Raw genomic sequence first — 45,859 nt, forward strand, 5'->3', positions numbered from 1 at the left:
TCAGAATGATTATCATTTTTGTTAACTGTATATTTTATTCTCTGGAAGTCCCTTATCAATCTTTCGACCTCAGCCAAACCAGGAGATAGTAATTGGAAACCACCCTGCATTTTAATTAAGCTTCCTTGTCCTGAAGTTGCTTGTAAGCGTCTTTCTAAATTACGCTCATCTAGCTCGATGCCGAGTCCGAAATACAAGAACTGCTTGAGCTTGTAGCTTGAAACCGCTATCTCAGGATTGCTTGTTGCCTTACCAATTGCCCATAGACCAAACAAGCCCTTCTGCATGACTGTGCAATCTTTAATGGCTGCATAAAAATCAATATTCGAGGCAAATAATTTCCAACTAGCTACCCAAGGCTCTACTTCTTTGGAAATTCCATTATTCTTGCGCTTGCCATTCTTGCTGCTGCTTTCTGAATCTTCGTCGCTTTTGGCATTAGATTTAGAACTACGTGAGGCTGTACCAGAGGTTAAATCCCACTTGCCTTTTATCTTGTCATCAAATACTTCTGCGAGAACTTTTCGCGCTTCGTCTTTTCCTGAAAGACTTAGCCCAGCCATATTTCTCTCAACAATCAAGTCAGGACTTTTACTAATCCATGTGACGATGTTGTTATCATGGAATCCAACTCTTTTAAGAATTTCATTCAACTCAGCACGAGGAATTTCCTCCCGTCCATCGATATCTAACGAATACAAGAGAACCAGATAGATCAACCTGCGTGCAGCATCTTTCTTGTTTGCAGCTTTGAGCCTCTTCTTGTCCATTAGCTGTAGTTGTTCGCCGTTGTGCCGGAAAATCTGTTTTAACTTGTCAGCGTCAATTCCATGAGCAGCAGGAAGTTGAGCAACTGTATCAATCGTAGATTTGTTTTTCTCGTCGCTGGATTCGTCGTTGAATAAGGAAAGTTGTTGAGGTTCGGGATTACTTAAATTACGAATCACAGGACGACCATTAGGTGGTTTTCCAGGTGTCATTTGTCCACCAACGATCGCCGCGATCGCAGCACCACCCCAGCTAATACCTACTTCGTTGCTCAGAGTAGCCTGAATTTCACGTGAGTAGCCCTTGCTAGTTTCAACGAATTTTAACGTGTTCATTACGGAAGTTAGGTTAGCACCATTGTTTGATGCGGAACTTTTATGCCCTTCGCCTATTGGGGTTCCACACATTACACATCGTTTTGCACCGGGAACAAGTATTTCATAGCAGTCTTTGTTTTTACATCGAATCTGCTGAGGACAGTTAGAACAGTAGAATCCATTGCTAGACAGAATCCATTGCTAGACAAGGGATGTTGGCAAGAGGGACATGTTTGCATATTTTTTAGTCTCCAAAACTCTATTTGAACTGCATTTTACAAAGAGGTTCAGATAGAGCGCGACTATTTGGCAGTATTAGAGGCTATAAAATGAAATCTTTAGGAACTATAGTTAGCAAAAGTTTTAAACTTTTTATAAATTACAGGTCAATACTTTTATATTATTGACTTTTCAGGATGAAATATAGTTTATGGCGCATTCTTATGCTGCTCTTCCTGCCTTCGAGCGACTTTTACTATTAATTGCAACCTTTGTCCGATACCCAGGAGTTGGTTGTATTGATCCTATGCAATCTGACTCTAATAATCATGATACATTGCAATTAGTACATTTGTACCTACAAAAAGTAGCAAGCGAATTAAATGTAAAGCTACCGCCATATTCGCGTCATACCATCCAAAAAGATTTGAAGATTCTTCGTCGCTATGGACTTTTGGATAGGCGACCTTACCGCTGGGGTTACTATGTTGGTACAGGTCTAATGAATCGGGAGGAGTTACAAGTTGCGCTCAATGCCCTACACTCTCAGGCAAGATATCAGGAAGACCCTCAAATTAATCGGATCTATCAAAGACTAATGCGGCGATTAGGAGGGTTAAACCTGAAAGATGAGATGCTTTATCCGGTGAGAACCCAATTAGACCGAGTTATTGTCTACACCGATCCGGTGGAAATGATGGCCAAGGGCAAATATCAAAGCCGAGGCACGCTATTTGAAAAACTAGATACACTTGAAGCAGCAATTATTAAAGGGCAAGCAGTTGAGCTTTATCGCTGTCGTAATCCGTACAATCCCAACAAAACCAGATATGAGCAAGTTTATCCTTTACAATTGATTTATGCAGACATTGCCTGGTATTTGTTGCTGGAAGATTATAACAACGGTCATCTCGTAGTCTCACGTATTGATCGCTTTAGTGATCACTTCAATGTTCTGGATAGCAAAGGCCGCGGCTTAGATAGCCAATGGAGAAGCTTACATATCGCTCATCGGCTCTTAAAGGCAGGTTGTGGCTTGAAGTTGGGTTTAAGAGAAGAGCAACAAAAGGAGAGCCGTGGAGAACTGGAGCTTGTAGAAGTGAAAGTTCGATTTTTCCCTGAAGTAATAGGATTTATCCAAGAGGGAGAAAAGCGACATCTTCACCAAGAAATCAAACCAGGACCTAAGGGAAAAGATGGCAAACCTACTTATGTAGATTACATCGTTAAATTGCCTAAGCGATCGCTAGAGGAATTTTGTCGCTGGGTGTATCGCTTTATGGGCAATGCTCAGTTCATTTATCCTCAATATCTAGCTGAACAACATCAGAAATTTGCTTGTGCATTAATAGATCGGTATTCTTCCAAAACCACATAAATCCGGATGATTGACCGCGTGGAGTAAGCAGCTTTTTGACCTATTTCTTAACCCCGCATCTGTCGCAGTGCATCAAACGCTTTACCTCGTAACCCAACTGGTAATAGCGATAACCCTAAACCAGTCCAAGCTTTAGCAGTCGAAAAAGATTGTCCTGCTAAAACTAGTTCTCTGCCTTTTTGCGTTTCTCCCTTTTCAATTAAACGCAAACCTAATAATAATTGCGTTTCCATTAAACGCTCTTGCCTAATTTTTTCTAATTCTTCAGATTCAAACTTATAACTTTCTAAATACCGAATTTTATCAAATAAATAAGGAATAGCTCTATTTATACCTTGCTGCTCTGTATGGTAACGATACTCCATCAGTAATCCTGGTAAGTAATAACCTTTTTTCCCAGCCAAAGCTAGCCGCACAAATAAATCATTATCCTCACAATTTTGCATATTGGGCAACATAAATCCTAGTTCTTGTAATGTTTGACGACGAAATAATGTTGCTCCAATTTGAAAACTTTGATTAACAAAGACAACTTCTAACAAATTATCTACAATCCCTGCGGGTAAATCCTTTCTTCCCCAGCGATGAGAATTTTCCTCAGTTTTTACCTCATCTTTGATATTGTTAATATCAATTATCCAATGGTCTGTACCAACAAAATCAATACTAGAGTCTTGGTCAAGAATAGCTGCCGTACTTGCGAGAAAATTAGGTGTTAGTCGGTCGTCATCATCAAATTTAATAAAATATTCACCGCTGGCAGTATCAAATCCAGAGCGCATATTATTACTTTTACCAATGTTTTGCGGATGACGAATGTATTTAATCCGATGGTCTGTGTACTCTGAAATTAACTCAGGTGTTCCATCGCTAGAACCGTCATCACAAACAATTAGTTCAAAGTCTTGCTCTGACTGATTAAGTACACTGGCGATCGCATAAGGCAACAGAGAGATACGATTAAAAGTAGGAATACAAACAGTAATTTTCGGCATATCACCATATGATAACTTGTTTATATTTACTCAGTAGTGCAAATGATTGCGATCGCTGCTTTATGAGCTATTATTCCCGAATCAATGTTTTGTATACACATCATTAGCACTTAAGTCTTGGCTTTTTTCGTTTATTCTCACAGCATAACTCCCGTAGAAACGTCAATTAATGTCTAGCTTTGTCTAGGTTTCATATAGCAGCAGACTTACCTAACGTTGGTTAAGAGCGTTATAAAATAGAAATAAAGTTTATATACATTACGCTAATTAAGCATAATTACTCATGACCACTTCTAAGCGCCACTATCACATTACTACTTTCGGTTGTCAGATGAATAAAGCTGACTCAGAGCGCATGGCTGGCGTAATGGAAGACATGGGCTTTGAGTGGTCGGAAGATCCAAATAATGCGGATGTGATTCTCTACAATACCTGCACAATTCGAGATAATGCCGAGCAAAAGGTATATTCCTACCTTGGCAGACAGGCCAAGCGGAAGCACGAGCAGCCTGATTTAACCCTGATTGTTGCTGGTTGCGTTGCCCAGCAAGAAGGCGAAGCGCTGTTGCGACGTGTGCCAGAATTAGATTTGGTAATGGGGCCGCAACACGCCAACCGCCTCAAAGATTTATTGGAATCAGTGTTTGAAGGTAACCAAGTTGTGGCAACCGAGCCGGTTCACATTATGGAGGATATCACCCAGCCCCGACGAGATAGTAAAGTAACTGCTTGGGTGAATGTGATTTACGGCTGTAACGAACGCTGCACGTACTGTGTGGTTCCCAACGTGCGCGGTGTTGAACAATCTCGCACACCAGAAGCTATTCGTGCAGAAATGACAGAATTAGGACGACAAGGTTACAAAGAAGTTACTTTACTCGGTCAAAATATTGATGCTTACGGCAGAGATTTGCCAGGAACTACACCAGAAGGTCGGCATCTGCATAACTTCACAGATTTACTTTATTACGTCCATGATGTGGCTGGAGTTGAAAGGATAAGATTTGCTACAAGTCATCCTCGTTATTTTACTGAAAGACTAATTCGGGCTTGCGCTGAGTTGCCCAAAGTTTGCGAACACTTCCACATTCCCTTTCAATCTGGGGATAATGAACTTTTAAAGGCGATGTCGCGGGGTTATACCCATGAAAAATATCGCCGAATCATTGATACCATTCGGCGATATATGCCAGATGCCTCAATTAGTGCCGATGCAATTGTCGGATTTCCTGGGGAAACAGAACAACAGTTTGAAAATACCTTGAAACTTGTGGAAGATATCGGCTTTGACATGTTGAATACAGCCGCATATTCGCCGCGTCCAGGGACACCCGCCGCTTTGTGGGACAATCAATTGAGTGAAGAAGTTAAAAGCGATCGCCTACAAAGATTGAATCATTTAGTAAACATCAAAGCAAGCGAGCGATCGCAACGTTACTTCGGACGCATTGAAGAAGTTCTAGTAGAAGACCAAAACCCCAAAGATAAAACTCAAGTCATGGGGCGCACAGGTGGTAATCGTTTAACTTTCTTTACTGGCGACATCAAAGAATTAAAAGGCCAGTTGGTGAAGGTAAAAATTACCGAAGTTCGAGCTTTTAGTTTAACTGCTGAACCAGTTGAAGTGAGACAAGCCATATCTATCTAAATATTTGGCGTTGCTTCTTTTGCGTGAAACAAATTCATATCTTCAATTTCATTGTCGCAATTTCTCCACCAGGCTTTGCGCGGTAGATTCTTCTTGCTTACGTGGCACCGGCTTTTGCTGTCCAAAACCATCAAACAAATCATCTAGCTTGACAGTTAAACCCAAATATGCACCACCAGCCGATCGCGTCCCAGAAAAATCGCGATCGTCAACTTCACCAAACACATATCCAGCAGAAAGCCGCAAATTAGGAGTCAGGTAGTAACCTGTTTCCAAAACAAAGCCCGTCTCACTATAACTAGATTGACCAATCCAACGAGCCTCACCAACTAAATCCCAGCTATATCCCAAACGATAAGTAGCTCGCAATTGCCCCAAATTCACCGTACTTGTACCAACTAAATCGTTAGCCAAATAAGAAGTACTATTACGTAAAGCATACTTACCGTAGAATTCCCATTGCCAGTTCGGAGCGTAGATAGCTTCTAAAGCAAAAGTATGGTCTTGGGAACCCGTACCACTACCTAAGAGAATGGTCTCAGGAATAATCGCTGGATTTTGGCGATATTCATAACGCAATAAAGCATTAAATTTATCACTATGGGGGTCGCGATAAGCTAAACCCACCTTCAGATTAGCGGTATCTGCCAATCCTGAAAGTCTTTGATTGGCAGAATTTGCTTGTTGATAACGTACCAGAGCCGTGAGAGATGGAGAAATTTTACCCACTGCACCTGCGGTAATTACTGTATTACTACCACCAGAAGAGGAGCGATGCTCGTAGCGGGCGCTGGCTTGAAACTGCGGGTTATCACTGTATTCCAACCCAACGCTGTAACTATCGCCACCATCAAATCCGATCGCCGATGCAGCTTGACCAAAAGCGTAGGGTTGGGGATATTGTTGACCCGCGGCCGTCCGGTTGAAGAAGTTACCAAATACGTGTTCGTAAGCTAAATTTAACCGCAATCCGCGAGCAATAGTCCAGCGGTTATTTAGACCGATTGCACCTTGGGTAGTCAGTTCATTGGCACCACCCAAAATTGAGTAACGACCAGTTATGGTGGTATCTCTTCCAAGTTTGTGTTCGCCGTTGACACTCAAGCTGGTGATGGAGTTACCAGACAATTGACCGCTAGTGTAAAACTGTTGGGCCAGACTGACATTCACACCAGAAATTACCGCCCAATTCAACCCGAAGATGGTACGGTCTGGATAAACACTATCTTTTTGGGAAGATAAGCTGAGTTCGTTTTGGGCTTGGAAAGTCAGGTTTTTAGCGATGGGAACTGTGAAACGCGATCGCAGTTGATCGGAATTACTATTGAGGGCGTTGGTGGAGATGCGGTCTTCGCGATCGCGATGAATCCAATCGAGATCGAAGATGGCACTACCCAAGCGTTGTTGAATCCCAGCAGTAATTGTCGTCAGGGAATTATCAACTTTACTCCCTGGTATGGCATCATTACGGGGTGCAAATAATTCTTCAAAAGTATCTAGCGGTTGGGGAGCAATTCCAAAATTGTCTTCGTGGTCGTATTGCACTCTGACATTGGTAGTCGGAGTAACTTTAGCTAGAACTTGGGCACCATAACGAGTTTGCCCCGGTACAAAGCTGACGGTGGCATTATTCGCAAAACCTGTATCGGCAAATCGATAATAAGCACGTCCTTGAATCCCATTGGCAATTTGTCCTTCAGCTTCCAAGCGATAGGCATCACCCCTAACCTTTCCCAGAACATCAGAATCGTTACTAGAATGGGCGTATTCTGCAATTAGCTTACCCTTGTCACCCAAAGCAATCAGCGCATCTGCGCCATACAGTTGAAAATCACGCACACCCTGATTTTCTTGAACGTAGGTTGCTCCAATCCAACTTTCTTGGTTCAGCTTGCGAGAAAGGTTATATTGCAAACGACCAGCAAAGATATTGCTATCAGAGTCTTCGCTTTCATATTGATAGCTAACAACAATCCGACGTACCAAGACTTGTCCAGTTTCATCGATATCAGTGCGAAGAATCGGTTCGCGGAATAATAAGGTACCGCGATCGTAGTCTATTTCGTAGTCTGGGCCTCGGTTAAGCTGTTTCCGTTCCAATACAGTACCAGGACGATTGAGTTCTTCTAACTCAATAAAGACATTTTCACTACCTGGTTGTAGGAGTCTGCGAGAGAGGAAATAATAACCACTAGTGCCATCAGGAGCAATGGTATCTCGTTGAAATCCTTCTAAGTTATTGCCATAGAAACCTGTAATTTGTAAGTTTCCTAAGTTGTAATTAGCTTTAAAGCCGTGGAGTTGACGGGTAATCGAAGTAAATTGCTGCGATCGCCGCGCAAATTCTTCTGTGTTATAGTCACCCCACATGGCAAAATCAGGGGAAGATCCAGGTATACCGGTTGAGCGCTCGAAACGCAGAAACACGCTGTCAATGGAAGGAGCCAGCACATCAACTTTCGAGCTATCGCCATAGACAGGATAGTTTTGCTCGCTAAATTGGTAAGTTCTAAACAAGCGATTATCACAGTTACAATCTTCATTTAGGTTACGAGAACTGTTATATGCGCCTGTAAACAACCACTCCCCAATAGTACCTGTGGCAAAGATCGCTGAATGAAAATCTAATTGCGTTCTATTGTCTTTGTCGGGAGGGATGAAATCACGAAAACTACCGTAATAATTTGTACCTCTAGCCCCCAGACGTAAATCTATAACCCCAGTGAGCAAACTCGGACGTAGTGCCGTTTCAAATTGCAACTGGGTAAAGGCTTCTAAATTATTAACGATCGCTCTAATTGTGACAGTTTCTGCTTTTAGTTGCGATCGCAACGTTACTGTAAATTGTCCTCCTTTAGCCTCCACTTGAAATCCAGGTTCATCGGGTTTGAAATCTTTCCCCACAAAATCCCCAGCAGTAGGTATCAAAGTCACAACGGCATCATAATTAGACCGATTGCCACTTGCATCCAGTAGTTGACCCCGGATTGTAGCGGTAGAACGTCCATCAGCTGGGATACGAGACTCAACAGTTTCCAAAGTTAGTTGCTGTGGCGCTCCCCGGACAGCGACCTGCACTGTTACAGGCGGTTCCTTTCTCCCAACAAAATTTGCAGAGATCGTATTTTGACCTTCTTGTAACGAAACACCATACCATGTCTGCGTTACTAAGTTACTACTCGCATCAGTTTCCGTCCGCCCCACTAAGGAAGGATCTACCAACACCCCATTTACCCGCAGTTCCACTTGACTACCAGCAGGAAACTGCACAATCACCGTAGTAGCTTGTACATCTACAACACTGTCAGCCGTCGGAGTCAAGATTTTGATTCCTGTAGAAATCGGTGGAGGTGAAGACACAGGCATATTTTCATTCACCCCTTGTCCCTCCTTCCCCCCATCCCCGCGTCCCCCCGTCCCCGCGTCTCCCTGTCCCCCGATCCCCACGTCCCCATTAGCAATTTTGCGTAAGCCTCTGGGCAAACCTACAGAACTTGCTGGTTGAAATGGTTGTATTTCTCTTGAAGATTGCTCTTTCTTATTTTCGATTCCTGCAATTTTGCGTAAGCCTCTAGGCAATTCCACAGAACTTGCTGGTTGAAATGGTTGTATTGGCTGGACATCTGAAATTGAACTAACACTAACCGATGCTAAAGAAACTGACGGCAATTCAACAGGCGTAACCTCTTGGCTAGAACTTCCCAATAAACGATAAGAATTTAGCCGTTGCTGAATTCTTCTCTTAATCTTTGCGCCTTTGCGCGGCAGTCGCTTCAAGTCTCTTAACCCGCCCAACGCCCTGCCTTGCCTTTGCGTGACCTTTTCATCTCGCGCATCACCAACCCTAGAATTCACATCCATACTTTTTTCAACCACTTTATTTTCAACTGCTCGACCTTGGTCACCTTTCTCTGCTTGCAATAACAGGTTTTCATTACTAACTTCTGCTTTGACTATGGCCGGATACAAAATGAGGCTGAGAGCTATCGGCATCGCCCCCATCAACCTCAAGTTGAAAATAGTTGCACGGTGCAGTCTGGGTTTCATTTCTTGACTGGCTCCTGAAATGTGGGGGTGACACCGAAGTTCATACGTACCAAGCCACCTGGTTCTAAATGCACTAGGCGAGATTGGCTATTGCGTTCGCGGAATTTTTTGTTGGGAGCTAAATTGTAACCAGGTACACTGCTGAGGTCTAGAACGCCCGTGTGGTATCCAGGTAAGACATTAGCTAAAGAGAACAAACCATTGGGATCTGTAGTGATGCGGTTACCGTCTTCTAGAAAAACCACTGCATTTGGTATTCCAGGCTCACCACGCTGTTGTTCGCCATCAAAGTTTTTATCAACAAACACCCGACCGATAATCGTGCCACAATCAGAAACGATTCCTGGACGAATTTTCAGTTGGTGCGTTGCTGGGCCATCCTTAGTGCTAAAACGGTTATCAGTTCGTTGGGCATTAACGATCGCACTGTTGCGACCACTACCACGCAAAGCATCAGCTGTTAATTGAGCAGCGTAGGCAATATTCAGGACTTTCCCTGTAGGAATCGTCATGTCTGTCTGGAATATCGCCGTGTTTCCATTTCGTTCCGAGGTGATAGCAACCGGTGTACCATCCATCTCTCCCTGCACAGATTTCGGCAAGAACTGGAATCCTAAAGGGAGGTTATCCGTGATAACTACATTGTTTAAACCAACATCAGCGAGATTTTTTACCGAGAGGCGGTAAATTACCGTATCTCCAGGTTCCGCAGTAGCGCGATCGCCTGTTTTAATAATCTGTAACTGATTGGCTTGACACAAATTGGTAGTAAATTCAAAGGCTAATAAATCCAATCCCACTACTTCTGCATTGGGAACTAAAACAACTGTTTGCTCTACTCTAGTTTCACCTGTAAGACTGATTGGTTGTCCATCCAAAGAAGTAGCGACATATTGCACAACATCATTACTATCTTTGGCAATAATTTCAATCTTGACGCGCCGTTGTCTGTAGATGGAATTTGATGGTGGATTGACTACAAAAATATAGGTTTTACCCGGCTCGGTTTGACCTTTGTTTGGATCTAGTAAAAAATTGTAGACACCAGCAGGATTATTTGTAATGAAATATGGATTACTATTTTCAATATTTGGCGATTTTCCCCCAGGCACATTGTTATTAGGAATATCCGGTAACTCTGTGCGAGTCAAAGCAGCTAAACTGCCCAATTCTGTGCCCGTCGGGTCGCTAGGGTTAAGTTCATATACCCCAACTGAAAAACCTGTATAGTCCGGTAAAAGTGTACCAGCACAACCTAAAATCCTTCCTAATGGGTCAAGTAATGGGCTAGGAGTAACGTTAAGCTGACTAGAACTTCCTTGATATTGATAGTTACTAGCTGGGTCTGTATAAGTATAAGTAGCTTGATTTGTGATTGGGGAAGATGCAACTTGACTATTATTTTGTTGGGCTGTCGCTGATATAGGTAAACTAGTATAAAAAAAGCTTCCCAGCAGAAGACTTGCTGTTAATCTTTGCCACCAGCTACTACTAAAATTAATTTGTTTTTGTTTTTGAGGACGGCTCACTGAACACATCTCCTCTCGATGGCAAGCTGATTGTTAATAAAAAAATTATCAAAACAGAATTCAGGATTCAGAATTCAGAACTCAGAATTCAAGGATCAGAATTGAGAATGAATTCGACTGTCAGATAGCACAGTGATAGCGGTTTCTAACTGCATAAAATTGAAAATTTGGTGGTTTAAAATCATTAGTGATCTAAATTCCTAGTGCAGTTTATTCTGAATTCTGTATTCTTCTTTCAATCAACGCACTTGGGTTTGATAAGTCGCCTTGACTGTCGTCTTTGCTGTAACTGACGGAATCTGTAAACGGATGTGGGTGTAAGCAATGGCTGGCGCTGGTTTAGTTTCCACTTTGCCGTTAGGAACAGTAACTTTAACGGTGGGATTTTCGACGAAGCTACGCCCACCATCAATGCTATAAGTAATTTTTCCATTATTAGTTACATTTGCAGATTTAAGTACGTAGAACATTCCTCTAGGAATGGGTTGATTCAGAGTCAAATTTTTCACTGGGTGATCGCTCTGATTTTCGCCACTCAAGGTATACCTCAATACATCACCTGGTCGCACCACAGCTTGACCTTTCAAAGGTTCCCATTTCTGGCTTTGTTTACCCTGCCGATCTTGAGCCACCACTAGCTTTTCAGCTTGTAAACGCAATTGAATTTGCGCTTGAGTTTTGATATTTTGAGCGTAGGCACTTCCTGAATGCCAAATATTTCCAACTCCTGGAAATTGAACCAAAAATGGAGATATAGCTATTAGCGCGAACGCACCGAAACCTGCAATAGAAGCACCTTTAATCATAAATAAGTTCTAGATTCTTGATTGTTGACTTATATTTCCCTGCTTTTGCTAATAAATAGTCACCCCCTCTTACTTGAGCTTGTGGGGGTGAAGTCAACTGGTTGCCGCTATAACGCAAATGTCCCCACTGCCAACGAATTAGTTAACTCTGCGTTGGAAAGTAAATGTTCTTTGAATACCCGGTGCGATAACGCCAGTTACAGTATCTACATACTTAGTAACATCAGTGTTTACCGTACTTCCGGTTTGGTCGATGCCAGAGCTATTAGCTGGATTACCGCTGAAGAATTGAATGGTTGCGCTCCCAGAATCTTTAGCTGAACCAACAATATTGCTGGTATCAATTTGGCCGCTGTTATCGTTGTCTTTCGCCCAGTTGTTGGGGCTTTGCGTACCATCTTCAATAATCACAACTTTGTCAGCATTCAAAATCACGTTACCAGTTCCAGACTGAGGATCGGAAATGTTAGTGTACTGAATTTGATACTCAATAATATTTCCTGGTGCAGGCCTCTTCGGATCGGTACTGAAGGTACCATCATTTCCTTGGACTACAGGCCCGCTTCCTTGGAGAACTCGTGATACTTTCAGCAGTTTCAAGTAGCCAGTGTAGACGCGATCGATAGTGATGTTGAATGAATCAAAGTTATTGTCGTTTCCAGTATCCTTAATTCCATCACCGTTACTATCCGTCGTGTAGTTGTCAATAGAAGCAATGATGGGTACTGGGAAGCCTCTATTAATATCAGTGGATAACTGCGTACCTGCGGGTAAATCAACTTCTACACCATAGTTAATAGTTGTATTAGGAGCAAAGTTAGGGATTGTTATTGGTGTACCAGATGGTGTAAACACTCCATTATTGTAAGTATAAACAGCAGACTGGCTATTATAGGTAATAGTCACCTTCGTACCATTCGGTAAATCTCCTAGATTTGTTGGTGGTGTTGGTTCTATCTTCAAAACGCCTGGGTCAGTGCCACTATTTTTAACTGTGTTGGTAAAGCCAACTGACTGAGGATCGAGCGTACTACCAGGTACTGTACCCGCAGGAACGAGAGAAGATTTATTCGTGAAGTCATCGTTGGTTCCACCTGATGGCCCAGTAGCATCTGGGGCATTTTGCGGCCCGTTGAGTATCGCTGAGGCTACAGGTGCTTGTAGTGTAAAGACGTTTGCCTCACCTCCTGGTGTACCATCACCACTGTTGTTGTTACCCGTGTCAGTTCCAGTTTCCGGAGATGTTGGAGTATTAATATAGCCATCATCAACGCTGCCCTCTGGTAGAGTATTGGGAACACCATCGCCGTTGTCATCTGTACCCGCAGGAGGTGTCATATTCCCTGGTGGACCATTGTAGTTGCTGGGATTTTGGTCGCCGGATTCGTCGTATACTGGAAAGTTACTGCCGGGTGTTTGACCAAATAATTGGGCGATGTTAGCGACGGTTAAGGGTGAAGTTGCAGTTGATTCAACAGCTAGCTGAATTGAGAAGCCATTGACTGTTGTACCAGGGGCGATGGAACTAATAGTAGCTGGAATATTGATAAAACCAATGCGAGTGACTGAGGCTAAGGGTGGTGCTGTGGTAGTCCAACTAGCTGCATTCGCATCAATTCCAATTGCCGTAGTGGTATAAACAGTTTGCCAACCAGGCGGTGGAGTTGGCGCTACTGCCAAATCTGTACCAGCAGGAATGGCATCAGAAACCAAGATATAAGTACCAGCAACACCATTAACATTGATGCTTGTGCCCGTCAAAGCTGCTGGTGTAATTCCCTGTCCTGTGGGATCGTTAGACTCAACTCGCAAACTCAAATCGTAAGTCAGCTTGTCATCTGTAATTACAGTCGTGCCAGCATTGTTATAGCCGCTGCGAATCTTCAGAACGGTGGCTAAAGTGTAGGTCTTCACTGTTAAACCAACCTGAATTTGCTGGGTGGCGCTAGCTTCCCGTGTACCGTTAACTGGTGCCCCAGCTACCTCATTAGGAGTGCCATCGGGATTATCTGCGGTATAAACGTCGCCACCATCAGGACTCCGCAGTTGATTTTGAGCGCCACCAGGAGTGTTACCAAGGGTAACGGTAATTACGTCATTAGTTTGAGCGCCAGCCTGTACAGTAACTGGCACACGCACCAATACCGTACCACCAGGCGAAACCGAGGGCGTGAATACCTCAGTGCTAGTGATATTTTGCCAGTTTTGACCGCCGTCAGTACTGTATTGGAGGCTATTAGGTGTTCCACCTGGTAAAGTTCCAGAAACTGTACCCGGCCCGGTTGTTGTAGCTAAGTTAGGAATCCGGAATTGGGTGGGGTCGTTACCTACATTCGTCAGAGTGTAGGTGTAGATAAGTAAGTCACCAACCTGGACTGTTGTATTGGTTGGGCTAGAAGTGGCATCTGTGACGCCAGAAGCACTGACCGTGATACCAGCAACTTCGGCTACGGTAACAACTACAGTGTTGGAAGTAGCGTTGATTGTTGTCCCTGGACTGTTGGGATCTTCGTAGGTTGCTGTAGCTGTGTTACTGATAGATGTACCCGCAGTAGTTCCCTCAGCTAATACAGGTGCAACAAATTGGAAAAGGCTACCAGTTAATAATGCTGTTGCTACTAAGGATTGATAGCAGTGAGACTGCTTGTTTACAAATTTATTTTGTTTTACCATAGGTTTTGTTTGTTTGCTGAACTTGTGTCCTGAGTTTTCAAGAGGATAAAGTTCGGCAATTTTTTAAAGAATTACCGATGATATTTGCTTAAAACTTTAATGTTTTGGGAATGCAGACTTGAGGAGTTAAAGCAAAATTGCTGAATTCTCCGAATCAGAATTCAGGAATAAAACACCCTTAACACCTGGTTTTGAGACCTAGTTTATGTATTTCAAGCTTCTTGAATCCTGTCAGTTATTGACACTCCTCACCAAGTATGTTGAAGCAATACTTTCAAATAATTCGCCGATCTGAATTTGCGATCGCCCTTGATAATCAAGGCTGGTAATCACAAGTATGGGGAACTTACTGTTGCGTATTGCCGAATTGTTTATGCAAGTAGAAATGTAACTTTTGCTGCAAAAAAAGTCTACCGTATAAATAAGTAACTTGTCTGGCGGTGAATGAGTGGATCAAAGATTAAAATTCAACTTTATTGTTGCAACATATATAGTATTTTTATCTTGAATTCAAGATAAAAAACACTAAAATCTATATTTTAAAAGACTTTTGGCTGTTTGTTGTTATATATTTACTCTACTGTATAAAGCCATTTGAATAAATTCTGTAAGCAATTTAGATCGCTAAAAAGTGAAGATCGTTCAGATAGATGCAAATTATTCATACCTGAAATGCAATTTAATCATAACTACTAACAGTATTAAAACTGAATCACTGAAGTTCTTATCTTGTTTTGTAACTACAAATAACTAAGTGTAAATACTAAAGACAGGAATTTATTAACCTTAAAATTTTACAAAAATTATTACACTCACTACTAAACATACCCGACTATTTTTATCGGGTATGTTTGACTGGTATTTTTACTCGTGTTACCATCAGGCGACAGTTGATGGACAGACAGGGAAAGCTAGTTTATGACTCAGGCAATCACAACCCAATCCCAAGTCAGTAATGCCACATTTTTTAAAGCCTTGAAGTGTAAGGAATGTGGTGCTGAATATGAACCCAAAGCCAGTAATGTTTGTGAGTTGTGCTTCGGGCCCTTGGAAGTCAAGTATGACTACAGCGCTCTGCGTCAGACCGTTACTCGTGAAACAATTAAAGCCGGTCCTAATTCAATTTGGCGCTACCGTCCCTTTTTACCTGTCGCAACTGACAATGTTATAGATGTGGGAACTGGTATGACTCCCTTGGTTCGTTCCCACCGTCTTGCCCGTCGCCTGGGCCTAAACAAGCTTTATATTAAAAATGATGCCGTGAATATGCCCACCCTCAGCTTTAAGGATCGGGTGGTGTCAGTCGCCCTCACCAGGGCACGAGAGTTGGGTTTTTCCACTGTTTCCTGCGCCAGCACTGGTAACTTGGCAAATTCTACAGCAGCGATCGCCGCTCACGCCGGTTTAGACTGCTGTGTATTCATCCCCGCAGATTTGGAAGCTGGTAAAATTCTCGGTAGTCTAATTTATAGTCCCACCCTGATGGCTGTAAAAGGCAACTACGATCAAGTCAATCGTCTGTGTTCAGAAGTTGCTAATACACATGGTTGGGGATTTGTCAATATCAATTTGCGTCCCTACTACTCTGAAGGTTCCAAAACCCTGGGCTTTGAAGTTGCAGAACAACTCGGTTGGGAACTACCCGACCATATTGTTGCTCCTTTAGCTTCTGGTTCTCTGTTTACAAAAATATATAAGGGTTTCCAAGAATTTGTAGAAGTTGGTTTGGTAGAAGGTAAGAACGTCCGTTTCAGCGGCGCTCAAGCTGAAGGTTGTTCGCCTATCGCCCAAGCATTTAAAGAAGGGCGCGACTTTATTAAACCAGTGAAACCGAATACAATTGCCAAATCAATTGCGATCGGTAATCCAGCAGACGGCATTTATGCTGTAGATATAGCTCAGAAGACTGGTGGTAACATTGAATCAGTCAATGATGCAGAAATTATTGACGGCATCAAGCTACTGGCAGAAACCGAAGGCATCTTCACAGAAACAGCGGGTGGTACAACCGTAGCTGTGCTGAAAAAATTGGTAGAAGCTGGCAAGATCGATCCAGATGAAACTACCGTGGTTTACATCACTGGCAATGGACTCAAAACCCAAGAAGCAATACAAGGCTACGTTGGCGAACCCTTGACTATTGATGCGAAACTCGATAGTTTTGAACGGGCCCTAGAGCGATCGCGTACTCTGGATCGCTTGGAATGGCAACAAGTCCTCGTTTAATTATGAGTTATGAGTTAGGAGTTATGAGTTTTTTTATTCCTCACTCCTCACTCCTCACTCCTCACTTTTTCACTCTTAACTTTCTATTCTTATGGCGGTAACAGTCTTAGTTCCTACAGCTCTTCAACAATTTACTAATAACCAAGCTACCGTAGAATCCAGTGGCAACACCATTGCTGAACTTGTGGATTCATTAGAACAAAGCTTTCCTGGCTTCAAATCACGATTGTGTGATGAAGAAGGAAAGCTACGGCGGTTTGTGAATTTTTACCTGAATGACGAAGATATTCGCTTTTTAAAAGGCGCAGATACACGCCTCAATGATGGTGATGAAGTAAGTATTGTCCCTGCTGTTGCTGGTGGTTAATAGTGAAGATACAGCAGAATTCAGAATTCGCATAGTTTCTCTGCTTAGCTACCAGACATAGATAGTTTACTTCACGCTTATTAAAATCTGTTGTATCTACCTAAATTTAGCAAATGATATAGATGTCGGCTTGCCGTAATTGGCAGGCTTATTTTTATTCATGTCAATCTAAAATCTGTCTTGAAAAGTTCAGATGTCTGACGACAATCCGCCCTTCGGACTTCTACGCCGGAAGCCGGCGCTCCGACGCAAGACCACAGGAACACACTGGCTCAACTTTTGTCTCCGACACGCTACGCGAACGCAAAATCTAAAATTCCTTAGCTAATTACAAATAGTTTTGACCGATAAAGATTCATGATATCAAGTTCGGATAATCACTTAATTATTAAAATTTCTCCGCGTCCCCGCGTCAGTCCTAATGATAAGTCTTCACCCGAACATGATATGATACAAGCCCTCCGAAGTTTGGATGCCTGGGTTGGGCTGCACCAACGGAGGAAGCCTCCGCTCCAACTTCTCTCTAAATTTATTTATGGGGATTATTAATTTTGAATTTTGAATTTTGAATTTTGAATTCGGAGCAAAGCGACGTGACTGTGCCTTGATGCTCTATCTCGTTACATCTTAGCCGTGATTGCAGAGCATCAATCTTTTGTAAAAGCGACATTCCCCACACTATAGAAATTGCCAATTTGATGGTCATACCCAGAAGCAAAAGTGCCACGATTCTGGAAGATCTTCTTTGTTGAGCAAGCCTTTTTTGTTCTTCTGCAAGTCGCGCTTCGACCTCTTTGGCACGTTCGACCTCCAATGCTTGCTGCACTTCTCGTCGGTCTAATTCTTCACTAGCAGCTAAAAATCGATAATCTAAGTTGCTCAAGCTTTTGCCACTTGCCCAAGTTTGGGCGTCAATTAAAGCTTGACCGCGCAATAAGCGAGATTCATCTTCTTGCTTTGAGGCTACCCATGCATTGAAACTTTCATAGTAGGGCCGCAAGTTAGCTAATTTTTTCCCAACCCATTCTAGACTGAAAACTTCTTCATAAATGCGGTTTTTGATTTGGAGAAAACCTTGCTTTTTAATTACCAAACCAGATAGTAACAGTTCTACCTGTTCTCGACTATCATCAATTGGTACTTTAACTCCTTGGAGGATTTGCTGATAAATTCCCAGTAATCTGGCGGCAAATTGTTCGTTTCTGAGAATGCGATCGCGAATTGTCCTCAGATGTTCTGGTTCATCTTGGGATTCCCATTTCTCGATGATATGCGATCGCACTACATTTTCTATCCAAAATTCTTCTGTACCAGGGGGAATTTTGAGCTTTCTACCCAAATCATCTTGAGATAAATTGACAAGCAGCCGACACAGCTTTTGGGTCAAAAATGGTTGTCCTTGTGTCCAGGACAAGATTTCTTGCAACACTTTCTGGGGATGATTACCTTGAATATCCAGCCCCAAAGCTAATGTTTGAGCTTCTTCAAATGTGAAACCATTTACTTCTATAGCTTTACCAATATTAAATGGGGTAGTATGATTTCGATATAAAATTAAGTCTGAAGGTGTGGCAACGCCAAAAATTGCAAATGTAATTCGATTATACTCTGGATTGATTGCTCTTTGGTTGTAGCAAAACCTAATCAAGCTAAAAAAGTCATCAACTGAGAAATCTAAGCCCAGAATACTATCAATTTCATCAATAAAAATAAACAATCTTTCGTCAGGAAACTGAGGTAACAGTATTTCTGAAATAAACTGACTGAGTTTTTGAACCAAAGAAATATCTTTTTTTTCTTGCCACCAGGTTTTTAAATTAACTTTTCCTAACAGTTGAAAACCTAACCATAAATCGCCTGCTACTCCCTTGTACCACTGTTCTGGAGTGATATTGTCACAACCAATGTTGGTCATATCAACGGTGGCACATCGAAAGCCCTCTTTTTGTAAGCGATGTTTTGTTTTCACCATCAATGAGGATTTACCCATTTGCCTACAGCTCAGGATATAGCAAAATTCACCCTGTTTCAAGGCATGGTAAAGTTCCACATCTGCCTTACGCTCAACATAGCTAGGAGAATCACTGGTGAGGGTACCACCAACTTGGTATCTATAATTGTTCATTTCATTGAAAATTTAAATTAAAAAAAATTTGTTCTCGAACTAGAGAAATTTTGATTGAATAGACCAAAGTATGTTAGCATATCTGTCCTTATCTATACTCTAGAATAATTTTATTTTTAAAGGGTGTATTCCATTCAATTGAAAACCGCCGTCAATCAATAAATTTGTATAGGGACTTTCGAGTAAATCCATATAATAATCGACTCTTCTTATGAAGAATCCAGAACTCAGGAGAGGCGGTCCAGTGTTGGGAGTTTCCCATATAAGTGATTGCCGTACAGAACTCATGCTAAATTCTGTAGGCCTGGGTAACACCGCAGCTGTAGCGACTGAAGGTCTGAATATTGATTTCAAACGTTTGATAGGTCGATTATTCTGAATTCTGACTCCTTTTTCTTATTTCTGCCGAGAGTTTATCAGAACTATTAGCATCCTGAGTGCCTTCCTAGTTGTTGGCTGAAATAAAGACGATATAACTCACAGCCCCTTCGGGGCGGGAACAGGCAGAAGAATTAGCCTCGAATATGGGTCATAAGCCCTTATTAAGAATATACAACTCCAAAAAATACTTGGAATTGGAAACAGAAAAAGTCAATACTCTATTATTAAGAAAAACTTGCAAATGAAGTGATTTTTTTCAATACCTCATTAAATAGGCAGGCAATAGGCAATACTAAAAAAGACAGGTATCTAAATTGTTACGAATGATTAAGTAGGGCTATATGCTATTTAACTTCGTTAGCAATAATTCCAATTAAATTCAACTTACTCAAAATTTCAATAGCTTGAATCAATTGAGCTTGCTTGACTTTACCCATGCGCTCTACCATAACGATCGCGTTGCAAAAAGATGCAATAATCCTGGCATCAACGGTGGCTAAAATTGATGGAGCATCTATGAGCACTAAATCATAATTTTCTTCAAATAGCTCAATTAATTCTTTCATTCTCTGAGAACTCAGCAACTTCACTCTATCTTCTGTAATCGAGCCAGCAGTCAAAATATCAATGAATGGGTGAATGGGCTGAATATAATCTTGAAAATTACTAGTTGTCTCATCAACTAATAACAGAGATAGTCCCCAATCATTAGAGAGTTCTAATACTTTGTGCAGGTTAGGATTCTGCAAGTTAGCATCAATTACTAATACACGTCGATGCATTCGTGTAGCACTAGCCACTAGCCCTAAAATTAAAGTTGTCTTTCCTTCGCCTGGTAGTGTTGAAGTCAACATCAATGACTTGAAAGGCAAGGGATATTTTAATATTTTAATGTTTTGGTAGATCATGTCCAAAGTTTCATGGACAGGTAAATTGGCGCTGGCTTCTACCATAGCGGGAGCTAAACTGCGCTGCTGATTCCAAGACAGATTTAAAAGACGCTTTTTACTATGAGGCCATCGCAATTTTGGCACCGTTCCCAATAGGCGCAGATTTGTCAGTTTTTTTAAATCTGCGGCACTGTAAATAGTGTCATTAAGTTTCGACAAAATCAAGGCTGCTAAAATACCTAAAAGCGGCCCAATTACTCCTCCCCCAAGCAAATATAATAATCTATTATTCCCTATATAAGTACCCAAAACAGGTTCTTCCAAAACTTGCCAGTTATATCCTTCCTGAGAAATTTTCATTCCTAAGGACTGTTGTGCCTGAAGCAGTTGTTCTAGGCTTTGATGACTAGTTTCTACCTTTTGCCGCAGACGATTATATTCCGCTGTTAAGTTGGGATATCTGCTTAATTCAGAACGAATTTGCTGTTCTGATTGCACTAAACTTTTTTCATTAGCAGTTAGTCCTAAAACATTTGTTTGTAACAGAACTAATTCGTCTACTAGCTTGGGATCAACTTCTACCATGCCGGCTTTTACAAGTTTTTCGTCCTTGCCACCATTGGTAAGATTTTTTACTTCTTGCCGTAACAATGTTAGTTGGTTTTGGCGTTGCTGTTTGAGTTTTTCCACTGATGGATAATCATCTGTATAACGCAACCGTTCCTTAGCCAGCGCTAGTTCAGTTTTTTGAATTTCATTTAATAGTATTTGGTAACGGCTTGATTGATTTAAACGAGAAGAAATTTGGGCATTTTGTTGGGAAGAAGCTGCTATTTCTTGTTGTAGGCTATCGTAGCGAGCGTTGACATCTTGAAGTTGGGCGCGAGTGGTTTGTAGCTGTTGTTGAATATCAGCCAAAGATTGTAGCAGGATTTTACTTTGTGCTTCCGGATCGACTAAATTATGTTTTTTGCGAAACTGTTCTAAATTTTTATCAGCTTGACTGACCTCTTTTTTGATTTCGGGTAGGCGGGTATTCACAAAAGCCAGTCCCCGATCTAAACGCTCTTTTTGTTGTTCTGTGTTATAGTTTTGATAAACTTTTTGTAAAGCTTGAAGTACTCTTTGTGCTTTAACTGGATCGTCATCATTAAAAGAAACTTCAAATACTTGACTAAAAACTGTTTTTGCTCCTATATTTGCCTCTTCTTGGGTGACTTTCAGAGGTGCTTTTTTGTTGTATTCTTTTTGACCTTTGAGATATTCTAAGGTCATATTCGGATAATCAGAATGAAGTAAATCTACAGCTTTCTGAAGTAGCTTGGAACTCAGCATGAGCTTCATCTGAGTATTGTAATCAATAGTTTTAGTGTCTGCCTCTTGTGTGATATTATTTGACTGTGCCTCTTGAGATAAATTGGAACTCACCAGTATTTGCATGTAGCTTTGATAATTAGATTTGGCAGTGACAGCAAAGATGCTGGCAACTGACATAACTAAACAGGAAACTCCCAAAATCACAAAGCGTTGACGAAGCAAAATAGTAGGTAGTTGTCTGATGTTAACCCTGCTTTGTACTGAGGTGATAACTTGTTGGTCTTGATTCAGACTAGTTTTAACCACTATCAAACTCCTCTAATATGGAAAGAATTTATTTCTAAGATTGTGAGAAACATTTTTTAAATGAATTTTTACACCTACGCTCTACAAAAAAATACTTAATTATTGCCCAGAAATTAAACCACTTAAAATGATCTTATGCCAACTAAGGTTTTCATGTTCATCAATTCATGCATATAAATTTCAAATCAGTACTAGAACAACAATTTTTCAATAAATCTTTATTTAAAGAATAAAAATCTTGATAAAAAATTAATGATTTTTCTGAATTATTTAACTAGACGCTGTTGTAATTTAGCACATTATTAATAGCTGGTAAGGTTACTTTTTTAACCTAGGACTTACGCACACTCCACGATTCTTCTCTACGAGACGCTGCACGTTAGCGAAGCCTCTCTTAGAGAAAGCGTTCTTGGCGTCTTCTCTACGAGAAGGCAAGGCGGTTCGATAAATTAAGTTTTTAGAGACTTTTGCGTAAGTCCTACTTGTAATATAAAAAATATTTGGATAAAAATCTTTAGATCGTAAGAGATTTCGGTATTTTTTAAATAGCAATAGAATTCTTACACTGTAAAGATTTTAACAGAAATAGCCCTTTGCGAGATCGTTCTTGAAATTTGCCACTGCGTCACATATACAATTGCTTCGACTGCTATAAATTATTTTTATGGCACTCCAGGCACAGTCGCTCATCAAGAAACAGTGCGGTTTTGGATCTTGCCAATAATATCAAGTTCGGATAATCACTTATTATTAAAATTTCTCCGCATCCCCGCGTCCCCTTCCGCGTCAGTCCTAATGATAAGTCTTCACCCGAACATGATATAACTCACTGCTTCAGCAAAATCAAAAATCTAAAATTCACACGCTGACTTTGGTTAACTCCACTTCGCGCCGCCTGGGTACTTCATGAATCATGAAATCATAAGCCATGTCAGTACTCTTAAAAATCGCACGGGCTTCTTGAAGCAGATCTTTTAACTCTAAATTATTTCCAGGAGCATAGCGGGGACTAAAATGGGTCATAATCAGCCGATGTGCGCCAGCAGCTAAAGCTGTTTGGGCTGCCATTGTGCTTGTGGAATGCAATCGTTGAAAAGCCATGTCTGCATCCTGATGGGAAAAGGTGGCTTCGTGAATTAATAGATCTGCATCCTTCGCTAATTCCACTGCGCCATCACAAAAAACTGTGTCTGTACAATAGGCAATCTTGCGACCAATTTCTGTAGGGCCGCACAATTGAGCACCATGAATTACACGTCCATCCTCAAGGGTTACTGTTTCACCGCGCTTGAGTTGACCGTAAATCGGGCCGGAAGGAATTTGCAAGGCTTTGGCTTTTTCGATATCAAAGCGTCCTGTGCGGTCTTTTTCGGCTACGCGATAGCCGAAAGCTGTGATCCGGTGATGTAAATTACCGCAGCTAACGGTGAAGTCATTATCTTCATAAATTACCCCTGGACGGATGGCATGGACTTTAATGGGATAGGAAAAATGTGTGTGGGAATAGCGCGAGGCGGCTTGAATGTATTCATTTAATCCAGGTGGCCCGTAGATGTCAATTCGTTGTACATTTCCAGCCAAGCCGCAAGTAGCAAGAAGTCCCATCAAGCCAAAAATGTGGTCGCCGTGCATGTGGGTGATAAAAATTCGGGAGAGTTGGCTGATTTTTAGTTCACTCCGCAAAATTTGATGCTGAGTGCCTTCGCCACAGTCAAATAACCATAGTTCTGCCCTTTGGGGTAATCTCAGGGCGACGCTGGAAACATTGCGCGATCGCGTGGGTACACCGGAACTCGTCCCTAAGAATGTTATCTGCACAGCTTTCTTTAGTCTTCCTCTTGCTCAAGTTGCAGCTCTATGTTTCTATAGTGGCATGGTTGATGAGCAAAATACTTTTTAGAGCTAACACTTTGGTTAATTTACCAGATTGAGTAAAAGGGACTGGGGCATTGGGAGTGTTTGAGGAGTTATTATTCGCAGCTGTGCCCCTCATATCCCCCATCCGCAATTTCCAGGCCCTTTTATCTTGAGACAATCCATCCAACTATGAGCAGAAATTCAATAGATAATCGCAAAAAATTGGTTGCTCTTAGACATACTCATTTTCAGAAACATTTACCTCTAAATCACCAGTTGATTGATTTAGTAGGGGATATAGATAGCCACACATTTTTAACCAACCCTGCCTCTCAGAACATTTTCCTCTACCTGACAGAATACGTGAAGGCTGTTTTGGAGTATTGGTTTGGGTCAAGTTCGGATAAAATACGCGTTCTTGATTGGGGATGTGGGAAAGGACATATTTCTTTTTTAATGCGTGAAATGGGTGTACAAATTGCTAGTTGTGATGTGCGCGGTGCTGATGATTCAGCTTTCGATCAGATTACACCAATCATCGAAAAAGCATCTCTAAAAGTTGTCGCCCTAGAACATCCGTATTTACTCCCCTTCAACGATGCAAGCTTCGATGTTGTCTTAAGTTTTGGAGTTCTTGAACACGTTTCTAATGACCTTGCTTCTCTTGGTGAGATTCATCGAGTCTTGAAACCATCAGGCCTTTTCTTTTGTTTTTTCTTGCCTTACTATCTTTCTTGGACTCAGCGTTTAGCCCATTTGCGGGGAGACTTTTACCATGACCGTTTGTATTCCCAAAAAATGGTAAAACACCTCCTCAAGCAAACTAATTTTGAACTCCTTGACCTTTGGCATAGGCAACTTTTACCTAAAAATAGTGTTTCATATCCTAAATATCACGTGTTTGAATTTGTAGACCAATGGTTAACTACAAATACACTGCTGAAATATACTGCAACTAATATTGAGTTTGTCGCTGTTAAAAGTTAGGTTCCTTGATTCCTGACTCTTGTTATAGTTGATTTTGCCAATAAGCCAGTCGTGTTTGAAGAGTGCTGATATGGATAACATGCCGTTCAACTAAAGTTTTTAGTTCTCGCGCTCTTGCAGTACAATTTTGTTTATAGGCTAATGCCTGACGAACTCGATCCTCACGAGAGTTTTTGAGGGCAATTTGAATTTCTTTTTCCCAAGCGATCGCCAAAGCTTTAAGGCGATCGCAATCTTTTTGAATAATTTCTTTTGCTGTATTGGACTCAGCAATAGCTTCATGTAAACTTTGAAGATAATAATTCCAGGTGTCTGCTAGCGCCTCAGTATTTTTAGTAGCTGGTTGGCTATTTGGGGAAGAGAAAGCTGATTTTCTTTGGGTAAATGAGTGATTTAATTCTACCATGTTTTTACCCCTTATTAATAGTTATTTTATTCAGATTAACCACTTTTCAATAATGTGGAAATCTTGTTTTCAGTATATAAAAACTCCATTAGGTAAATCATTAGCTTTTGGTGAAAAATCAATTACAGTATTAAGAATAAAAAATGATAGGTTTGTGAAGCGAGTTATTTCTATAAAATACATACGTTGAAGGTAAGTCACTATAAAATTATCGACGATTTTCTATATCTATCATTATTCATAATTATTTATGACAGTACCAAAATTTAGTTACAGGCCAAGACAATTCACAAATTGTTCCTCTAGAAGAAAGAGGCACTCGTTGAAATTTACCTTTGAGTTGCTTTGCTAAATTTCTAAACTGTTGAGTACCGCGGCCTTCGCGAGATGAATTAACACCCAAACCATCATCTATAATGCTCAAAGTGTACCAGCCTTCAGATGAAAAACAAGTGACTTCGAGGCGAGTTACTCCTGTGGCATGTTTACCGACATTGCACAAAGCTTCTTCGAGAAATCGGCAAAGTCCTTGCTTTTGTTCTATGCTTAAGTGTCGTTCATCTATCGGTTCAAAAGTACGAATTTTAACTTTGATAGTTCTAAAGCAAGGAAAGTCTCGCGCTAGCGTATGACTGTAAACTTGATAGAGAATTTCGTGTAAAGGATCTTGCAAATTTAAGACTAAAGTATTTCCTAAATAAAGGCTACTGTCTTTAGTTGGCGGTTCTCGTTGTAAAAAATCATAAATTCCTCGGAGTTCGTGGTTTAGTCTTTCAAGTTCTTTTTCGAGTTCTGGGAGTAATTCTTTGATTGGTAAGTCTTGACATTTAACCATTTTTAAAACTTTAGCGAGACTTTGCAATGGCCCATTGTGAATGGTTTCAAATGTGCGTTCAATAACATCTTGTCTAGCTTTAATTCCCGATCGCAAAGCTTTATCACATTGATATAAAGCAGTGAGTTCTATACCATTGATAGTTAAAACGATAATTGTAGGAATTACTGGAACCCACCAGCCCCAAGTTAAGAGAAAATAACAAGTGACCAATAAGCTAGAAGTTGTAGTAATCACAATTATGATATTTGCTAAAGGGGATTTACTCAATCGAGCGATCGCAATTCCTAAAAACCCCCAGGCAAAAATCCACAAATATTCCCATTCCTCTGACCAAGTATTTAAAAGTGGCCTGTCATCAAGCACTGCGCTAATAATTTGGCTAACAGCATGTGCTTGGATTTCTACTGTATGCACTGGTCTTTTTGGAGATTGGTGAGATGTAATTCTCGAAGTAGTTATCAAGTCTTTTCGTGTAGGGGAAGTTAAGCCGATAATTACAATGCGATCGCGTAACCATTGAGAATTAAATTTGTTGCTTTTAATATCATTTAAAGAAATAGTTCTAAATCTTTTTTGACCGCTACGAAAATTTAGCAGTATTTGAACTCCGGTGACATCAGTTCGGACATAGCCGCCAGAGTTAGAAACAAGTTTTGGTAGTGGAGTATTACCAAACTGAATTGTAGTGCGATCGCTAATACTATTTTTAAAGGTAATATTTTCATAAGCTAAATAAACTTCTGCTAAACGTAGAGATAAAGATAATTTTTCTCCATGAGATGTTCGTGTTATTAATAAACTTCGTCTTAATTTGCCATCAGTATCCGTAACTTGATCGCTAAAACCAATTTGTTCCATAGAAAAATTGGGTGGCGGAGCAATTTGCTTAGGTAATACTTTTTCAATGGCGATTAAATTTTTGATATTTTTAAAAGCTGCCAAAAGTTCTGTATGACCAGGGTTAACCGGAAAATCTCTATAAATATCAAGACCAATAACTCTAGGTTGACACCTGTGAATTTTCCACAGTAATGCTGCTAAATCTCTATCTGATATTGAAGAATCTATAAGGCTATCTTCTTGATTAATTCCCACAATTATAATTCGTTCATCTATAGGTTCCTCAGTACGTAGACGCAGGAAACTATCAAAAGCTAACCACTCTAAAGATTGCATTGAACCACTCAGACGAGCAACTATCACCAGTGCAATGACTACAATTCCTGGGAATGCACCTACACGCCAAATACGAATTTCTTCTTTTATTATTTTCCAAAGCCCAGGCCGCATAAGCTTTCCTCCTAGCCTTTAGCTATAAGTAATTAGGGACTAAACTTTAATAAATAAAAATGAAACCTTATTAAGTGTTAATGACAGAAACCCATTCAATTATGATAAAAACTAATCAATTAAACCTTCTTCTCTAGCCCGGATTTCAGTTTGAATACGAATATTTTTACCCTCATCAGGATAAACATTTAAAGCATCTTGTAGCTTACTCCAGTAATGACGCACCATGCGTTCAGATATACACATTCGTTCCGCAATAGTTTTGTCTTGTAATCCTTCTTCAAATGCTAAAGTCAATACTCTAAGCCACTCTGGTTTAAACTCTAATCCAGAATAAATTCCTTTAATATCTTTTGTATGAGTTAATCCCTGTAATGCCCAATCAACTCTGGTCAACATTTCTTGGGTGGAAAGACTTTTATCGGCGACTGTAAAACCTCCTTTATGGCTATCAATATCAGGTCTAATTCTCACTAATGTTCTCACATGAGCGGTTTGGACAAGAATATTCAAGTTGGGATAGTGTTTCATCAAAATTCGCAGTAGTTGAACACCCGTATCAGGTCGTGCTGTGATTCCATAATTTTCTGGAATGGAAAGATCCATAACTACAAGATCTAGCTGTAAACTACTAACTTGATTGAGAGCATTATTAGCATTGATAGCTGTGACAATTTCAGCACCAGGGTAATGTTTTTGTAAAATATCTACTGTTCCACTTAAAACTGACTCATGGTCATCAATTACTAAAATTTTCAGCAACGCTTTTTCGGACATTTCTTGTTTCATAATTCACAGCCTGCTGATTAAGTACATAATTAAAAGTTCTTGATAATTATCTACAATAACTAATTACCTTTGTTAAAATATAAAGAAATATGTAAATTGCTCAATATAATAATTACCAATAAAAATGCCAAGAAATCCTCAAGTTATTAGTTCTACTAAAACATTTACCTGAGGTTAGTAATCGAAAACTTTCACAAAGATAATTTAATTCCGGTAGTGTAGAGTGAAGAAAAAATGTAGACACATTAGAATACGTGATTTCTACAATTAACTTTCCAATAGTCTTCTGTTGTTTTAAATTGATATAAATCGATGTTAATGCCATAACTTCTGTTAAAGTTATGGTCAGTAACTCATTTAAAGCAGTTAATACAACCAGACTACGTTCTGCTGGCTCATGCCGCCAATAAAGGGGCAAATCGATTTGAAAGTATAACTGAGGATTGGATACTAGCCAAGGTTCTAATAAATACTCAATAGCTAACGGAAAACTGTCTTGAAGGGATGCTGGAAATAAGCGATCGCTCAGTTGCACTAAAGAGTGATGAAAATTGTCAATTTGTTTTAAGCACTCTTGAATTTTATTATCTGATAAATTTAGATTATCTACTGTCAATAAATCTAAATTGCGACGTATTGTAAAAGATTCCTGTAACAAATCATCCCGAATTTTCTCTGCTTCCACAAAGAGTTTTATCGACTGTCTAGCAGACCACCATTGCAATGATTGTTGAATTCTCTGATAAGATGTCAGAAACCGCACTAGGGACATAACGTAGACAATTCAAAGTATAATTTTTGTACACAAGTTCAGGCTCACATAATATTGTTATGTCAGCTATTTTAGTAGCATCAGAAAAAAGTTATATGCAACCCACGGCATATTTACGCCGAAAAAATGCCAACTTGTACAAAATAATTGCCAAAAAATACCATGAGAATTTATCAAGACTTTATAATGTATAATTAGCAGATTTCAGATGAAATTTATCGTAGTTGGGACATTAAAAAAAGACAAAACTATCTTCCCTGTTGATGTCAGGGAAGAGTGAGTTATGATGGGGAAATACTAGCATTGATCGAGCAGAATTCAGAATTCATAACTCAGAATTCAGTATTCTGAAGCCCTGATTTATTAGGTTTTACTTATTAACAAGAAAGAATAAAGCCATCAGCCGTCATAATTTAGTTGCGTATTCTGTATAACTAACGGATCTGAGCTTACTTCTCCGTAGGAGTAAATACAGTGAAACACAACACCTTTCTTGAAATTTGGTAGTCTACAATCAGTAGCGGGTTTAAATCCCTCACTAATTGATTCTGAATCTTGTTTTTAAATATCGGTGACTAATCTCGCCTTTCTCAGCATAAATTGTAATGCTGTCTCTTCTTGGGAGATAATATTAGCTTTTGCATTCATCCCTGATTGGATGTGACATTGAAGCTTACCATTGCCAAATTTTAGCGTTTCGGGTTGAATTGTAGCTTCAAAATAGCCAGTATTGGTCTTGCTATCCACAGGTGTAATTACATCTGGAGAAATGCTATTGACAACAGCTTCAAGAGTACCATAATCAGGATATGGGCAGGCGTCAATTCGCAATTGCACTTTTTGACCAACTGCAACTTTTTGAATTTCTGCGGTGGGTATCATCGCTTTAATCACCAAAGCAGCATTTTGAGGAACAATTTCAGCAATAGATTCGCTAACACCCACAACTTGACCAGGGTTTCGTAAATTGAGCTTGAGAATTATACCATCACTAGTGGCGCGAATAATGCTATTTTGCAGTTGAGTTTCAATTTGTTGAAGTTCTTTTTGATATTGCTTGAGTTGGGTTTGCATTTCTACTCGCCGCTGCATTAAAGCTTGTTTTTCTTTGTGTAAAGTGGCGATGGTTGCTTCGCCTCGAGCAATTTCTTGGGAAATGCGTTCTTGGGCGATCGCGATTTTTGCCCTAGTGGGATTAACTACAACTTGGGCTGATTGCACTTTAGCTTGAGCAATTTCAATCGATATTTTTTCAGATTCGAGTATTAATTTAGCCTGTTCAACAACTAGTTTTTTCTGCTCAAATTCCCGCCGGCCAATTGCTCCAACTTCTGCCAATTGTTCATAGCGATCGCTATCAATTTCGGCAAACTCTAAATCTGCCTGAGCTTTTTGCAAATTAGCCCTAGCTTTTTGCAAACTGGCTTCTGAAACTAAAAATTCACTTTGAGTAGCAACTTTCCGTTCTTGATACTCTCGTTGGTTGCGTGCCAAATCTGCTTTTGCAGAAAAAACACTTCGTTCTATAAATCTTTTTTCAGCCAATATCTGAGTATCTAAAATAGCAACTTGCGAATCAATTTGAATTACTTGTAATCTACTTTGTTCGACATTACCTTGGAGTTGACTTTTTTTAATTTGCAATTGTCGCGTATCCAGACGAGCAATAACTTCTCCTTTTTTGACAATTTGATTTTCTTTTACAAAGATACTTTCAACAGTTCCCTCCATTTCTGGTTGCACTAACTTGGTATCGCCTATTGGACGAACAGTCGCAGCAGTTTCTACCATGACATTGTATTTAATCCATGAAGAAAGAGCGATCGCAGAACCAATAGTTCCAACGAGTAAAACTCCAGCTAAAGATGTCCAACCACTAATAGGAGGAAGAAATTCATCTTTCTCAAGTGATGGTAGGAACTTTTGATTATGGGTGTAAAGCATATTTCTCCTAATAATTGAAAAAAATATTTAGAAATCAGAATTCTGACTCCTGAATTTTCCTTCAAGGCATTAAAAAGTCTATATGGTCTCCTGGTTTGGTTCGCAGATCTTCCAAAGAACCTTGAAGCTTTAACTTGCCTCGATCTAGCAATACAATCCAATCAGCCCGATTAACTACCTTCGGACGGTGAGTAATTAAAATCGTAGTTTTACCCCAACGATGTTTAAACAATTTATCCAAAACTTGTGTTTCACTTACTGGATCGAGTCCACCAGTAGATTCATCCAAAATCAAAACTGGCGGATCTGTAACAATAGCTCTTGCTATTGCCAGTCTTTGACGTTGCCCACCAGAAATATTTGCGCCAAATTCACCTAAAATAGTTTGATATTTCTCAGGCAAATTATTAATAAATTCATCAGCCTCAGCTACTTGACAAGCTCTTACAATTTCCTCAAACGTAACATGGGGTGCGCCTAAGCGAAAGTTTTCAACAATCGAACGACTCCAAAAATGAGGCTCTTGGGGAACAAGAACAACCTGCTGACGTAGACAATCAAGAGAAAGGTCTTGGATATTATAAAGTCCAATACGAATATTCCCTGATTGCAGTGGATATAACCCAGCAATCAATTTTGCTAAAGTACTTTTACCACAACCAGATTTGCCGATAATGGCAACAACTTTCCCACCAGGAATTGTTAAAGAAAAGTTATCTATTAAGTCAAGCCGACCAGCATAATGAAAGTTAATATTTGTACAAATTATATCAGTATCACCACGAATTTCAGCAAAAGGCTTTATTTCATCGCCCTCATTTTCGGCAGTGGCATCTATCACTTCTGTGAGGCGTTGTGTGGCTGTTTTCGCCCGCGTAAATTCCTCAACAAAACTAATTAAAGTAGCAATTAACCCCAGGAAGTTACCATTCATTGAATTAAAAGCCAGCAGCTGACCAATGCTGAGATTTTCTGCGGGATTAATCACTAAATTACCGCCAAACCACAGCAAAATCACGCCACCAATACCCGCAACAAAGCCAGAAAAGGTATTATTGATAATTCCAATTTGGATTGTACTAAATGTTACGTTAGCCAAACGAGAAAATCTACTTTGAAATTCGTCCCAAAATTGTGGTCTAGATGTGGTAGTTTTGAGAGTCAGAGCGCCCTTAAAGGTTTCTACTAAAACCCCTTGTGTTTCTGCTTCTTGAACTAATAGTTCACGAGTTTTTTGCCGCAAAGTTGGCTGGAATACTATGGTAGATATGCTCATCATCATAGCGATAAATACAGCGACTGCCGTGAGTTTCCAGCTATAGAAAACCATGAAACTAAAAGAAATCAGAGCAATAAAAAATTGACTGGGTAGAGTGATAATTAAGTTAGCAACTAACTGATTAATCTGGCTAATATCTCGTAGACGGCTAACAATTTCACCGCTACGTCTGGCTTCGTAATAAGAGAGGGGTAATCGTAAAATTTGCCGCCCAAATTCTAGAACTAAACCTAGTTGCAAACGTTGGGCAAAGTGAGCGATTAAGTTAGATTGTACAAACGAAAGACTACGAGAAACTATATTCATAACTACCACAGCGATCGCTACAGTAGTTAGTAATTTTGTATCACCTCGAACCAATACATCATCAGTAAGAATTTGCAGCAGAAAAGGAGAAGCTAAAGATAGCAAACCTAACGTTAAATTCAAAGGCAAAACTTGAGCTAAAATCGCACGATAAATCCAAACACGTTTGAAAAAACGCCAAAACCCACCAACTTTATCATCCTCTTGGGCAAAAAAACGTACAGGATCGGGTTCCAATAAAAGTATTAACCAATCTGTCCAGCCTTCTGCTATCTCTTGTGGAGAAAGATAACGCACACCTACCGCTGGATCTGCAACTAAACATTTTTTGCCTTTCTTACCATATAAAACAACCCAATGATTTCCTTTCCAGTGAATAATTGCCGGTAGCGGTGCTTCATTCATTCGCTCGAGAAGTTCCGGCGAAGTTTTCACTGGACGAGCATTAAACCCAAGTGTTTCTGCTCCACGTTTCAGCCCCAATAAAGTCGTTCCAAATTGTCCAGTACCTACCGCTTCCCGGATGCGGCTGAGAGTAAAAGTACGCCCGTAATATTTAGCAATCGCAGCAAGACAAGCAGCTCCACAGTCTTCTTTGCTATGCTGTTTCACAAACTGGTATTTCATAGGTAAATTACTCTACATAATGACAACTAGTGCCGCACCGCAAAAAGGTAGATTACATTTTAGAAAATTTCAAAACTCGAAAATTGAATAATTTTGAATTGCAGCAACGCAGTATTAATGCTATGAAATTTTGTCAGCCTGTTGTTATGTTTTTGGAATTAGTAAAATTTAGTTATGAATTTTGATGCCTGAATTTTGCTGGATAAATATCCGGTATCAAAATATTAGCATTTCTGAATTATTACCTGAAAATACTGAACAAAATATGACCCATGTAATCGTATTATTGTGGGTCATCTGTGAAAAATTTCATATCAATTTATGTTCAAGTGTGCCGAGAATATCATGTCACCGATACTGAGGTTTTAGCCAACACTTCCGGTAGATTATTTTTCTTGAAATTTTAAAATATCGGCAATACGATTCACATCTAAAGCCAAAAAAGCTAAACCAGCAGTTGCAATTTCTGTAGAACTACCATAAGAACTAGCAATGCTGCCATTTGGCCCGGAAGAACTACTACCGCTGAGAATATTTTGGCTGGCTTTGTAAAAAGTCGCATTTATTGCAAGATCGCTACCACCAGATATAACTTCTAGTTGTTCATCAGATAAATCTCTAAATAATTCGCCAGACATAGCCGCAAACCTCGTAATTGAAATTCGATGAAATTTTAGAATATTTTACGTGAGTTTGCATTACAAATAAAAGTATATAAACTTTAGTAAAAATAATTTTAGACAATTCTTTTTACTAAGCTACTTTCATCGAACTCACGTATTAGTTGATTGCTGTTTTTAGTTGCTCAGCTTAATGACCATATTTTTTTGAAATATCAAGAATCTCATCAGCATCCAAAGTTAAAAAAGCTATTCCAGCAGTTGTAATGTCTGTAGAACTACCGTTGGAGCTAGCAGTGCTACCATGAGGGCCAGAGCTGCTTTCGCCATTGAGAACATTTTCATTTGCTGTGTAAAAAGTTGCATCTAGTTGAAAATCAACACCACCAGCTACAACTTCTAGTTGCTCATTGGATAAATCTGTAAACAATATGTTAGACATTGGTAGAAACCTCGTAATTTTGATTTGAAACATTTGAACAACTAGTAACGTGAGTTCGTGATTAAGAAGTGAAAATTTGATTTTTTTGCATTAGAGATAAAATCTCTAAGCTCTTTTCATCAAACTATTGTCAGCGAACTCACGTATTAGTCAATTGCCTTGTTTAGCTACTTAACCTAATAGCTGTATACTTTTTAAATCTGAATAAGCTCATGAGAACCCAAGGCTAAGAAAGCTAATCCAGCAGTTTCAATCTCTGTGGAACTACCGTTAGAGCTTGCAGCGCTACCACTAGGGTCAGAACTGCTTTCGCCATTAAGAACGTTTTCTTTTGCTGCGTAAAAAGTTGCATCTAGTTGAAAATCAACACCACCAGCTACAACTTCTAGTTGATCGTTGGATAAATCTGTAAATAATACGTTAGACATTGTTAAAAACCTCGTAGTTTTGATTTGAAGAATTTGAAGAGTTAGTAACGTGAGTTCGTGATTAAGAAGTGAAAATTTGATTTTTCGTATTAGAGATAAAATCTCTAAGCTCTTTTCATCAAACTTTTTTCAGCGAACTCACGTATTAGTCGATTGCTTTGTTTAGCTGCTTAACTGTTTAAACCGTAGGAATCTCAGGAATCTCATAAGAACCCAAAGCTAAGAAAGCTAATCCAGCAGTTTCAATCTCTGTAGAACTACCGTTGGAGCTAGCAGTGCTACCACTAGGATCAGAACTGCTTTCGCCATTGAGAACGTTTTCTTTTGCTGCAAAAAAAGTTGCATCTAGTTGAAAATCAACACCACCAGCCACAACTTCTAGTTGCTCGTTGGATAAATCTGCAAATAATACGTTAGACATCGTTAAAAACCTCGTAATTTGGATTTGATGAAATTTGAGTTAGCTATTAGTTGATTGCCTTGTGATTGGCTGCTCAACTCGCCGCTTGTTTAATACGATATAGGTGAGTAACTATGTGAGTCATTTGTATTTCATGCACAGTTAATTACCATGTTAAGAAAAACTTGTTGCACGATTAAGCAAGTAGCCTGTCTGAAAAATACGCTTATATAAAAATAGAATTTTTATATTCTTCCTTGAGGATGATTATTTACAAAATGGGTTATTTTAGGACAGTTATACACCCCTAACGTCTGTTAGATCTTTGTCCTTGCTGATTTTCGTTTAATGTTATGGTCGCGTGTATAACCAAAATCAACTCGTAAAATCAGATATCCTGTTACCAACGTCGTAATTTTAGTTACAATACTCAATGGAATTAGGTTAGCGATCGCCCCTTATATAAAACTCCTATTTATTTGATTGCGTCAAAAAATTTTAGATTTGAGATTTACCGCATCCCTATCCCTTGCGCGTTCCTACCTTTGAGCCTACGGTGTACACACAAGTCATGAAATTAGCCAAAACCAAACAAAAATCTCAAACAGTCCTATCTTTAATCCCCCTTATTAAGGAGAGGGACAGTTTTGCATACCAAAACCAGGGTGAGGTATCTGACTGACTGTGCGATATATTTTAAATTGCCCCACCCAAAGACTTTTGTGTAGTCCGTAGGTCAATCAAAATGATAAATTTCCAACTGCACATGATATTACCTGCATGTGCCAATATCATCTGAGTTGTTAATTGCTGTAGTTATGTTTAAGCCTCGTTTTGTCCGCTTTTTTCGTCACCTCAATTGGCGCATGTTGAAAAAAACTTTCGCTAAGACAATCGAAACACGACTTTTTGGACTAGCCTCGGAAATTGCTTTCAATGCCATGTTATCTTTGTTTCCAGCGATTCTAGCTTTGATTGCAGCTATTGGCTTATTAGCAGAATCTTTACAAAACACTTTTAAACAACTGGCGACACAACTTAGTCAAGTTTTACCTGAAGAAGCTTTGATTCTGATTCGTGATTTTGCCACTACAGAAATTACCAATTCCAAAAACAGTGGTTTATTTTCTCTGAGCTTTTTATTAGCAATTTGGACTGCTTCTGGTGCAGTGAGTACTGCAATGACAGCCCTCGACCAAATACATCAAATTCCTCCAGAAAAAATACGCCCTTTTTGGAAAGCCAAGCTTGTTTCTCTGGGATTAACAGTCGGTACTATATTGCTTTTGGTGTTGGCTTCTTTATTAGTGTTTACCAGCGATTGGCTGTTGGGAATGGTAGCACGTGAAAATGCTTCTTTAATCTTCCTGTTCGATATTTGGCAACTGTTACGCTGGCCGTTAGCTTTAAGTATTGTTGCTTACGCTTTTGGCTTTGTCTATCGCTACGGGCCAAGTGTCTGGAACTCAGGCACACCAATGATGCCTGGAGCGATTTTAGCAGCTGTTTTTTGGGCTATGTTATCTGCACTATTTCGGCTTTATGTAGCGAACTTTGGGAATTATAATAAAGTTTATGGTGCAGTAGGAGCTGTCATCGTTTTAATGCTCTGGCTATCGATGAGTGCTGCTGTTATGTTAATCGGCGACCAGTTGAACGTAATTGTCGGCCAAGATATGCGTTCCAAAGTACAGCCACAATCTACCGAAAATATGAAAAAATATTAATTAGTAAATCTTTGAAGAAACTTTTGCAAAAGCTCAAGAGAAGAGTAAAATGTCTAACGATTGAATACAAATAAGCGATCGCTTTCATGCCAGATTCCTCTTTTCGGTCTTCCATGATTGAACCTGATGCCAAAGCACCTACCTTAAAGCGCCTCCGTCAGATCAGTCGGCTGTTGGATAATGCTATTACTATTCCCGGAACTCAAGTTGGCATTGGTATCGATCCAATTTTAGGATTACTACCTATCGGTGGTGATTTTTTGGGAGTCATGTTTTCTTGCTACATCATTTTAGAAGCAGCACGGCTAGGTGTATCTAGAGCCGCCTTAGGCAGAATGGTTGTGAATGTAATTATTGATGGTTTAGTAGGTGCTATCCCAGTTTTCGGAGACTTTTTTGATGTTGCTTGGACAGCTAATAATAAAAATCTCAAGCTATTGGAAGAACACCTAAAATTTCCCAGCCAGCAAAAAAGTGCAGACAAGTGGTTTATCATTGCCGTTTTGGCTGGATTGTTGCTAATCTCCGTTGTCTTAGTAGCATTACCTGTGATACTAATTAGAATGTTATGGAACGCCTTAACCGGCACTTAAATTATCAGAATTCTCCAATCCAGAATACAAAAATCAGAATTAAGAAGGCTTTGAGACCTAAAGCTTAATAATTTGAATAATATTCAGAAGCTATAGTAACCTTGATTTGATATTCATTCTGAATTCTGTTAGCGTAGCGGAGCGTAGTCCATTCTGACTTCTGAATTCTGACTTCTCACCCTTAAATTATTGATTAATCAAGGAATGAAAGATTGGTGGCAGGCCACTTTTCCTAAAGGGCGGCAAAATTTGGTTATTATTGATGCTCATGGGTATCCTGTACAAATTGCATATGGCGAAAAAGGTAGAGGAAAACCGCTAATTCTCTTACATGGTATGGGCAGTTGGAGCTACAATTGGCGCCATATGATAGCACCATTATCTAAATATTTTCGGGTAATTTGTTTTGATGCCAAAGGATTTGGTTTTTCAGAAAAACCATTGTCTCGTAGAGAAGGCAACGGTCATCAAGTTATTGAATTTCAAAGAATTATTCAGGCATTATGTGATGAACCAGCAGTGATTGTGGCTGAATCTTTGGGGGGATTAATTGCCCTTGCTCTTGCTCAAGAACATCCCCAATTAATTGGGCGGTTGGTAGTAGTAAACGTGCCTGTATTTACCGAAGGTTTACCCCATTGGGCTATGTGGTTACTCGCCCAAACACCTCTAGAAATAATGCAAACTGTAGATTCTTTGCGTCTGGCATATCTGTTTGCACCTTTATTTAGAGAAATTATGGCAATAGAAAGACGTGCAGTACTATTCGATCCATCAATTCTGACGCAGGAAGATATATATTGGATAACTTACCCGTTTATTGAACTACCCGGTACGATCGCTAAAGTTGCCGAAGAATTACAAATAGCAGCCCGAGAAATAGAGAATTCGCAAGCAAATAAGCCAAACATGCTCACTAAAATTCAAAATAATTTGCATAAAATTCAGTGTCCTACACTAGTTTTATGGGGTGAGCAAGATAGTTGGTTTCCTGCTAGTCATGGTGAAAAATTACATCAGCATATCTCCAATTCCAAATTTCAAATTTTGTCTAACTGCCGTCATGATGCGTCAACTGGTGCTTCTAAAGTACTGAATACAGTAATTCTGGAATTTTTGCAAGATACTGGCTTTTACTAAAGAATTCAGAATTCAGGATTCAGAATATTTCAACTATAAAATGACGTTAGTTCGATGAGTCATATCACTTTTGCCTAATTAGTTAACAGGATATATCCATCACCGAGTCGCAGAAAAATCATACTGAATTCTGACCGTAGGCGGAGCGTCTCTGGCTTTGCTCCTGAGTTCTGAATTCTTCATAAAAAGAGAGTGGGAGGAAGCATATCAGTTAGCTTTCAAACTCCCACTCTATCATTTGCTACTGAAGTGGACAGGAATGTATACAGACGTTGCTTGTGATTTGGGGGCTAATGTGTACTTCAAGAACAATGCCCATATACATTTAATATTCCTGTTGTAACAAATGTCAAACCTAATTATTGATATTTATCCGCAAAATAATCCTCTCATCATACTTATTCGAGACAGCTTTTTCTATCTAAATCGCTTAGGAAATAATGTTTTTTTAAAAAACATTTGCTTGCTTGGTAGTCCCTGATAACAACACCCTTGAAGTCGTTTATCTTCTATAATTTAGCTTGCTTAATCAAAATATGGTTGCCATTTTGGCAGGTATTTAACTTTTTAAAAGCGGTTAAATCTCCATATAGCGAGCCTAAAAAATAAGATTCCTGACTTCTTAGAGAAATCAGGAATCCTAGTCACCTTAATTAACAAAAAATATTAATTTGACAGGTTTTTACTTTACAGTATTTTAATACTGGCGTAAAATCGCAGACAATGAACTATCTTTACGGAGATCCATCAAGTCTGCCAATGATTCTTTGCGCGTATCCAAGTGGTGCTTGTGTTCTGGTGGTAGAACTGTCACCAGATGCTTTGTTTTAGGTGCCGTCTGCATCACAGGCATTAGTTGTCGCTGGGGCACAAAAATTGGCTGGTTTTTGGGAAGGCGCGGTTCCAATCTTGTGTAGCGGGCTTCTGCCATGCGTGCATGATGACGGTTAACCTGTTTTGGGACTTTTTGCGGCTGGGTTTTCCGGTTAAGCATTCGGAAAATAATCCAGCAACCACTACCACAACTGAGGGCGATGGCAGCCACCATCCATAAAGGTGTAGGATTAGTATTCTCAGAGGGCGTATAGATTGGTTGTTCTACGATCACTGGAATTTCTTCTGTTTCTTCTGGTGCTACCTGCCCAGGATTACCTAAGCTATACAAGGCAAAGGCACCACCTCCGATAAACATAGCTAAAGACCCAGTTAACAATAGCCAAGGATGATGTGCAACCAAATATATCAGACCATTTGAGCTTTTTGTTAATCTCGATTTCCTGTTTGTCAGCTCTGGAGTGGCCCCTATTAGTTGGGTTGGCTCGTGCTGTACACTCTGACTTTTTTCCATGATTACTTTCAGATTTGTACCCCTCTAGTCAATAAATTGTACTGGAGGAGTCAAGCATCAGGTATCCGTAACAAAAGTTCAGATTCAAGTAACTTTTTTGTATAACAAAGGCTACTAAATCTGGCTAACTTTTGCCGGAATTCTGTATTTGTTGCTACTTTTTACTGTAATAATCTGGAAATTTATTCGCTAATTTTTCTTGTTAGTTAGGAGAATGTCTTTCCATCGCAAGTTGAATTAATCGATCCACTAATTCTGGAAAAGAAACTCCACTATGTGCCCAGAGTTGAGGATACATACTAGTTGCAGTGAAGCCTGGTAAAGTGTTGATTTCATTAATCAAAACTTCTTGTGTCGCTTCCACGTAGAAAAAATCTACCCTTGCTAATCCTGCGGCGTCAACAGCTGCAAAAGCTTGCAAGGCCATGTCCTGAATTTTACGGGCAATGGCATCTGGAATGCGTGCAGGTATCAGTAAATCTGCTTTACCTTCGGTATATTTAGTTTCATAATCGTAAAAATCGCTATCATATGTAATCTCTCCAACGACAGAGGCCTGGGGTTGGTCGTTACCCAAAACAGCACACTCTACTTCTCTGGCGACCACACCAGCTTCTACAACTAGCCGTCGGTCATAACTAGCGGCATTGTCTAAAGCAGCTTCTAATTCTGGGCGCGATCGCACTTTAGCAATGCCCACTGATGAACCTAAATTTGCAGGCTTGACAAAAGCAGGATAACCTAATGTTGCCTCAATTTCATCACACAGTTTCGGAAATACACAAGGATTAGACCAAACTTGTGCTCTAGTTATTGCCTTGTATTTCACTTGCGCTAGTCCCGCTTGCTCAAACGCCATTTTCATGGCAATTTTATCCATCCCCATAGCCGAACCTAACACCCCAGAACCCACAAAAGGCACTTGCATTAAGGTAAGTAAGCCTTGAATTGTCCCATCTTCACCGTTGGGGCCGTGGAGAATGGGAAACCAAACATCCACTTCCGCAACTTGAGAGGGTGATTGCCATTGGCTGAGAGTTTGGGTTTGAGGGTTGGATGTCAGTCCCCCGGATGTTGATTCTTGGGATTCCAGTAGTGGGATACCGTTTCCTAAAACCTTTTGGGGTGCTTCCCCCGCCAGCCAGCGTCCATCTTTTTGGATGTAAAAAGGCAGTATTTCGTACTTACTAGTATTTTGCTCTGCACTTAAGGCTTTAGCGATCGCCCGTGCTGAGTTGATCGAAACTTCATGCTCTCCTGAACGACCGCCAAACAATAACCCCACGCGCAGCTTAGTCATTTTGAGTACCTCGAAACTCCTCAAGCAGATAGCGTATCACAACCTACAAAAGTTGCCATATTTTTCCCTAATTTTTGGTGAGACTGTATTTGCTTGGGGCTGAGGAAGCAGAGGAGGAAAAATTTGATCTTGCTTTTCGCTCTCAAAATTGAGTAATTTCTTCTCCCCCTGCCCACCAAAGCGATTGATTATTTTTTTATTTGGAAGTCCCATCTCGCAGCATTCTTGCCTAGCGTAGACGCGAAGCGGCTGAAATTGAGTACCTGACTGCCCATTTCGAGCAGGCAAAAAGGCTTTCAGAAATTGTTCTTCAGCACGCCCCGGATTTGCTGCAAAAGGTGAAGATGTATGAAATCAAAATTTATTTCTACATTGCTCAGAATCAAATGCTGGCAGCGATCGACACCTGTTTACAAGTGCTGGAGTTCTTGGGCGAACCGCTGTTTAGAGAACCGCCACTGGAGTTAGCGATCGACGATTTAATTAACCTGCCAGAGATGACCGATCCGCACAAGTTAGCAGCCATGCGAATTGCGATCGCATCGAGATTCTCCAACTCCTAACTAGCCAAGCTGCCATCTCTGTGGAAAATACCCGTCTGTATCAACAAACCGAAAACTATTCTCACGAGTATGGCAATTTACCTCTGGTGACTTGCTATCCTAGTCAATTGAATCAAGTCTTTCTGAATATTATTAACAATGCCATTGATGCGATTCGAGATAATTGCCAAAGCAGCGAAGACCCAGAAATTCGGATTCGTACTGGAGTGATAGATCGTGAATGGTTACGAATTGCGATCGCCAATACAGATAGCACCATTCCTGTGAGTCTGCAAGAGCGGATTTTTGAACCGTTTTTCACCACAAAGCCGATTGGTCGTGGTCAAGGTTTGGGGTTATTTGTCTGTTATTTCATTATCCAACAACATCGCGGCACTTTAACTGTACGTTGTCACCCCACCGAGAGAACTGAATTTGAGATTGTTCTTCCTATCTGTCAAGGTAAATATTGATGAGCCAATGTCAAGTAGCAGATTTATTGCGGGCGATCGCTGAGAGAATAGATCAGTAGCTACATAACTCGCTACGTTGTTCAATTTACTTTTCAAGCAGCGAACATTTTGGGATTTTGCTGCCACGGTAAAGGATTATTCGATCTTTACCAGTCCTGTTAAAATGCATCGATGTCAAAAAAGCAACATATCTTAAACAAAAAACCCGGTTGGTCTTTGGATGAGCGAGATCCAAAGTTCATCAAATCTCTGATGCCCCTGTTTAGCTTTTTGTATCACTACTATTTCCGAGTTCAAACTAGTGGCTGGGAGAATATTCGACCTGAAGAAAAAGTTTTGTTTGTCGGTTCGCACAATGGAGGACTTGCGGCTCCGGATATGACAATGATGATGTACGATTGGTTCCGACGCTTTGGTGTGGAACGACCTATTTATGGATTGATGCATCCTAAAGCCTGGGAAGTTAGCCCACCACTAGCGCAACTAGTTGCCAAAGCTGGAGCAATCATGGCTCATCCGAAAATGGCTTACGCTGCCTTGCGGTCTGGAGCTAGTGTACTAGTTTACCCAGGTGGAGCCGAAGATGTCTTTCGACCACATCATTTGCGTAACAAAATTTATTTTGTGGGACGACAAGGATTTATCAAATTAGCGTTGCGGGAAAATGTACCAATTGTGCCTGCGATTTCTTGGGGTGCTCACGATACGCTAATTGTGCTTGCTGACTGTTACAAAATTGTGCAGCAACTCCACCAATGGGGGATGCCTTGGCTATTTGGAATTGACCCAGAAGTTTTTCCCATTTATCTGGGATTACCTTGGGGATTAGGAATTGGTCCCTTGCCCAACATTCCCTTACCTGTGAAGTTGTACACGCGGGTTTGTCCTCCCATTGTATTTGAACGATATGGTCGGCAAGCAGCTTGCGATCGCCAGTATGTCAATGAATGTTATGAATTAGTTGTTAGCCAGATGCAGCAAGAGTTAGACAATCTAATAAACCTCTCTGCTAAGTCATAGGGAACTTGCAAAATTTTTTTGGAGTTATCATTCAAAACCAAAATCCCCCGTACATCTAGTTTTTTCTGCTTTCACACAAGACCACAGGCTTAAGGCGACGATATTTGGAAGCATCCAATTTTCTCAAATTGAGATGCTCCCACTAATAGTTTTTACACTAGTAGATAGAACAAGCATAACTTTGCCAACTTGCCTACATAGCATTTGTAGGCAGCATTGTTTAACCGCTCTTTGATTTAACAGCCAGGAGTTACAAAATTCATAACTCAATACTCACTGCTAACTTTTTTAACTCCCCAGGCCGGATTCGAACCAGCGACCAATCGATTAACAGTCGATCGCTCTACCACTGAGCTACTGAGGATCACCCACGATTTATAATATTAAAGGTAAAGGATAGGATTTGGCAAGTACTTTAGCTAAATTTTTTTTCTTAGATGCTTAATTATAGATTTTTGCAGTCAAAACCCGCTCTAGAGGCTAACCTGAGACTTTTAGATACTAATATCTACTGTAATCCCATTCGTAGTTCAGCCAGACGCTGCCGTGCTTTCGCGTCGATCGCATTGGCTAAAAATCTACTCTTTGATTGTTTGCGTGTATGATACTTTTGTCGCATCCGACAAACGGTAGCTTCCACCTCACCACACAGTTGTTGTGCTGACAACCATTCAGCCCCATACCCCTGCACCATCAGCTGCTGTGCTCGATCTGATGTGGCAACAATCACACGAGAAATCAAAGATTGAGCTATTTGCTGGCGAAAAGACGCACAAGATTTTTCAATATAAGTATCTGCTGTTTGCCCAAAATCAGTATAGTAAACAGATAAAAGCTCTGTAATAATTTCTTTATTGCTAGCAGAATTTTGATATTGGGCATCAAAAATTATTTGAGTTGCATAACCTTGAAACGCACTGTAACCAGTCATTGCTTCCACAAGTTCGCTACGTGCGGCCTCTAGTCCAACGCTATCACGGGTTTTCTTTAAGCAAGGCCAAGCGCCTATTATATTGTAGCCGTCCACTAACAAAACGGCTTGTAGTAACGAACGGGGCATGGTTTTTAATCACACTTTTCTAGAGTTAGCAAAATTCATTCATAATTTTTATAATAGTTGATGCACTGTCTGTAACACTATGTTACATAAAACAAAAAACACCCCAGCTTTATAAAATTGACCTTAAGACAGAGGCAATAACATAAAACGCGCCTCTATTAGAAAGGCGCGTTTTAGTAGTTTTGAGTTAAGAGAAGCGGATAACAAAGATGAGGGAGCACAGGGGCAAAGGAGCAGAGAGGAAGTTGCAGTAAGTTTTTCTCCTTTGCCTCTTTCTATGCCCCATGCCCCATCCATATGGCTCAATCAAGAGGCTTCACTGTGTATTTGCATCAGACGTTGTTTAAGGCGCTGGGCTTCACCCCTATCCACAACAGAACCTTTTTCTAATAAAAAAGCACCGTCACAGTAATTTAGCTCGTCTAACCGATGGGTCACCCACAAGGCTGTGATACCTCGACTTTTGACGAGACGGCGGACACCAGCAACCAAATCCAGCTGGCTATCTGGATCTAACAGAGCAGTGGGTTCATCTAATAATAAGACTTCACAGCGACGGGCGATCGCACCAGCGATGGCGACTCGCTGCTTCTGTCCCCCAGAAAGTGCATATATTGGGCGTCGTTGTAGGGTCAGTAAATTTACCGCCCCCAGTGCCTCCTCAACCCTGACTCTCACAGCAGCAGTAGGCAACTTTTCTTCCACCAATCCAAAAGCCACGTCAGCACCAACTGTTGGCATCACCAGTTGATGATCGGGATTTTGGAAGACAAAGCCAACAGGCTGCAAAACTCCAATTTCGCCAGACTCCGGAGCTAATAATCCCGCTACCAGCCTCAGCAAGGTTGATTTACCGCTGCCGTTTGTACCCAAAAGCATCCAAAACTCACCCTTAGGAACTTCTAAAGAGCAAGATTTGATAACTTTCTCTCCATTAGGCCAACTGAAGTTTAAATCCTTGACCTGGATGCCCACTTGAGACATTTGTCAACCTTGGTTACTCAGCAGCTAGAGCAAAAAAGCCAGGTGGTCTACCACTAGCAGTGGTTACACCATCTTTCTGAACAATCTGGACTCCAGAAATTTCACTAGCACGGACAGCAATTTTCTTCTCTGTTTTGCCCTCGCACTTTAGCTCCACTATGTCAGGATTGCCAGAACGCATCGCTGCCAAAATTAGCTGATAGACAGCCTCAGCATCCTCGGCTGACTTACGTTGTACTGAGATCGGGAAAGCAGTGTTTCTGATGCTTAAGTCGATGGTAAACATTTAGCATTAATCAAAATTTAACTGTAGCACTCATTTTAGCGTCAGCTGACTGATTCTAGGGAAAAGGGCATTGGGGATAGGGCATTGGGCACGGGGCACGGGGGAGAAAAAGGTTTCTTCCCTGCTAAGTAGTTCCCTGGCCCCCATCTCCTATGCCCATCTCTATCAATAGTTAAGTTTTATGACAAATCATCTAGAAAAATTAGAGATTTTCACTTAATATGATTAAAGGTTAGTAAAAAATTGTAAACTAGGTTAACGACTTGGTTAACTTTCTGCATTCTAGGAAGCTTCTGCATAGCTATCTATAATACAGATACAACCTGTACTTATAAGATTTGGAGATTTGCTCTAATGACCATCGCAGTTGGACGCGCCCCAAGTACAAGAGGGTGGTTTGACGTAGTAG

General features: G+C 40.3%; 36 protein-coding genes and 1 tRNA gene. 12 read left to right on the forward strand and 25 right to left on the reverse strand.

The features are described 5' to 3' along the window. On the reverse strand, positions 1 to 1,103 hold a 1,103-nt coding region (locus tag ACM0OY_RS27665), incomplete at its 3' end, for a hypothetical protein (RefSeq protein ID WP_414571993.1). A 412-nt stretch (positions 1,104 to 1,515) separates the two neighbouring features. On the opposite strand from ACM0OY_RS27665, the gene ACM0OY_RS27670 reads away from it, so the two are divergent. Beyond that, complete coding sequence (locus ACM0OY_RS27670; protein ID WP_414571994.1) at positions 1,516 to 2,682, forward strand: helix-turn-helix transcriptional regulator; 1,167 nt, start codon at positions 1,516 to 1,518, stop codon at positions 2,680 to 2,682. 47 nt (positions 2,683 to 2,729) lie between these two features. On the opposite strand, the gene ACM0OY_RS27675 is transcribed toward ACM0OY_RS27670, so the two are convergent. Further along, entirely contained in the window at positions 2,730 to 3,677 is a 948-nt protein-coding gene (locus ACM0OY_RS27675) for a glycosyltransferase (protein ID WP_414571995.1), read from the reverse strand. 283 nt (positions 3,678 to 3,960) lie between these two features. Here ACM0OY_RS27675 and miaB point away from each other — a divergent pair, with 283 nt between their 5' ends. Beyond that, positions 3,961 to 5,325, forward strand: a complete 1,365-nt coding sequence (gene miaB / locus ACM0OY_RS27680; protein WP_414571996.1) for a tRNA (N6-isopentenyl adenosine(37)-C2)-methylthiotransferase MiaB — start codon at positions 3,961 to 3,963, stop codon at positions 5,323 to 5,325. Between the two features lie 48 nt (positions 5,326 to 5,373). On the opposite strand, the gene ACM0OY_RS27685 is transcribed toward miaB, so the two are convergent. The 4 genes from ACM0OY_RS27685 to ACM0OY_RS27700 form a co-directional block, all read right to left on the reverse strand. Continuing rightward, positions 5,374 to 9,372: a TonB-dependent receptor gene (locus ACM0OY_RS27685; RefSeq protein ID WP_414571997.1), complete on the reverse strand. Its 3,999-nt coding sequence runs from the start codon at positions 9,370 to 9,372 to the stop codon at positions 5,374 to 5,376. Continuing rightward, entirely contained in the window at positions 9,369 to 10,910 is a 1,542-nt protein-coding gene (locus ACM0OY_RS27690) for a hypothetical protein (protein ID WP_414571998.1), read from the reverse strand. The genes ACM0OY_RS27685 and ACM0OY_RS27690 overlap by 4 nt, the downstream gene beginning before the upstream one ends. Positions 10,911 to 11,140: 230 nt before the next feature. Then, positions 11,141 to 11,704, reverse strand: coding sequence for a hypothetical protein (locus ACM0OY_RS27695; RefSeq protein ID WP_414572026.1), 564 nt, complete (start codon positions 11,702 to 11,704; stop codon positions 11,141 to 11,143). Between the two features lie 141 nt (positions 11,705 to 11,845). Next, positions 11,846 to 14,380, reverse strand: coding sequence for a beta strand repeat-containing protein (locus ACM0OY_RS27700; protein ID WP_414571999.1), 2,535 nt, complete (start codon positions 14,378 to 14,380; stop codon positions 11,846 to 11,848). Between the two features lie 918 nt (positions 14,381 to 15,298). On the opposite strand from ACM0OY_RS27700, the gene thrC reads away from it, so the two are divergent. Together thrC and ACM0OY_RS27710 are read left to right on the forward strand one after the other, a co-directional pair. Then, positions 15,299 to 16,606, forward strand: a complete 1,308-nt coding sequence (gene thrC / locus ACM0OY_RS27705; RefSeq protein ID WP_414572000.1) for a threonine synthase — start codon at positions 15,299 to 15,301, stop codon at positions 16,604 to 16,606. A gap of 91 nt (positions 16,607 to 16,697) precedes the next feature. Next, positions 16,698 to 16,973: a MoaD/ThiS family protein gene (locus ACM0OY_RS27710; RefSeq protein ID WP_190954505.1), complete on the forward strand. Its 276-nt coding sequence runs from the start codon at positions 16,698 to 16,700 to the stop codon at positions 16,971 to 16,973. Positions 16,974 to 17,502: 529 nt separating this feature from the next. Here ACM0OY_RS27710 and ACM0OY_RS27715 read toward each other — a convergent pair. Further along, positions 17,503 to 19,098, reverse strand: coding sequence for an AAA-like domain-containing protein (locus ACM0OY_RS27715; protein WP_414572001.1), 1,596 nt, complete (start codon positions 19,096 to 19,098; stop codon positions 17,503 to 17,505). Between the two features lie 211 nt (positions 19,099 to 19,309). On the opposite strand from ACM0OY_RS27715, the gene ACM0OY_RS27720 reads away from it, so the two are divergent. Continuing rightward, a complete protein-coding gene (locus tag ACM0OY_RS27720; RefSeq protein ID WP_414572002.1) occupies positions 19,310 to 19,477 on the forward strand; it encodes a hypothetical protein in 168 nt (55 codons plus the stop codon). Positions 19,478 to 19,823: 346 nt separating this feature from the next. Here ACM0OY_RS27720 and ACM0OY_RS27725 read toward each other — a convergent pair whose 3' ends face one another. After that, positions 19,824 to 21,992 (reverse strand): GumC family protein, encoded by a 2,169-nt coding sequence (locus tag ACM0OY_RS27725; RefSeq protein ID WP_414572003.1) that lies wholly within the window; start codon positions 21,990 to 21,992, stop codon positions 19,824 to 19,826. Between the two features lie 858 nt (positions 21,993 to 22,850). Continuing rightward, positions 22,851 to 23,810, reverse strand: coding sequence for a ribonuclease Z (locus tag ACM0OY_RS27730; RefSeq protein ID WP_414572004.1), 960 nt, complete (start codon positions 23,808 to 23,810; stop codon positions 22,851 to 22,853). A gap of 315 nt (positions 23,811 to 24,125) precedes the next feature. Here ACM0OY_RS27730 and ACM0OY_RS27735 point away from each other — a divergent pair, with 315 nt between their 5' ends. After that, a complete protein-coding gene (locus ACM0OY_RS27735) occupies positions 24,126 to 24,836 on the forward strand; it encodes a methyltransferase domain-containing protein (RefSeq protein ID WP_414572005.1) in 711 nt (236 codons plus the stop codon). 22 nt (positions 24,837 to 24,858) lie between these two features. Here the strand turns inward: ACM0OY_RS27735 and ACM0OY_RS27740 are convergent, their stop codons facing one another. The 10 genes from ACM0OY_RS27740 to ACM0OY_RS27785 form a co-directional block, all read right to left on the reverse strand. Next, positions 24,859 to 25,242: a PspA/IM30 family protein gene (locus ACM0OY_RS27740; RefSeq protein ID WP_414572006.1), complete on the reverse strand. Its 384-nt coding sequence runs from the start codon at positions 25,240 to 25,242 to the stop codon at positions 24,859 to 24,861. A 244-nt stretch (positions 25,243 to 25,486) separates the two neighbouring features. Then, the gene (locus ACM0OY_RS27745) at positions 25,487 to 27,370 is read right to left on the reverse strand and encodes a CHASE2 domain-containing protein (protein ID WP_414572007.1); all 1,884 of its coding nucleotides are present in this window, start codon (positions 27,368 to 27,370) and stop codon (positions 25,487 to 25,489) included. A 111-nt stretch (positions 27,371 to 27,481) separates the two neighbouring features. Next, positions 27,482 to 28,159 carry a response regulator gene (locus ACM0OY_RS27750; protein WP_414572008.1) on the reverse strand — a complete coding sequence of 226 codons (678 nt, stop codon included), beginning with the start codon at positions 28,157 to 28,159 and terminating at the stop codon, positions 27,482 to 27,484. A gap of 112 nt (positions 28,160 to 28,271) precedes the next feature. Further along, the gene (locus tag ACM0OY_RS27755) at positions 28,272 to 28,931 is read right to left on the reverse strand and encodes a hypothetical protein (RefSeq protein WP_414572009.1); all 660 of its coding nucleotides are present in this window, start codon (positions 28,929 to 28,931) and stop codon (positions 28,272 to 28,274) included. A 561-nt stretch (positions 28,932 to 29,492) separates the two neighbouring features. Next, on the reverse strand, positions 29,493 to 30,875 hold the full coding sequence (locus ACM0OY_RS27760; RefSeq protein WP_414572010.1) for an HlyD family efflux transporter periplasmic adaptor subunit: 1,383 nt from the start codon (positions 30,873 to 30,875) through the stop codon (positions 29,493 to 29,495). 61 nt (positions 30,876 to 30,936) lie between these two features. Beyond that, complete coding sequence (locus tag ACM0OY_RS27765; protein WP_414572011.1) at positions 30,937 to 33,087, reverse strand: peptidase domain-containing ABC transporter; 2,151 nt, start codon at positions 33,085 to 33,087, stop codon at positions 30,937 to 30,939. Positions 33,088 to 33,473: 386 nt separating this feature from the next. After that, the gene (locus ACM0OY_RS27770; protein ID WP_414572012.1) at positions 33,474 to 33,725 is read right to left on the reverse strand and encodes a CTB family bacteriocin; all 252 of its coding nucleotides are present in this window, start codon (positions 33,723 to 33,725) and stop codon (positions 33,474 to 33,476) included. A gap of 172 nt (positions 33,726 to 33,897) precedes the next feature. Further along, the gene (locus tag ACM0OY_RS27775) at positions 33,898 to 34,149 is read right to left on the reverse strand and encodes a CTB family bacteriocin (RefSeq protein ID WP_414572013.1); all 252 of its coding nucleotides are present in this window, start codon (positions 34,147 to 34,149) and stop codon (positions 33,898 to 33,900) included. Positions 34,150 to 34,343: 194 nt separating this feature from the next. Further along, positions 34,344 to 34,577 carry a CTB family bacteriocin gene (locus ACM0OY_RS27780; protein WP_414572014.1) on the reverse strand — a complete coding sequence of 78 codons (234 nt, stop codon included), beginning with the start codon at positions 34,575 to 34,577 and terminating at the stop codon, positions 34,344 to 34,346. Positions 34,578 to 34,755: 178 nt separating this feature from the next. After that, positions 34,756 to 34,998, reverse strand: coding sequence for a CTB family bacteriocin (locus tag ACM0OY_RS27785; RefSeq protein WP_414572015.1), 243 nt, complete (start codon positions 34,996 to 34,998; stop codon positions 34,756 to 34,758). 797 nt (positions 34,999 to 35,795) lie between these two features. Between ACM0OY_RS27785 and ACM0OY_RS27790 the strand changes: the two genes are divergently transcribed. The 3 genes from ACM0OY_RS27790 to ACM0OY_RS27800 all read left to right on the forward strand — a co-directional run bounded on the left by ACM0OY_RS27790 (position 35,796) and on the right by ACM0OY_RS27800 (position 38,437). Then, positions 35,796 to 36,704, forward strand: coding sequence for a YihY/virulence factor BrkB family protein (locus ACM0OY_RS27790; protein WP_414572016.1), 909 nt, complete (start codon positions 35,796 to 35,798; stop codon positions 36,702 to 36,704). Positions 36,705 to 36,790: 86 nt separating this feature from the next. Further along, positions 36,791 to 37,297, forward strand: a complete 507-nt coding sequence (locus ACM0OY_RS27795) for a DUF4112 domain-containing protein (RefSeq protein ID WP_414572017.1) — start codon at positions 36,791 to 36,793, stop codon at positions 37,295 to 37,297. 204 nt (positions 37,298 to 37,501) lie between these two features. After that, positions 37,502 to 38,437 (forward strand): alpha/beta fold hydrolase, encoded by a 936-nt coding sequence (locus tag ACM0OY_RS27800; RefSeq protein WP_414572018.1) that lies wholly within the window; start codon positions 37,502 to 37,504, stop codon positions 38,435 to 38,437. Positions 38,438 to 39,134: 697 nt separating this feature from the next. Here ACM0OY_RS27800 and ACM0OY_RS27805 read toward each other — a convergent pair. Together ACM0OY_RS27805 and ACM0OY_RS27810 are read right to left on the reverse strand one after the other, a co-directional pair. After that, positions 39,135 to 39,785: a hypothetical protein gene (locus ACM0OY_RS27805; protein ID WP_414572019.1), complete on the reverse strand. Its 651-nt coding sequence runs from the start codon at positions 39,783 to 39,785 to the stop codon at positions 39,135 to 39,137. 202 nt (positions 39,786 to 39,987) lie between these two features. Next, the gene (locus tag ACM0OY_RS27810) at positions 39,988 to 41,085 is read right to left on the reverse strand and encodes a D-alanine--D-alanine ligase family protein (protein ID WP_414572020.1); all 1,098 of its coding nucleotides are present in this window, start codon (positions 41,083 to 41,085) and stop codon (positions 39,988 to 39,990) included. Positions 41,086 to 41,429: 344 nt separating this feature from the next. On the opposite strand from ACM0OY_RS27810, the gene ACM0OY_RS27815 reads away from it, so the two are divergent. The 3 genes from ACM0OY_RS27815 to ACM0OY_RS27825 all read left to right on the forward strand — a co-directional run bounded on the left by ACM0OY_RS27815 (position 41,430) and on the right by ACM0OY_RS27825 (position 43,120). Beyond that, entirely contained in the window at positions 41,430 to 41,648 is a 219-nt protein-coding gene (locus ACM0OY_RS27815) for a hypothetical protein (protein ID WP_414572021.1), read from the forward strand. A 20-nt stretch (positions 41,649 to 41,668) separates the two neighbouring features. Continuing rightward, positions 41,669 to 42,100, forward strand: coding sequence for a sensor histidine kinase (locus ACM0OY_RS27820; protein WP_414572022.1), 432 nt, complete (start codon positions 41,669 to 41,671; stop codon positions 42,098 to 42,100). A gap of 171 nt (positions 42,101 to 42,271) precedes the next feature. Continuing rightward, a complete protein-coding gene (locus ACM0OY_RS27825) occupies positions 42,272 to 43,120 on the forward strand; it encodes a lysophospholipid acyltransferase family protein (RefSeq protein ID WP_414572023.1) in 849 nt (282 codons plus the stop codon). Between the two features lie 292 nt (positions 43,121 to 43,412). Here ACM0OY_RS27825 and ACM0OY_RS27830 read toward each other — a convergent pair. The 4 genes from ACM0OY_RS27830 to ACM0OY_RS27845 all read right to left on the reverse strand — a co-directional run bounded on the left by ACM0OY_RS27830 (position 43,413) and on the right by ACM0OY_RS27845 (position 45,450). Continuing rightward, a tRNA-Asn gene (locus ACM0OY_RS27830) sits at positions 43,413 to 43,484 on the reverse strand. Positions 43,485 to 43,628: 144 nt separating this feature from the next. Further along, positions 43,629 to 44,180, reverse strand: coding sequence for an NYN domain-containing protein (locus ACM0OY_RS27835; protein ID WP_414572024.1), 552 nt, complete (start codon positions 44,178 to 44,180; stop codon positions 43,629 to 43,631). A gap of 306 nt (positions 44,181 to 44,486) precedes the next feature. Next, entirely contained in the window at positions 44,487 to 45,164 is a 678-nt protein-coding gene (locus ACM0OY_RS27840) for an ABC transporter ATP-binding protein (RefSeq protein ID WP_414572025.1), read from the reverse strand. A gap of 13 nt (positions 45,165 to 45,177) precedes the next feature. Further along, the gene (locus ACM0OY_RS27845; protein WP_073645675.1) at positions 45,178 to 45,450 is read right to left on the reverse strand and encodes a hypothetical protein; all 273 of its coding nucleotides are present in this window, start codon (positions 45,448 to 45,450) and stop codon (positions 45,178 to 45,180) included. Positions 45,451 to 45,859 lie beyond the last annotated feature (409 nt).

The organism is Nostoc sp. CCY 9925, assembly GCF_963920935.1.
Taxonomy (GTDB): Bacteria; Cyanobacteriota; Cyanobacteriia; order Cyanobacteriales; family Nostocaceae; genus Nostoc.

What these genes read in the sequence shown, in the direction of transcription:
- ACM0OY_RS27810 (WP_414572020.1), bottom strand. Translation starts at nt 41,085, where the DNA reads ATGACTAAGCTGCGCGTGGGGTTATTGTTTGGCGGTCGTTCAGGAGAG.
- ACM0OY_RS27805 (WP_414572019.1), bottom strand. Translation starts at nt 39,785, where the DNA reads ATGGAAAAAAGTCAGAGTGTACAGCACGAGCCAACCCAACTAATAGGG.
- ACM0OY_RS27770 (WP_414572012.1), bottom strand. Translation starts at nt 33,725, where the DNA reads ATGTCTGGCGAATTATTTAGAGATTTATCTGATGAACAACTAGAAGTT.
- ACM0OY_RS27785 (WP_414572015.1), bottom strand. Translation starts at nt 34,998, where the DNA reads ATGTCTAACGTATTATTTGCAGATTTATCCAACGAGCAACTAGAAGTT.
- ACM0OY_RS27845 (WP_073645675.1), bottom strand. Translation starts at nt 45,450, where the DNA reads ATGTTTACCATCGACTTAAGCATCAGAAACACTGCTTTCCCGATCTCA.
- ACM0OY_RS27755 (WP_414572009.1), bottom strand. Translation starts at nt 28,931, where the DNA reads ATGTCCCTAGTGCGGTTTCTGACATCTTATCAGAGAATTCAACAATCA.
- ACM0OY_RS27825 (WP_414572023.1), top strand. Translation starts at nt 42,272, where the DNA reads ATGTCAAAAAAGCAACATATCTTAAACAAAAAACCCGGTTGGTCTTTG.
- ACM0OY_RS27800 (WP_414572018.1), top strand. Translation starts at nt 37,502, where the DNA reads ATGAAAGATTGGTGGCAGGCCACTTTTCCTAAAGGGCGGCAAAATTTG.
- ACM0OY_RS27720 (WP_414572002.1), top strand. Translation starts at nt 19,310, where the DNA reads ATGAAGAATCCAGAACTCAGGAGAGGCGGTCCAGTGTTGGGAGTTTCC.
- ACM0OY_RS27685 (WP_414571997.1), bottom strand. Translation starts at nt 9,372, where the DNA reads ATGAAACCCAGACTGCACCGTGCAACTATTTTCAACTTGAGGTTGATG.
- thrC (WP_414572000.1), top strand. Translation starts at nt 15,299, where the DNA reads ATGACTCAGGCAATCACAACCCAATCCCAAGTCAGTAATGCCACATTT.
- ACM0OY_RS27765 (WP_414572011.1), bottom strand. Translation starts at nt 33,087, where the DNA reads ATGAAATACCAGTTTGTGAAACAGCATAGCAAAGAAGACTGTGGAGCT.
- ACM0OY_RS27790 (WP_414572016.1), top strand. Translation starts at nt 35,796, where the DNA reads ATGTTTAAGCCTCGTTTTGTCCGCTTTTTTCGTCACCTCAATTGGCGC.
- ACM0OY_RS27775 (WP_414572013.1), bottom strand. Translation starts at nt 34,149, where the DNA reads ATGTCTAACATATTGTTTACAGATTTATCCAATGAGCAACTAGAAGTT.
- miaB (WP_414571996.1), top strand. Translation starts at nt 3,961, where the DNA reads ATGACCACTTCTAAGCGCCACTATCACATTACTACTTTCGGTTGTCAG.
- ACM0OY_RS27670 (WP_414571994.1), top strand. Translation starts at nt 1,516, where the DNA reads ATGGCGCATTCTTATGCTGCTCTTCCTGCCTTCGAGCGACTTTTACTA.
- ACM0OY_RS27740 (WP_414572006.1), bottom strand. Translation starts at nt 25,242, where the DNA reads ATGGTAGAATTAAATCACTCATTTACCCAAAGAAAATCAGCTTTCTCT.
- ACM0OY_RS27745 (WP_414572007.1), bottom strand. Translation starts at nt 27,370, where the DNA reads ATGCGGCCTGGGCTTTGGAAAATAATAAAAGAAGAAATTCGTATTTGG.
- ACM0OY_RS27750 (WP_414572008.1), bottom strand. Translation starts at nt 28,159, where the DNA reads ATGAAACAAGAAATGTCCGAAAAAGCGTTGCTGAAAATTTTAGTAATT.
- ACM0OY_RS27675 (WP_414571995.1), bottom strand. Translation starts at nt 3,677, where the DNA reads ATGCCGAAAATTACTGTTTGTATTCCTACTTTTAATCGTATCTCTCTG.
- ACM0OY_RS27835 (WP_414572024.1), bottom strand. Translation starts at nt 44,180, where the DNA reads ATGCCCCGTTCGTTACTACAAGCCGTTTTGTTAGTGGACGGCTACAAT.
- ACM0OY_RS27715 (WP_414572001.1), bottom strand. Translation starts at nt 19,098, where the DNA reads ATGAACAATTATAGATACCAAGTTGGTGGTACCCTCACCAGTGATTCT.
- ACM0OY_RS27780 (WP_414572014.1), bottom strand. Translation starts at nt 34,577, where the DNA reads ATGTCTAACGTATTATTTACAGATTTATCCAACGATCAACTAGAAGTT.
- ACM0OY_RS27760 (WP_414572010.1), bottom strand. Translation starts at nt 30,875, where the DNA reads ATGCTTTACACCCATAATCAAAAGTTCCTACCATCACTTGAGAAAGAT.
- ACM0OY_RS27710 (WP_190954505.1), top strand. Translation starts at nt 16,698, where the DNA reads ATGGCGGTAACAGTCTTAGTTCCTACAGCTCTTCAACAATTTACTAAT.
- ACM0OY_RS27840 (WP_414572025.1), bottom strand. Translation starts at nt 45,164, where the DNA reads ATGTCTCAAGTGGGCATCCAGGTCAAGGATTTAAACTTCAGTTGGCCT.
- ACM0OY_RS27690 (WP_414571998.1), bottom strand. Translation starts at nt 10,910, where the DNA reads ATGTGTTCAGTGAGCCGTCCTCAAAAACAAAAACAAATTAATTTTAGT.
- ACM0OY_RS27795 (WP_414572017.1), top strand. Translation starts at nt 36,791, where the DNA reads ATGCCAGATTCCTCTTTTCGGTCTTCCATGATTGAACCTGATGCCAAA.
- ACM0OY_RS27815 (WP_414572021.1), top strand. Translation starts at nt 41,430, where the DNA reads ATGTATGAAATCAAAATTTATTTCTACATTGCTCAGAATCAAATGCTG.
- ACM0OY_RS27700 (WP_414571999.1), bottom strand. Translation starts at nt 14,380, where the DNA reads ATGGTAAAACAAAATAAATTTGTAAACAAGCAGTCTCACTGCTATCAA.